Below are 44952 nucleotides of genomic sequence, written 5' to 3' on the forward strand. Positions count from 1 at the left end.
GAGCTGGTCGAGCGCTTGCAGTGCGCGCAGGATCGCCGCGCCACCGATGTGCATCTCACGGCGCTGGGGCGGCGCCTGTTCATCCGGGCCATTCCTCGCCATATCGAGCTGGTGCGGCAGCTCGTGATCGACTCGCTCACCCCGGAGCAGCTTGAGGCGCTCGCCGACATCACGGAGGCGATCGGCGCGCGGCTCGAGGCGCATCGCGGCTGAGCGAGCGGGGAGGATCTCCGGGCGGGTGCGGCCCGCGGCCGCGGCGCTGAGTCGGCGGCCCGCCCCCTAGCGCGGGCAGCGGCGGCACGGGCAACGGGGCGCGCAGGGGTGGGCGTCTCGCAGCGCCCGGTCTCACCGCTTTCGCGGCTTGCCGGGGGTCTTCTCCCAGACGCGTCCGGGAAGATTGTCGCGACAACCATATTGCGAAAGCTGGGAGAAAGCTATGGTCGAGCCTGCCGCGCGGAAGACGGTCAAGCAGGAGCGGGACGAACGTCGCGCGGAGAAGGTCGCCGCCTATCAGCGGCAGCGAGCCGCGGAGCAGCGCCGGCGCCGCATCGCCCTCATCAGCGGCGTCGTCGGCGCAGTCGCGATCCTGGGGCTGCTCGTCACCTTCATCGCCACCGCTGCTCCCCGCCAGGAGCGCCCCCAGGACATGGCGATCCCCGGCCTGCAGGAGTACCCGGGGTTGCCGGCGAACCACGTCACCACCCCGGTCGACTACGAGGCCGAGTACGGTGCCCAGCCTCCCGCGGGCGGAGACCACCACCCCGTCTGGCTGAACTGCGGCGTGTACGAGCAGCCGCAACCCAACGAGAACGCGGTGCACGCGCTGGAGCACGGCGCCGTCTGGGTCACCTACGATCCCGATGCCGTCTCTGGCGAGGAGCTTGCGTCACTGAGGGACGCGCTTCCCGACCAGTACGTCATCCTCTCGCCGTTCCCCGGCCTGCCGGCGCCGATCGTGGCCTCCGCCTGGGGTGCGCAGATCCAGATGGACAGTCCCGACGACGAGCGCCTCCAGCAGTTCATCGACCGCTTCTGGAAGTCGGCCGACGCCCCGGAGCCGGGCGCAGCCTGCACCGGAGCCATCGACGGGCCCGGCCGTGTCGCCTGAGGTCGTGCGACCCGCGGCCGAGGCCGGGGCGGTGCCGGAGGCCGAGGTGCCGTCCGAAGCCGGCGAAGCGGGCGACGGGAGGTCCGGCGCGGCTCAGCCGCACCGCAGCGCCGCCGGCCTCACCGCCTTCATCGCGGTCGCCCTCGCCCTCGTGCTCGTCGCGGTGTCGCTGATCGCGGGCCGCGTTACCGCCGTCGCCGAGCCGAGCCCCAGCACCCGCAGCGCGGAGGCCGGCTTCGCCCGCGACATGCAGACCCACCACGATCAGGCCGTTCAGATGTCGATGATCGTGCGGGACCGCAGCGACGACCCCGAGGTGCGGCTGCTCGCCTACGACATCGCCACTTCCCAGTCGCAGCAGGCCGGCCAGATGTTCGGCTGGCTCGCCGTCTGGGGGCTGCCGCAGGCCTCACCCGATCCGCCGATGACCTGGATGCGGCTGCCCGTGCTGAGCGACGCGGGCGGAGCCGCTCACTCGGATCATGCGAGTGCCGCCACGGACGCCGGGGCGGACGCCGGAGCCATGCCGGGCATGGCCACCCGGGAACAGCTCGACGAGCTGCGCCGGCTCTCGGGGCGGGACGCCGAGCGGCTGTTCCTCCAGCTCATGATCGCGCACCACCAGGGCGGGATCGAGATGGCCGAGGGAGTGGTCGCGCGCAGCGGCAATCCCGTCGTCACCGATCTCGCGGGCAGCATGGTCACCGCACAGCGCGCGGAGGTCTCGCTCATGGAGGCCATGCTCGCCGATCGCCCCGCGGAGTGAAGCAGAAGTATAGCGGGATCGCCGCCCCGATCCCAGGCTCATCGACCGGATCGTGATCCGTCACCCAGGATCGCTAGACTGCGAGAACGAGCCTGGAGGTGCAGTGACCGATCTGAGGAACATGACCGGTGGGCGAGAACTCGTCATGGTGTCGAATCGACTGCCGGTCGACCGGGTGGTCGAGGAGGACGGGAGCACGTCGTGGCGCGCATCGCCCGGAGGCCTCGTGACGGCCGTGGAGCCCATCGTCGAGCAACTCGGCTGCCTCTGGGTGGGCTGGGCGGGCAGCGCCGATGAACGGATCGAGCCCTTTGAGATCGGCGCGATGCGTCTCGCGCCCGTCGAGCTCAGCTCCGAGGACGTGGAACGGTACTACGAGGGCTTCTCCAACGGCACGCTGTGGCCGCTCTACCATGACGTGATCGCGCAGCCCGAATACCACCGCGAGTGGTGGGACCGTTACCAGCAGGTCAACCGCCGCTTCGCCGAGCGGGTCGCCGAGGCCGCCGCCGAGGATGCGATCGTGTGGGTGCACGACTATCAGCTGCAGCTCGTGCCGGCCATGCTCCGCGAACTGCGCCCGGACCTCACCATCGCCTTCTTCCTGCACATCCCCTTCCCGCCCAGCCGGCTCTTCGCCCAGCTTCCCTGGCGCAAGCGCATCGTCGAGGGGCTGCTCGGCGCCGATGTGGTCGGATTCCAGCAGGTCACCGACGCGGTCGCCTTCCGGATGACCGTCGAGCGCTTCACCCGGGCTCCGGCGCTCGGAAACACGGTCGTCGTGCCGAGCACCCCCGATGAGGGCTCGCGTACGGTGCTCGCGCAGGAGTTCCCGATCTCGATCGACGCCGAGGCCTTCGCCGAGGTGGCGCGGCGGCCCGAGGTGCGGCGGCGCGCGGAGGAGATCCGCGAGGAGCTGGGGAACCCGCGCACGCTGATGCTCGGGGTCGACCGCCTCGACTACACGAAGGGGATCCGTCACCGGCTGAAGGCCTACAAGGAGCTGCTGGAGGACGGCGAGATCGATCCCGCCGAGACGGTCTTCGTGCAGGTCGCCACCCCGAGCCGCGAACGCGTCGACGCCTACCGCCAGCTGCGGGACGAGGTCGAGGTGACGGTCGGCCGGATCAACGGCGACCACGGCACCATTGGCCGGGCACCGCTCGTCTACCTGCACCGCGGCTACTCCCGCGAGGAGATGGTGGCGCTCTACCTCGCCGCCGACGTGCTGCTGGTGACGCCGCTGCGCGACGGCATGAACCTCGTCGCGAAGGAGTACGCGGCGTGCCGCCTGGACGAGCGCGGCGTGCTCGTGCTGAGCGAGTTCGCCGGCGCCGCCGATGAGCTCCGCGACGCCCTGCTGGTGAACCCGCACGACATCGAGGGGCTCAAGGCGGCGATCGTGCGCGCGGCGCTGATGCCCCTCGAGGAGCAGCGACGCCGCATGCGCTCCCTCCGCCGCGCCGTGGACGACAACGACGTGGCGCACTGGGCGGCCGGGTACCTCGGCTCGGTGCTCGCCGCAGCCGAAGCGCGCCGCATCGGCCCGGGCGGAGAGCGCACAGAGCCGATCCAGGTCAGCACCGCCTTCGTGCCGCGCAGCATCGACGACCGGGTCCGCCGTCTCGCATCGGCGCCCTCGATCATCGTCGCCACCGACTTCGATGGTACGCTCGCACCCATCGTCCCGCGGCCGCAGGATGCGCGGATCCTGCCGCGCGCCAAGCAGGCGCTCGACGTGCTCGCCGGCTCGCCCGGCACGGCCGTCACACTGCTGACGGGACGCTCTCTCGCGGGCCTCGCGGAGACGGGCCTGCAGAGCGGCGCCTGGATCGTCTCCGGCTCTCACGGCTCGGAGCTCGAGGGGCTGGAGGCCCGCACGGGCACGAGCGAGGAAGCACCCACCGAGGAGGAGCAGGAGCGGCTGCGCGCGCTCGCGCGGCGCTTCGAGCGGGTGCTCGGCGGCGAGACCGGGGTGCGGCTCGAATACAAGCCGTTCGGGATCGCGGTGCACACGCGCGAGGTGCCGGAACCCGAGCAGGCGGAAGAGCTGCTGGCGGCGGCCGTCGAGCTGGGGAACGCGGCGGGCATGCACACCCGCGCCGGCAAGCAGGTGCGCGAGTTCTCGGTGCGCGCCGCGGACAAGGGCTCGGTGCTGCAGCGCATCCGCGACACCCTGCCCCCCGGGCCGGTGCTGTTCCTCGGCGACGACGTCACCGATGAAGACGTGTTCGTGTCGCTCGAGGCGGACGACCTCGGCATCAAGGTGGGCCCGGGGGAGACGGCAGCCGACGAGCGGGTGCCGGATCCCGAGACCGCGGCCGCCGTGCTCGCGCTGCTCGCCGAGCTGCGCACGGGCGTCGTGATCGGCTCCGAGTGAGCCGGATCGGGCCCCGCAGAACGAGATGAACGGAGACGACATGAGCGCAGCCGAGCCCCGTAGCTTCGGCGTGGAAGAGGAGTACCTGCTGCTCGACGCCGAGCACGGCACGCCCGTCGACCTGGCGTCCGTGCTCGTGCGCTCCGCCTCGGACGAGGTGGCGCCCGCTGAGCGCGAGTTCTTCTCGAGCCAGCTGGAGACGGCGACGCCCGTCTGCCGCACGGCGGGCGAAGCCCTCGAAACGCTCGCCGGCTTCCGCGCGGAGCTGTCGCGCAGGGCCGCCGACCGCGGCGCCGTGCTGGCCAGCTCGGGACTGCCGCCGCTGGGCGGCGAGGAGGCCGGCACCGTGACGCCCAAGCCCCGCTACCGAGAGCTCGACGCGGAGATGCGCGGCGCCGCCGCGCATCAGTATGTGACGGGCACGCACGTGCACATCGGCGTGCCCTCACCCGACGCCGGAGTGGAGGTGCTCGCGCGACTGGCGTCGTGGGCGCCCGCGCTGATCGCGATGACCGCGAACTCGCCGATCTGGTGCGGCGAGCCGAGCGGCTTCGCGAGCTGGCGGCACATCCGCAACATGACCTGGCCGCTCGCCGGGTACCCGCCGGAGTTCGCGAGCGGGGAGGAGTATGCTCGCGAGGTCGAGCGCCTGGTGACGAGCGGCGTGCTGCTCGACGCCGGCGTGGTCACCTGGCTGGCGCGGCTCTCGGAGCGCTACCCGACGGTGGAGCTGCGCATCGCGGACGCGCAGCTCACCGCCGACGACGCCGTCGACTTCGCTCTCATCGCCCGGGCGCTCGTGGAACGCGCGCTCGCCGAAGCCGGGGAGGGGAAGCCGCGTCCGGGTGCGACGCCCGGACTCGTGAGCGGTGCGATCTGGATGGCCGCGCGGGACGGGCTGAGCGGGACGCTCATCGACCCGGTCACGGCCCGCGCCGTACCCGCGCACGAGATGCTGGAGGGCATGGTCGCCTCCGTGGAGGGGGAGCTGCGCGCCAGCGGCGATCTGGAGCGCGTCCGCTCCTACCTCGCCCGGCTGCGGGCGACGGGAGGTCCCGCGCGCCGGCAGCTCGAGCGCTTCGCGGAGGGCGGCGTGCAGGGCCTGCTGGGGCTTTACCGGGAGGCCTCGGGCGCCGCGTAACCGATCTCGATTCCGGGGTAGCCCGCGACGCCGGGGCTGCTCGCGATCAGCTCGCGGGTGATCGCCTCCCGGGGGTTCGCGAGCACGCGCTCCGTCTCGCCGGTCTCGACCACGCGGCCGTCGTGCAGCACCACCAGCCGCTCGCACACGGAGCGCACCGCGGCGAGGTCGTGGGAGATGAACACCAGCGTGAGGCCCCGGCTCCGCTGCACCTCACGCAGCAGCGCGAGGATGCCCGCCTGCGTGGACATGTCGAGCGCCGAGACCGGTTCGTCGCACACCAGCAGCTGCGGCGCCGCCGCGAGGGCCCGGGCGATGGCGATCCGCTGCCGCTGTCCGCCCGAGAGGCTTGCGGGCCGGCGGCGCAGCAGCTCGTCTCCGAGCCCGACCTGCGCGAGCAGCTCCGCTGGCGTGGGCGCGGGCACCGGCGCGAACGGCGGAGCGCCGGCCCCCGAGGAGCGGGACGAGCGCCGGGAGCGGGGGATCGACGCGGCGAGGATCCGCTCCACCCTCCAGCGGGGGTCGAAGCTCGCGAGCGGGTCCTGCGGGATGAGCCGCACCCGGGGCGGCGGGTCCGCGCGCTCGACGGCGCCCTCGTCGGGGCGCTCGGCGCCCACCAGCAGCCGCGCCAGGGTGCTCTTGCCCGCGCCCGACGCTCCCACCACGCCGACGGCCTCGCCGCGCCGCAGTTCGAGCTCGACGCCGTGCAGGCCCGCCGTCCCGCCGCCCGGCGCTCCGTAGCGACGGGCGGCGCCGCGCAGGGCGAGCAGCACGGGTCCGGGAGCCTGCGATCCCGCTGCAGCTGCGCCGGCCGCCTGCGATCCCGCCCCCGTGCCCACCTCAGCCCGCGGCTTCGGTCCGCGCGGCATCGCCGCGATCAGCGCTCGCGTCCTCGGGTGCCGTGGAGCCGTGAACACCTGCCCGATCGGCCCGGCCTCGGCGATCCTGCCGCCGTCGAGCACGGCGATCCGATCCGCCACCCGCGCCGCGCTCGCGAGCTCGTGGGTGATGAGCACCACCGCGGCGCCGCGGTCCCGCACCTCCGCGAAGAGGCGCAGCACGCGCGCCGCGGTCGTCGGATCGAGCGCGGCGGTGGGCTCATCGGCGACGAGCAGCCGCGGGGAGGTGACGAGCGCCGAGGCGATCAGCGCGCGCTGCCGCATCCCGCCGGAGAGCTCGCCGGAGCGCTGCCCGAGCCGTGCGGCCGCATCGGGCAGGCCGGCCGCTTCGAGCGCCGCGATCACCGCCGAGCGCCGCGCCCTCCCGCGGACGCCGCGGATCGCGAGCGCCTCGCCCACCTCGGCCTCGATGGTGCGCAGCGGGTCGAGTGACTGCAGCGCATCCTGCAGCACCAGCGACACCGTGCCGCCGCGCAGCCCGCGCCAGGCGCGGCGGCTCAGCCGCCGCGCATCCCGGCCCGCCAGCTCGAAGCGATCCGCCGAGACCCGCCAGGCCGGGTCGGTCTGCGTGAGGCCGAGCAGGCTGCGCGCGAGCACGGACTTGCCCGCGCCCGACTCGCCCACCACTGCCAGGCACTCGCCGGCGCGCACGCTCAGGGACACCCCGTCGAGCACGCGGCCGCCGGGCCCTGCGAGGTCGACACGCAAGCCTTCGACCCGCAGCACCGGCTCCGCCTGCGATCCTCCCTCAGCCACGCGGCACCCCTCCGATCCGCCGCCCCAGCACCGTGAGCGCCGCGGCGGTCGCGACGATCGCGAGCCCCGGGCACACCGTCATCCACCACGCGGTGGTGAGGTAGACCCGCCCCGCGTTCAGCATCGCGCCCCACTCCGGCGAGGGCGGCGGCGCACCCAAGCCGAGGAAGCCGAGCGCTGAGACCCACACGATCGCCTGACCGATCCCGAGCGTCGCCGCCGCGGCCAGCGGCCACAGCGCGTTCGGCGCGATATGGCGGGTGAAGACGCGCACCGGGCCTGCGCCGTCGAGGCGTGCCCACTCCACGTAGCCGCTCGATGCGATGCCGCGCACCCGAGCGCGCAGCATGCGCGCGTACCCCGGGATCGTCGCCAGTCCGATCGCGAGCACCGAGGCCTCGGGCCCCGCGCCCATCACCGCGATGAACAGCAGCGCCATCACCAGGGTGGGCAGCGCGAACAGCACCTCGAAGGCCCGGGCGAGCGCGGCGTCCAGCAGCCGGGGGCCGAGGCCCGCCGCGAAACCGAGCACGGCGCCGATCCCGATTCCGATGGCCGTCGCCGCCGCCCCGATCCCCACCGAGGCCGCGGCCCCGTGGACGACGCGGGTGAAGAGATCACGGCCCGACTCGTCCGTGCCGAAGGGGTGCGACGGCGAGGGCGGGGCGAACGCCTCGGCGGGGTGCACCGCCAGCGGATCGCCCGGCGCGAGCACGCCCGGTGCGCACACCGCGATGGCCGTGAGGAGCAGCACGGCGAGGCTCAGCAGTCCCGGCCAGCCGAGGGAGCGGGCGGTCCGGACGAGGGAGCGGGCGGCGCGGCCGAGGGCGTTCATGAGCCCACCGCCTCGCCGGCAGCGCGCGCCGGGCGGGCGGCCGGGCTGCGCCGCAGCCGCGGATCGACGAGAACCTCCGCGAGATCGGACAGCAGCATGATCGCGACGTAGAGCAGCGCGATCACCACCACCGCGCCCATCACCACGGGCACGTCGCGCACGGTTGCGGATTCGAGCAGCAGGCGGCCGAGTCCCTGCCGCGCGAAGAGCGCCTCCACCACCACCGCGCCGCTCAGCAGCGAGCCGTAGGCCCAGCCCGAGAGCGCGATCCCGGGCAGGGCCGCGTGCCGGAGGGTGTGGCGCAGCAGCACGCGGCTCTCGGCGGCGCCGCGCGCCCGCGCGGTCGTCGCGAAGGGGGCCTCGTCGGCCTCGGCGAGCGAGCCCTGCAGCACGTGGGCGAGATAGCCGGCGATCGGGATCGCGAGGGTGACCACGGGCAGCACGAGACCCGCCGCTCCGTCGCCTCCGCTCGTCGCGGGCAGCACGCCGAGGCCGCTCGCGAAGACGAGGATCAGCACCGCGCCGACGAAGAACTGCGGGGTGACCGAGGCGACCGTCTGCACCGCGCTCAGCGCCCCCCGCACCGCCCGGCCGAGACCGCCGCGGCTCACCGCGGCGATCAGCGCGCCGGTGAGGGCCAGCGCCCAGGCCAGCAGCAGCGCGAGGGTCGAGATGAGCAGCGTGGGCGGCAGATTCGCGGCGAGCAGCTCGGTCACGGGCAGCTTGCGGGCGTAGGAGTCGCCGAACTGCAGTGTGGCCGCGCGCCAGAGCTGGGTGAGGTACTGCACGGCGAGTGGCCGGTCCAGCCCGTAGGCGGCTTCCGCCCGCGCGACCGCCTCCGGGCCGGCCTGCGATCCTGGGCCGCCCAGGATCGCCTCGAGCGGGTCGCCCGAGAGGCGCAGCACGAAGAACACGACCGTCGCCGTCAGCCAGACGACGAGCGCGGCCGCGCCGAGGCGCCGCGCGACCGCGAGCGCGATCCGCGTTGCGCGTCCGGCGATGCGCCGCTGGGCCATCTCCTCGCCCGGCCGCTCGGCTACTCGGTGAGCTGCGCGTCGACGAAGGTGGGCGTCGCGACCGTGCCGAGCGTCGTCACGCCGCTCACCCCGCGCAGCAGGAAGTGGTTCTGCTGATCGTAGAGCGGCAGCACCGCGAAGCTCTCCAGGATGCGCTGCTGCGCCTCGGCGTAGAGCTCCGCGCGGCGATCCTCGTCGAGCGTCGCGGAGGCCTCGTCGAGGACCCCGTCGAGCTCGGCGTCGCGCAGCATCGCGTGGTTCGCGAAGTACCCCGAGGGGGCGGGAACGGTGCCGTCGGAGTGGTAGAGGATGCGCAGCACGTCCGGGCCCACCTTCGTGTAGGGCGCGCTCACCGCCTCGTACTCGTGCGCGCCGAGCGCGCCGTACCAGCTGCTCAGGTCGAGCGGGCTGAGCTCGACGTCGAAGCCGACCGCGGCGGTGTTCACCTGGATCTGCTCGAAGAGGGACTGCTCGGCGGCGGTCGACTGGTTGGTGCTCACCGGGAAGCGCACGGTGAGGGTCTTGCCGTCCTTCACGCGCACCCCATCGGCGTTCCGTTCCGTCCAGCCCGCGGCGTCGAGCAGCTCGTTCGCCGCGGCGGCGTCCGTTGCGAACAGGCTCTCGTCGCTCACGGCCGTCGGCTCGGTGCTCGCGAGTGGTGAGAAGGAGCGGGGCGCGGTGCCCTGGAACAGCGCCTCGATGCCGGGATCCGGATCGGCCGCGCGGATGAAGGCCTCGCGGACGCGGATGTCGTCGAAGGGTGCCTGGGAGGTGTTGAGCTCGATGCGGTTGACCGAGCCGGGGCGCGGAGCGTCGATGTGGGCGAGCTGCTCGTCGTTCTCGGCGGCGACGATGTCGGCGGGCAGCGGGTTGTCGATCACGTGCACCTCGCCCGAGTTTAGGGCTGCGATACGCGTGGCCGCGTCGGGGATGAAGCGCCACTCGATCCGCTCCAGATGCGCCGGGCCTTCGTGCTCGGCTTCGGGTCCCGGGGTGCGGTAGTCGTCATTGCGCACGAGCAGCACCTGCTGCTGCGGGGTCCACGACTCGACGACGAACGGCCCGGTGCCGATGGGAGCCTGGCAGTTCTCATCCATGCCGCGGGCGATCCCGGCGGGGGACTGGATCGCGGTCCACTGCTGGCTGAGCGATTCGAGCAGCGCCGAGTCGGGTGAGGAGAGGCGGAAGCGCAGCCGCGTCGCGTCGAGCACCTCGACCTCGGTGATCTTCTGTACCGCGAGATAGCCGGTGGAGGACTGCGTCTCGGGATCCTGCAGGTGCTCGATGTTCGCCTTGACCGCCTCGGCGTCGAGCGGGGTGCCGTCGGTGAACGTCACGCCGTCGCGCAGGGTGAAGTCCCAGCTGAGTCCGTCGTCGCTCGCCTGCCACTCGGTGGCGAGCCAGGGCTGGATCTGCCCGCTCGCGTCGCGGCCCACGAGGGGCTCCAGGAACTGCGTGGAGAGCAGCGCCTGCGGGTAGTTGCCGCCGACGTGCGGGTCCAGGCACGTGGGCTCGGCGTCGCCCGTCGCGTAGACGAGGGTGCCGCCCTCGACGGGGGTGCCCGATCCGGCGTCGTCGCCCGCGCCCGGCCCCGCGCAGGCACTGAGCAGGGTGGCCCCCGTGGCGGCGAGGGCGAGCAGGGCGAGGCCGCGGGCGGCGCTGCGGGGGCGAGGATGGCGGATCATGACAGCGCAGAACTCCCGATATTCTTGGAACGAGTCAAACAAAGCGAGTGTAGCGCATGCGGCACCGAGTCCCGCGCCGCGCGGGCGGACCGTGCGGAGGCCCGTGCGAGCCGGGCGGCGGTCGGCGCCGTGCCGGTAGGGTGGAGGGCATGCGCACCCGCGGTCGCCCTCACGCCTCGTCGCGGGAGTGGCTCGCCGACGCGGCCTGCGAGCTGTTCCTGGAGCAGGGGTACGAGGCGACCTCGGTGACGGAGATCACGCGCCGGGCCGGGGTGAGCCGCTCCAGCTTCTTCAACTACTTCGCCGGGAAGTCGGAGATCCTCTGGTATGTGCTCGACCGTCGCATCGACGCCCTGCTCTCCGCGCTGGCCGATCCGGCGACGGGGCTCTCCGCCGCGCTGGATCGCTTCGCCGAGGGGGAGTCGCCGGAGACGCTTGCGCTCGCGATCGTCGAGGAGCGCAACATGGGTGTGGCCGAGGAGCTCGCCGCGGGAAAGGCGTCGCGCCAGGCGAGGATCGCCGCGGCGATCGCCGCGCGCCTCGAACGCGGGGGCACGGATCCGGTCACCGCCGAGATCCGTGCCGCGGGCTACGCGGCCGCGCTGCTCTCAGCCGTGTGGCGCTGGGCGCAGATGGGCGCGGGACGTCACCGGCTGGACGCCGTGCTCGCGGAGGCGATCCGCGTCGCACATGCGACGCTCAGCTGATCGTTCACCCGACCGGGCTCGGCCTGGCGCTCGCCGGACGGTCCTCGAAGGCATGCGCCGGCACCACGAAGAGCAGCATCGCCGCAGCGAGCAGTGACGCGCCGCCGCACACCAGCCACACGGTCACGTAGCCCTCGAAGCTGCCCGCGGTGCCGCCGGAGGCGGCGCCCGTCGTGCCCTGCATCAGCGCGATGCCGAACACCGCGGAGGCGATGGCACCGCCCACGGTCTTCGTCGAGTTCGTGAGCCCCGTCGCGACGCCGGTGCGGTTCTCGGGCGCCGCAGCGGCGGCCGCGGTGGGCAATGCCGCCACGAGGGCGCCCGATCCGAGTCCGACGATCACCATATTGGTCACCACCTGCGCGAAACTGTGGTGGAACGGCAGGAACATGAGGTAGCCGGCGCCGATGCAGCCTGCAGCGCCGGCGAGCGCGAGCCGTGGGGTGATGCCGCGAGCCGCGAGCGGGAACAGCAGCGCTCCCGTGACCATGCCGAGCAGGTAGATGCCGATGGCGAGCGAGGCGACGAAGCCCCCTGCGCCGATCCCATAGCCGTACACCTCCGGATCCGTGCGCATGAAGGTCGACAGCGGGGCCTGCGCGCCGAGCACGCTCACGCCGAAGAGCGATGCGGTGAGGAAGACGGGCGCCAGCGCGGGGGAGCGGAAGAGACGCACATCGATGAGCGGATCCCGGTGCCGCAGTTCCCACAGTGCGAAGGGGACCACCAGGAGCACCCCCAGCAGCACCACGCCCCAGGCGAGCGGGTCGCCCACCCCGTGCAGGCGGAGCAGGCTGAGGCCTCCCGTGAAGGCGATCAGCGCGAAGGACACGAGTGTCAGGCCCACGAGGTCGAGCCGGCCTCCCAGCCGGGTGGGGGACTCGGCGACCCCGAAGAAGACCACCGCGAAGCAGGCCGCGACGAGCAGGCCGGGCACCAGCAGCACGGGCAGCAGCGGCAGGCGGTCAACCAGCGCACCCCCGAGGAGCGCGCCGCTGATCGCTCCGGTCTCCAGTGCGGCCACGAGCAGCCCGGCGGCCTTCGCGGTGATCGCGGCCCGGTTCTCGCGGCCGAGCGTCCGCGACCAGATGAGGGCGATCTCGAGCGGCAGCCACGCCACGTAGAAACCCTGCAGCGTCCAGGCGGCGAGGAAGAATCCGAAACTGTGCGCGAAGGGAAGCGCGAGCGTCGCCACGGCCGTGATCGCCGTCGCCCAGAGCAGCATGCGGCGGTGCCCCACCATGTCGCCCAGCTTCGCGAAGGCGGGCACCACGAGCGCCGACAGCATCAGCTGCGAGCCCTCGAACCAGTTGACGTCGGCGTCACCGATGCCGAGATGCCGCGCGATATCGGTGAGCATCGGCGTGTAGTAGCCCTGGATGAAGCCGCTGGTGAACTCCACGAACGCCAGGAACGCGACCACGCCCGCGAGCGGGCCGAGGAGTCGTCGTGCCATCCGTTCCCCCTGTGCGTGCGGCCCCCGGCGGATCCCGGAGTCTCCTGAGGCGAGCATATCGGGTGCCGTCACAGGGCCTGGAGCAGTGCGCGGTGGAAGGCCTCGCCGCGGGCCAGCTCCGAGACGGCGACCCGCTCGTCGACGCCGTGGATGGTGGCCCGCAGCTCGGCCGACATGGCGAGCGGGGCGAAGCGGTAGCAGGCGGTGGTGAAGGGGTGGAAGTGGCGGGCATCGGTCGCGGCCATCATCACGTAGGGGACCGTGAGCGCGTCGGGGTGGGAGCGCGCGACCGCGTCGGCGATGAGGGCGAACTGCGCCGTGTCGGTCGGCGACTCGGGTGAGGGCTCATCGCCCGAGAGCACCTCGACCGAGACGCGCCGGTCCGCGATCCTCCGGCGCACCCGCCGCACGGTGCCGGTGACCGTGCCGCCCAGCGCGATCCGGAGGTTCACGGTGGCGCTCGCCTGCGAGGGCAGCACGTTCGCGGCCGTTCCCCCCGCGAGCATGGTCGGCGCGACCGTGGTGCGCACGAGCGCTGCCGGCTCGCCGCCGAGGCGGACGAAGAGGCGTGCCGTGAGCCACGGCGAGGCGGCGAGCACCCGGTAGAGGAGCCGGCCCGCGCCCCGGGAGCGCCCTGCGAGCAGCTCGATCATGCGGGTGACCGCGGCCGGCGTGCGGGCCGGGAAGGCGTTCGGAGTGAGGCGCGCCACCGCCCGGCTCACCCGCCCCGCCGCGGTCAGCCGCGGGGGTGCGGAGGCGTGGCCGCCCTCGCCGCTGGCGCTCAGCCGCAGCGTGAGGGTGCCCTTCTCGCCCACGCCCACCATCGCGGCGCGTCCGCGGACCAGCGGCAGCGGCGCGTCGACGACGGCGCCGCCCTCGTCGAGCACCAGCCAGGGCCGGATGCCGCGCTCGCGGAAGGTCGCGGCGATGGCGCGCGCCGCGCCGCCGAAGGTCTCCTCGTTGCCGCCGAAGGAGAGATAGACGTCGCGGGCCGGGGTGAAGCCCTCGGCCAGCAGCCCCTCCACGGCCTCCATGATGACCAGCAGCGGTCCCTTGTCGTCGAGGGCGCCCCGGCCGTACACGAAGCGATCGTCGCGGCTGCCGGATGCGCCGTCGTCCTTTGCGCGGCGCCGTGGGCGGGAGGCGTACGTGCCGTCACCGCCCGGCGCGATCCTGCCCGCGAAGGGCGGGTAGCTCCAGTCGTCCCGCTCGTCGACGGGAACCACGTCGAAGTGCGCCATCAGGACGGCGGGGTCGAGGCCGGGGTCGGCTCCCGGCCAGCGGAGGAGTAGACCGAGGTCGGTGATCCGCTCGCGGTGCAGGCGCGCATGCGTGAGCGGGTAGAGCTCGGCGAGCAGCGCGATGAAGCGCTCGAAGGGCTCGTGTCCGCGCTCCTCGATCTCCGCCGAGACGGTGGGCAGCTGGATCATCCGCGACAGCCGCTCGGCCGCGCCGCTCGCCTCCCGATCCGTCCCCGCTGCCGTCTCCCGACCGTCCGCCGTCGCACCGCGCGCGGCGGTGCGCTCGCCCCTGGTCTCCCGCATGCCCTCACGCTACCGGGTTCCTGCGGCGAGCGCCTCCCGTCCCGGGGCGCGCAGAGGGGAGGGATGCGTCGCGGACCGGCCGCGCCCGGTGAGCGGGAGAAGCGAGAAACGGATGGCTCGCGAATGCGCTCAGAGCACCGCCGCGAGGCGGGTGCCCTGGTCGATGGCGCGCTTCGCGTCGAGCTCGGCGGCGACGTCGGCGCCGCCGATGAGGTGGGCCGCGATCCCGAGCCCCGAGAGCTCCTCGTGCAGCTCGCGCGCGGGATCCTGCCCGGTGCACAGCACGATCGTGTCGACCGGGAGCGCGAGTTCCTCGCCCTCGAGCAGCAGGTGCAGGCCGGCGTCGTCGACCCGCCGGTACTCGACCCCCGGGACCATGCGCACCCCGCGCCGGCTCAGCTCCGTGCGGTGGATCCAGCCGGTCGTCTTGCCGAGTCCTGCCCCCACCTTGCTCGTCTTGCGCTGCAGCAGGGCGACGGAGCGGCGCGGGCGCAGCTCGGCGGGCTCGGTCAGCCCGCCCGGCCGGGCGTAGGCGGGATCCACGCCCCAGTGCGCCAGGAAGGCGGCGACCGCCGCGTGCCCCTCCGGGGGAGCGGGGCGATGCTCGCGCTCGGCAGCGGGCCCCTGCTCCGGATCGGGCGCGGCGGTGGCGCCGGCTTCGGCGTCCGCGGCTTCGGCGTCCGCGGTGAGGAACTCCGCGACGTCGAAGCCGATGCCGCCCGCGCCCAGGATCGCGACGCGCTCGCCCACCGGCGCCCCGCCGCGCAGCACGTCGAGATAGCCGAGCACGCTGGGGTGATCGAGCCCCTCGATGTCCGGCAGCCGCGGGTGCACCCCCGTGGCGAGGACGATCTCGTCGTAGCGCCCGCCGCTCAGTTCGGCAGCGGTCACCCGGTGGCCCAGCCGCAGATCGACGCCGGTCTCCGCGAGACGGCCCTCGAAGTAGCGGAGCGTCTCCCCGAACTCCGCCTTGCCCGGCACCCGCATCGCGACATTGAGCTGCCCGCCCACCCGGTCCGCGGCCTCGAAGAGCGTGACCGCGTGGCCGCGGGAGGCGGCCGTGGTCGCACAGGCGAGCCCGGCAGGGCCGGAGCCGACGACCGCGATGCGCTTGCGCGCGACGGCGGGCGTGAGGATCAGCTCGGTTTCGTGTCCGGCGCGCGGATTGACCAGGCAGGAGGTGAGCTTGCCGGCGAAGGTGTGGTCGAGGCAGGCCTGGTTGCAGCCGATGCAGGTGTTGATGCGCGCCGGCTCGCCGCGGGCGGCCTTGCCGACGAAGCCGGGATCGGCGAGGAAGGGGCGCGCGAGCGAGACGAGATCGGCGTCGCCCGCGGCGAGAAGGCGCTCGGCCGTCTCGGGCGCGTTGATCCGGTTCGTCGTGACGAGCGGGATCGGCACCTCACCCCGGAGCTGCCGGGTGACCCACGCGAATGCGCCGCGCGGCACGGAGCTCGCGATGGTCGGGATGCGGGCCTCGTGCCAGCCGATCCCGGTGTTGAGCAGCGTCGCCCCGGCCCCGGCGATCAGCCGCGCGAGGGCGATCACCTCCTCGCGAGTGGCGCCGTCGGGCACGAGGTCGAGCATCGACAGGCGATACACGATGATGAAGCGCTCGCCGACGGCCTCGCGCACTCGGCGCACGATCTCGAGCGGGAAGCGGGCCCGGTGCTCGAAGGGGCCGCCCCAGCGGTCGCGGCGGTGGTTCGTGCGCGGCGCGGTGAACTCGTTGATGAGGTAGCCTTCGGAGCCCATGATCTCGACGCCGTCGTAGCCGGCCGACTGTGCGAGCCGGGCGGTGCGCACGTAGTCGTCGATGGTGCGCTCGATGCCGGCGTCGGTGAGCTCGCGCGGGGTGAACGGCGAGATCGGCGCCTGCAGCGCGCTCGGGGCGACGATGTCCGGGTGCGCGCCGTAGCGGCCGGCGTGCAGGATCTGCAACGCGATCCGCCCGCCGGCGGCGTGCACCGCCTCGGTCACGACGCGGTGCTGCGCGGCCTCGGCGGCGCTCGTGAGCGTCGCGGCGCCGGGTTTCAGCCGGCCCTCGGCGTTGGGTGCGATGCCGCCGGTGACGATCAGCGCGGCCTCGGTGCGCTCGGCGTAGAACGCGGCGAGCCGTTCGAAGCCGCCGGGCACCTCTTCGAGTCCGAGATGCATGGAGCCCATCACGATCCGGTTGGGGAGGGTGACGAAGCCCAGGTCGAGGGGCTCGAAGAGATGCGGGTAGTACTGCGCTGCCATGCCTCCGCCGTTCATTCGCTCGGGTGCCCCGAATGTAGCGTCGCCCGCGCCGCCTGTCGAGTGCGCTGTGCGCGCTCCACAATCGGCCGGGCGCGGGCGGGCCGAGGACAGCGGAGACGACGAAGGGGGTGCGGGGCCGAAGCCCCGCACCCCCTCACCGCGTGCGTCTTAGAGCGCGCGGATGTTGCTCGCCTGCAGGCCCTTGGGGCCCTGCTCGACGTCGAACTCGACGCGCTGGTTCTCGAAGAGATCGCGGCGGCCGCTGCCCTGGATCGCGCTGAAGTGCGCGAAGACGTCGGAGGCTCCGTCATCGGGAGTGATGAAGCCGAAGCCCTTTTCGGAGTTGAACCATTTCACGGTGCCAGTGGTCATGCTGTTTTCCTTCGTGTTGCTGGCCGAAGACTCGGCCGGGGTACCACGGCGACGGCGCCGACGTGGAGACTGGTAGCGTGCCTCGACCCGAGGGTCTCGGCGTAAAACGTGCTGGATTGTTCCTACGTTCGGCATTACTGGTCTTGGGTTCCAGCGTAGCCCACTCTGAGCTGTGGAACCTGAGATCGTGACCTTCCTGTGTCTTTCGGGCCCCTGGGCGACTTGACACTTCGCATTCCGGGCGTAGGGTTACTTATGGTCAAAGTGACTATAAGTAGCCCCGCGCGGGGAAGAGGGGCGGTGGGCCGTGCAGTTCGAGCGCATGAGCGCCAGCGAGCGCCGCACCCTCCCGCCCGCCGTCGCCGTGTCCGTCGTGGCATTCGCGCTGAAGCCGCCCGAGGATGCGATCCTCGGCGCCCCGGAGGTGCCTCCCGGGGAGATCCGCCTCTGGATCCCGCTCGTCCGTCGCACCCGGGCGCCATTCCTGGGCATGTGGGCGCTGCCGGGCGGTCCCACCCGCTGGGATGAGACGCTGAGCGACACCGCGCTGCGCACGCTGCGCGCCGCCGTGCGCCGCGATCCGGGCACCCTCGAGCAGCTCTACTCCTTCGGCGGCGTCGAACGCTCCGCACAGGCCCAGCGGCTGGTCACCATCGCCTACTGGGCGCTCTACGGCGAACACGAGCTCGCTGCGCCCCCGATTCGCCGATCCCGTACGGAGGGTGCGTCGTCTGCGTCGCCCGCCGCGGAGCCGGGCACGCCGTCCCCGCGACGCTGGGACGATCCCGAGCACCCCGCCGATCCCCACCCGAGCGGCGAGTGCCCGGTGACGGGACCGGCCGACGCGGGCGAAGCGGACCCGAATGTGGCCTGGTTCTCCGCCGACAGCCTGCCCGAGCTCGCCTTCGACCACCGTGAGATCGTGGCCTACGCGCTCGCCCGACTGCGCTCCCAGACGGAGTACGCCTCTGTCGCGCACCGCTTCCTCGGGCCCGTGTTCACGCTCGCGAGGCTGCGCACCGTCACCGAGGCGGTGCTCGGCGCGGCCGTCGACCCCGCGAACTTCCGGCGTCAGGTGCTCGCGCAGGGCCGGCTCATCGACACGGGGGAGCTCGAGACGGGTGCGCCGCACCGTCCCGCCCGGCTCTATCGCTTCCGAGAAGAGCCGCCGGACGGTGCCCGGCCGGAACCGCCGGAGCCAGGCGCCCACGCCCGCCGTCCCGCCGCACCGGGCAGCCGCGGCGCGGCGCCCGGTGAGCCCCGTGCGCCGCACGGTCCCGCGCCGAGCACGCGCCCTCGACCCGTCAGAACACCCCCGCAGACCGCCCAGCAGACCGCCCCGAGGAGCGCACCATGACGAGCGTCCACGAACTCATCCGCGAAGCCGCCGAGCGCGAGGCCGCCGGGCGCGCCGCCGCCGCCCGCGCGCCCAGGGGACGCCCCGCAGGCGCCCCGCACCGCAGGCCCATCGCGCTGCGCGCGACGGGAGCGTCCAGCTGCGACGCCGGCCTCTCCAGCGACCCCTGGGCGATCGACCGCGGCCCCGGCTACGGACCGGGCGCCTCGGCCGCCGACGCGATCCCGGGCGACGCTCCGCGTCAGGGTCCGCTGCCCGAGCGCTACACGAGCGCCACCGAGGAGCAGCTCCACGACTGGATCGCCGCCGCCAAGGAGGCCCTCGGATCGCGCGTGCAGATCCTCGGGCACTTCTACCAGCGGGACGAGATCGTGCAGCACGCCGACTTCGTGGGCGACTCCTTCATGCTCGCCCAGGCCGCGAAGCAGCATCCCGAGGCCGAGGCCTTCGTCTTCTGCGGCGTGCACTTCATGGCGGAGACCGCCGACATCCTCTCCGGGCCCGAGCAGGCGGTGATCCTGCCCAACCTCGCCGCCGGCTGCTCGATGGCCGACATGGCAACGATCGACCAGGTGGAGCAGTGCTGGCGCGAACTGACCGCGGCGCTCGGTGAGGAGAACGGCGGGAGCGGGCTGCAGCCCGTGATCCCCGTCACCTACATGAACTCCTCCGCAGCGATCAAGGCCTTCTGCGGCCGCAACGGCGGCATCGTCTGCACCTCCTCGAACGCGCGCACGGTGCTCGAATGGGCCTTCGCACGCGGTCAGCGGGTCGTGTTCTTCCCGGATCAGCACCTCGGGCGCAACACCGCGAAGGCGATGGGGATCGGCGAGGAGCAGATGCCGCTCTGGCGTCCGCACCTGCCCCTCGGGGGCAACACCGCCGAACAGCTGCGCGAGGCCCGGGTGATCCTGTGGAACGGCTTCTGCTCGGTGCACAAGCGCTTCACCGTCGCGCAGATCGAGCAGGCGCGCGCCGAACACCCCGGCGTGCGGGTGATCGTGCACCCGGAGTGCCCGGCCGCGGTCGTCGAGGCGGCAGACGGAGCAGGATCCACCGAGTACATCCGGAAGGAGATCGAGGCGGCGGCCCCCGGCACGGTGATCGCCGTCGGCACCGAGATCAACCTCGTCAACCGCCTGCAGCAGCAGCGCCCGGACCTCACGGTCTTCTGCCTCGATCCCGTGGTCTGCCCCTGCTCGACCATGTACCGCATCCACCCCGCCTACCTCGCCTGGACGCTCGAATCGCTGCTCGCCGGTGAGACCCCCAACCGCATCGTCGTCGACGGGACGGTGGCGGCCGACTCGCGCGTGGCGCTCGAACGCATGCTCGCGGCACGGCCGTGATCCTCGTCATCGGCTCGGGGGTCGCGGGGATCCGCGCGGCGCTCGCCGCGGCGGGGTCCGGGGCCGAGGTCACGCTGGTGACGCCGGGGGTGCTGCTCGGCGGCGGCGCGGAGACGGGCGGGGCCGCGGATCGCGGAGTCTCGGATCCCGCAGCGCAGTGCGGCAGCGAGGGGCTCAGAGCGCTCGCCGGCGGCAGCACCGCCCTCGCGCAGGGCGGGATCGCCGCGGCGCTCGCCGATGACGACACCCCCGGGCTGCACCTCGCCGACACGCTGGCCGCCGGCGCCGGCATCGTCGACTCCGAGGCCGCCGGGCTGCTGGTGCGCGAGGGCGCGCGGGCCGTGCGCGAGCTGCTCGCGGAGGGCTTCGAAGCGGACCGGGCTCCCGGCGGCTCGGTGGCGCTGGGCCTCGAAGCCGCGCACGTGCGCAAGCGGATCGTGCATGCGGGAGGCGACCGCACAGGGGCGGTGCTGCACGCGCACCTGGTGTCGCGGCTGCGCGCGGCCGTCGCGGCGGGGCGGATCGTGCTGCGCGAGCGCTGCACCGCGATCGCGCTGATCCGGGAAGCCGGTGCGGTGGCCGGGGCCGAACTGCGCGGCCCGGCCGGGATCGAGGCGTGCCGCGCCGGGGCGACCGTGCTCGCAAGCGGCGGCTACGCGGGGCTGTACGCGCGCAGCTCGAACCCCCTCGGCTCACGCGGTGCGGGGGTGCTGCTCGCGGGCCGGGCCGGGGCCCTCCTCGCCGATCTGGAGTTCGTGCAGTTCCACCCCACGGTGCTGCACGGCACGGGGACGCTGATCTCGGAGGCGGTGCGCGGTGCGGGGGCGGTGCTGCTCGACGGTTCGGGAACGCGCTACCTGGTGCCGCGCCACCCGCTCGCCGAGCTCGCCCCGCGCGATGTGGTGTCTCGCGAGACCACGCGGCTGCTGGCCGAGCGCGGCGAGGACCACGTGCTGCTCGACGCGACCGGGATCGAGCGAGAGGGCGGACCGGGTACGCTCGCCGCGCGCTTCCCGGGCATCACCGCGGCCACGAGGGCGCGCGGTCTCGACTGGAGACGCGAGCCGATCCCCGTCTCGCCCGCCGCGCACTACTGCATGGGCGGGGTGGCGAGCGACCTCGACGGGCGCACGAGCGTGCCCGGGCTCTTCGTCGCGGGTGAGGTCGCGAGCACGGGGGTGCACGGCGCGAACCGGCTCGCCTCGAACTCGCTGCTCGAGGGCCTCGTGTTCGGGGAGCGGGCGGGGATCGCGGCGGCGGCGGTCGCCGGCGTCGCGAGCGGCGGAGGGGCGCCCGCGGCCGCTCGCGACGGCCGGGGATCCGCGGGGGCCTGGCGGCCGCGCGGGGCGGGGTTCCTGTCGCTGGAGCGCCGCTCGCGGGTGGCGGCGATCCCGGATCCCCCGCTGCCGGACGCGGAGCCCGGCGGCCCGCTCGCCGACCGCAGCGCCGGCATCCCCGCGCTCACGGGGCTGCTCCCGCGAAACGGCGAGGAAGCCCTGCTCATCGGCATGATCCGCGACGCGGCCCTCGACCGCACCGAGTCGCGGGGCGCGCATCAGCGCCCCGACCATCCGCACGCGGATCCCGCGCAGGCCGCGCGCCGCGCCGTCCGCTTCCTGCTGCCCGCGAGCGCGGAGCAGCCCGCCCCGCCCGCCTCCGAACGAAGGAGCCTGTCACCGTGCTGACCAACAGCATCATCGAGACCGCCGTGCGCTGCGCGCTCGACGAGGACGCGCCCTGGGGCGACCTCACCGCGGAGCTCGCGATCCCCGCCGACGCCCGGCTCGACACCCGCCTCGTGGCCCGCGAGCCGGGGGTGTTCGCGGGCGGGCCGCTGATCGCCGAGGCCTTCCGCCGGAGCGACCCGCGCATCGAGGTGAGCGCGCTCGTCCCCGAGGGGGCGGCCTTCGCGGCCGGTGAGGTGCTCGCCCGGATCGCCGGCCCCGCACGCGGCGTGCTCACGGGGGAGCGCGTCGCGCTCAACTTCGCCCAGCGCATGAGCGGGATCGCCACGCTCACCGCGCGCTACGTCGCCGCCGTTGCAGGCACGCGCGCGCGGGTCGCGGACACGCGCAAGACCACGCCGGGGCTGCGCGCGCTGGAGAAGCACGCGGTGCGGGCGGGCGGCGGCGCGAACCACCGCTTCGGGCTCTCGGACGCGATCATGGTGAAGGACAACCACCTCGCGGCGCTCGGTGCCGTCGACGCGGCGACCACGACGGCCGCGCTGCGCGGGCTGCGCGAGCGCGCCGGGCACACGGTGTCGATCATCGTCGAGGTGGACCGCCTCGACCAGCTCGACGCCGTGCTGGAAGCCGGGGTGACGGGGGTGCTGCTCGACAACTTCTCGCTGCCGGATCTCGCGGAGGGGGTGCGCCGCATCGGCGGACGCGCGGTGGCGGAGGCGAGCGGCGGCGTGAGTCTCGACACGGTCGCCGCGGTCGCCGCGACCGGGGTGGACGTGATCTCGGTGGGGCAGCTCACGCACGGGGCCCGGGCGCTCGACCTCGGGCTCGACGCGGCGTGAGCGGGGGCGCGGCCGGCGCGGCCGCTTCGGGGACGGGCGGGCGGGCGGCGCGCGGCTACCTCGACGCCGCGGCAACGGCTCCGCTGCGCCCGGAGGCGCGCGCCGCACTGCTCGCGGTGCTCGACGCGGAGGCGGCGAACCCGTCGAGCGTGCACGCGGCCGGGCATCGCGCGCGGGTGACCGTGGAGGAGGCACGCGGGCGGGTCGCGGCGGCGCTCGGCGCCCGCCCCGCGGAGGTGATCTTCACCTCGGGCGGCACGGAGGCCAACAATCTCGCGATCATCGGGCTCGCGCTCGCGAATCCGCGCGGCCGGCACCTCGTCACCACCGCGATCGAGCACCCCTCGGTGCTCGAGAGCTGCCGCTTCCTGGAGCGCGTCTTCGGATTCGAGCTGGGCCTGCTGCCCGTCGACCGGAGCGGGCGCGTGGACCCGGCTGCGCTCGCCGCGGTGCTGCGCGCCGATACGACGCTCGTCTCCGTAGGGCTCGCGAACGGCGAGGTCGGCACGGTGCAGCCCGTGCCCGAGCTCGCGGCGATGGCACGGCGAGCCGGGGCGCTCGTGCACTGCGACGCCGTGCAGGCGGCGGCGTCCCTGCCGCTGTCGTTCGGGGCGGGGGGCTGGCCCGGCCCCGAGGTCGACGCGATGACGGTCGCATCGCACAAGTTCGGCGGGCCGCAGGGGGCGGGAGCGCTGCTGCTGCGGCAGGGGGTTCCGCTCGAGCCCCTGCTGCACGGCGGCGGCCAGGAGGGCGGCGCGCGATCCGGCACCGAGAATGTGGCGGCGATTGCGGGCTTCGGCGCCGCGGCCCGCGCGTGCGCGACCGGGGTCGGGACCCGCGCGATCGAGCTGATGCGGAGCCGGGACGCGCTGATCGAGCGCGTGCTCGCCGAGGTGCCCGGGGCGCGGCTGACGGGGCACCCGGACGAGCGCCTGCCGGGGCACGCCTCCTTCACGATCGAGGGGGTCAGCGGAGAGTCGCTGCTCGTCGCGCTCGACGCCGCCGGGTATGCCGTCTCCTCGGGCTCGGCGTGCGCAGCGGGCAAGGACGAGCCCTCGCCGGTGCTGCTGGCGCTCGGCCTCGATCCGTCCCTCGCCCAGACCGCGATCCGTTTCACCCTGCCGGCCCCGCTCGGCGTCTCCGAGCTCGACCGCATCGTTGCGGTGCTGCGGGCTGAGACGGGGGCGGCTCGCGCGGTGTAACGGTCCCTGTGGCGTGTGGTGGACGAGCTCCCGCGGGCGAGGGGATGAGGCGGCCGTGCCGTAGTCGCGAGCGGAGCCGCCGGGAGGGCGCGGCGGATCAGGCGGCACGGGCAGCACGGCGTCTGCGCGGGGAATGGAGCGGGGCGTCCACCAGCCGCCCGACCATGCGGGGAAGCGGGCCGCCCGGGTCGGGGGCGATCGCGGCGGCGGCCTGCCGCTGCGCCACCGACTGCGTGCCGCCGAGCCACCACGCCCAGGCGCTCAGCGCGAGCAGCGCCGGGCGCAGCTCCTCGGGGCACTCGGAGACCGCGAGGAGGAGCCGGCGCTTGACCAGCGCAAGCCGCTCGAACTGCGTGAAGCCGGGGCTGGCGCTCTCGAGAATGCGCCGGATGGACCAGCCGTCCCGCGCCCGGGTGCCGGGCTGCCGCTGACCGCCGCCCTCGCCGGCCTGCGGGCCGTCGCGTGCGGGATCGCGGTCGATCTCCTCGGCGGGGCCGGGCTCGGCGTCGAGGTCGAGCGGGACTCGGGCGAAGCGGGCCGCACCGATCTCGCGCGCGAGTTCGATCGGGAACTCGGGCCGCGTGAGCACCGCGAGCGCGAGCAGCAGCCAGCGCTCTGGCTGCTGCGCCGACCGGATGAGCCGGGCGGTCGCCTCCGCGCTCAGGGGCCGCTCCGGGTCGCGGAGCTCGCGGGCCACTTCGGCCGTCTCGCTCACCCAGGCCGGTGACGCCCCCGAGGGGCGGGGGAGCGGCTTCACCGTGGCGAGGGCCCGCGCCACCGCGGTTCGCCGAGCCGGGTCCGCCACGGGCAGTGCGCCGAGTTCCGCGAGCGGCGGAGGGGCGTCGCCGAACGCCCGGATCTCTGCGGCGACCGGGCTCTGCTCGATCTCGGAGAGCGGGCGCCCGCCGGCGGGCGCGTGCGGGTCGAGGAAGCTGATCCAGCCGTCGGCCGCGACGCAGCACAGCTCGCGTGGCGAGAAGCCCTCGCGGCGCAGGCAGCGCAGGAGGCGGCCGGCGAAACGACGCCACGGCGCACCGTCGTGGTCGGCGAAGCGGAGGCTGCTCGTGATCACGACGGCGGGAGCGGAGTCCGCGCCCCAGCGCGGGCCGAGGTCATGCAGGGCGTCGCAGATGAAGTCGAGCAGCTCGGCCGAGTCGCGGGGATCCTCGGTGGCGGGCAGGTCGAGGCGCATGGCGTGCTCGGCCCGCCGGCCCGAGAAGAACACCACGAAGATGCTGTCGGGCGAGGTGAAGCCGACGAGCCGGGGAAGGGCGGCGAGGAAGTCGGCGCTGCTCTCGCAGCGAATGGTCGGCGGAGGCTCCGTGCGCCGCCCGCTGCCGGCCTCCGTGCCCGGCTCCGTGCGCCGCACGGCGGGGAGCCGGGCCGCGGGGTGCGGTGCGGGGGTGACGGAGGGTCGGCTGCGGTGCCGGAGTTCGGGAGGATGCGCGTTGCTCATGCCTCGATCATGCGGGTCCGCAGCGGTCGACGGCGGGCTATCCACAGGCCGAGGGCGATCTGAGCGCGGCGCGCCAGAATCGGCGAGGTGTGTGCGAAGGAGTGCTCGCGGGGCGTTGCCCGCGCGCGGGCTCACTCCACGAGTGTGCCCGCGACCGAGACGTCGATCGGATCCTCGGCGAGCGCGCGGAACGACTCCGGTGCTGCCGGCGCGGGCTCGAAGGAGACGCCCCCGCTCGGGGTCCAGACGAAGCTGCCGCGCAGCCGCTCGTCCTGTTCCGGATAGTCGGAGCGGTTGTGGCAGCCACGGGTCTCCCGGCGCTCGAGCGCGCACTCGAGCGTGGCGCGGGCGGCCAGCAGGGAGGCGGAGAGGTCGAAGGCGTGGGCGAGGTCGTCGAATCCCGCGATGTCCGGGTGGACGCCCAGATGCCCGGCCCGCTCCTCGATCGCCTCCAGGCCGGCGAGGCCGGCACACAGACCGTCCTCGCTGCGCACGACCCCCGCGTGCGCGGTCATCAGGTCCCGCAGTTCCCGCTGCAGCAGGCGCGGGGTCTCGCTGCCGCCTCCGCTGAGGAGATCCCGCATCTCCCAGCGCGCCTCGGCCACCGCCTCGGGGGCGCGCCTCACCGCGGTGAGCCCGGACACGTAGTCGGCCGCATCGCCGCCGGCGATCCGCCCGTACACCAGCAGCTCGATGAGCGAGTTGCCGCCCAGGCGATTCGCGCCGTGCAGCCCGCTCGAAGCCTCGCCGATGGCGTAGAGCCCATCGACACCGGTGCCGTGCCGTTCGGCGTCGACCCAGACGCCGCCCATCGAGTAGTGCGCCGTCGGCGCGATCTCGATGGGCTGCTCGGTGATGTCGAGCATCTGCAGATCGATGAGCGTGCGGTACACGCGCGGCAGCTTCTCGAAGATCACCTCGCGGGGCAGATGCGAGACGTCGAGGTACACGCCGCCGTTCGTGGTGCCGCGCCCCTCGACGATCTCGGTGTAGCCGGCGAGGGCGACCCGGTCGCGCGTGGAGAGCTCCATGCGCTCGGGATCGTACTTCGCCATGTAGCGCTCGCCGAGCGCGTTGCGGAGGATCCCTCCCTCGCCGCGCGCGGCCTCGGAGACGAGGGTGCCCGCGGCGTCGGCGGGTTCGAGGATGCCGGAGGGGTGGAACTGGACGAGCTCGGCGTCGCGGATCCGGGCCCCCGCGAGGGCGGCGAGCCGGAAGGCGTCACCGGTGTTCTCGTCTCGGCGGGAGGAGGTGTTGCGCCAGATCCGGGTGTGGCCTCCTGCGGCGAGGATCACGGCGTCGGCGTGGATGAGCACCGGTGTGCCGTCGACGACGTCGAAGCCGTAGGCGCCGAAGACGCGGCCGTCGCTCGCGAGCAGCCGCGTGATGTAGACGGTGTCGACGACGGGGACGTCGAGTTCGCGGGCGCGTCGCAGCAGGGTGCGCTGGATCTCCAGTCCCGTGTAGTCGCCGGCGTAGCAGGTGCGGCGGTACCGGTGCGCGCCGAAGAAGCGCTGGCTGATCCTGCCGTCCGTCTCCCGGGCGAAGGGCATGCCCCAGCGCTCGAGCTCCGCGATACCGCGCGCGGCGTTCCGGGCGACGACCTCCACGATGGCCGGATCGGCGAGGAAGTAGGACTCGCGCAGGGTGTCCGCTGCGTGCTGCTGCCAGCTGTCCTCGGGGTCCATGGTGCCGAGCGCGGCGTTGATCCCGCCCGCTGCGAGCGTCGTGTGCGCGTCGTGCTGACGGCGCTTGCCGACGGCGAGCACCGGGACGCCGCGCTCGGCGAGTTCGATGGCGGCCCGCAGTCCCGCTCCGCCGGTGCCGATGACGAGCACGGAGGTGGCGAGCCGGCGCTCCTGGGGCAGTGTGTCAGTGGTCGATGCGAGGGTGTGCATGCGGACCACGCTAGGGTCCCGCGGACGATTACTCCAATGAATAGATCGGATCGCGACGATGCGTTTAGGCTATGAACATGAACCTCGAACAGCTCCGTGGCTTCGCCGAGGTGGCGCAGAGCGGGCACTTCACGCGTGCGGCCGAGCGCCTCCACCTGGCCCAGCCCTCGCTCAGCAGGCAGATCGCAGGCCTGGAGCGCGAACTGGGGGTCGAACTGTTCCATCGCCTGCGCGGCAACGTCACCCTGACCCGGGCCGGCGAGCGGCTGCTGCCCATCGCGCGGCGCATGCTCGCCGACGCCGAGGCCGCACGGGAGGAGATGGCCGAGCTCGCCGGCCTGCGGCGCGGCCGGGTGCGGCTGGGGGCGACGCCCACCCTGTGTACCAGCCTGGTCTCCGAGGTGCTCGCGGAGTACCGTGCGCGCCACCCGGGCATCGAGATCGAGATCCTGGAGCGGGGATCGCGCAGCCTCATCTCGGCGCTGACGGAGGGCGCGCTCGACCTCGCGCTCATCGTGACCAGCGTGTCCTCCGGTGCCGCGCGGGCGGCGCTCGAGAGCGAGGCGATCCTCGGGGAGCGGCTCGTCGTGGTGTCGTCGGTCGCGGCCCCGGACCCCTTCGGGAGCGGTGGGGACGGCGAGGTGCCGCCTGGAGCGCCCGAAGCGCCAGCGCCAGCCCTGGGCGGGCCGCGAGCGGGAGCCGTCGTGCGGGCTGAGGTCGGGGCGCGGGCGCTTCCCGGGGCGGTCGGCCTGCGCGAGCTCGCCGGGGTGCCGCAGGTGCGGTTCCCCGAGAACTACGATCTGCGCGTCGCGGTCGACGCGGCCTTCGCGGCCGCCGGCCTCACGCCCAGCGTCGCGGTCGAGGGCGCCGAGATGGATGCCGCCCTGAGCTTCGCGGAGCGCGGCATCGGCGTGGCCGTCGTGCCGGCGATGGTCGCCGCGGAGCGGCCGCTGCTGCGCGCGAGGCCGATCGCCGACGGGCTGCGCCGCACGATCAGCCTGGCCCGCCGCGCCGATATGAGCCCCACGCACGCGAGCGCCGCCTTACAGGCGCTCATCCGCGAGACCGCCGACCGCCTCGCCGCATCCGGAAGCCCGGTCGCGCACCTCGTCGAGCGCGCGTGACGAGGCCCGCCCGGTCGTACGCGGAAGATGCGCACGGCCGGGCGGGCCTCGGTGGCGGCCGGCGTCGCCGGCGGCTCGAACGGTTCTACTTGATGTAGCCGTTCGGGTTCAGCACGTACTTGCGCGCCGCGCCGCCGTCGAACTCGGCGTAGCCGCGCGGGGCGTCCTCGAGCGAGATCGGCGTCGCGTTGACGGCCTTCGCGATCTGGACCTTGTCGTGCAGGATCGCCTGCATGAGCTGCCGGTTGTACTTCATCACGGGGCACTGGCCAGTGGTGAAGGACAGGGACTTCGCCCAGCCGAGTCCCAGGCGCAGCGAGAGCGAGCCGTGCTGGGCGGCCTCGTCGACGCCGCCGGGATCGCCGGTCACGTAGAGGCCGGGGATGCCGAGCGCGCCGCCGGCCGCGGTGAGGTCCATCAGCGAGTTCAGCACGGTCGCCGGCGCCTCGTGCGCGGCGTCGGCGCCGTGCCCGCGGGCCTCGAAGCCCACCGCGTCGACGCCGGCGTCGACCTCGGGCACGCCGAGGATCTGCTCGATCTGATCGCGCGGATCGCCCTTCGAGACGTCGACCGTCTCACAGCCGATCGAGCGGGCCTGCGCCAGCCGGTCCTCGTTGAGGTCGCCGACGATCACGGCGGCCGCGCCGAGCAGCTGCGCGCCGACGGCGGCCGCGATGCCCACCGGGCCGGCCCCGGCGATGTACACGGTCGAGCCGGGCCCGACGCCCGCCGTGACCGCGCCGTGGAAGCCGGTCGGGAAGATGTCCGAGAGCATCGTCAGATCGAGGATCTTCTCGATGGCCTGATCGCGGTCCGGGAACTTCAGCAGATTCCAGTCGGCGTAGGGCACGAGCACGTACTCGGCCTGGCCGCCGACCCAGCCGCCCATGTCGACGTAGCCGTACGCCGAGCCCGGGCGGTCCGGGTTGACGTTGAGGCAGATCCCCGTCTTCCCTTCCTTGCAGTTGCGGCAGCGGCCGCAGGCGATGTTGAACGGCACCGAGACGATGTCACCCACCTTGATGAACTCGACATCGGGGCCGACCTCGATCACCTCGCCGGTGATCTCGTGGCCGAGCACCAGGCCGGCGGGAGCGGTGGTGCGCCCGCGCACCATGTGCTGGTCAGAGCCGCAGATGTTGGTGCTGACCGTGCGCAGGATCGCTCCGTGCGGCACCTTGCGGCCCACGTTCGCGGGATTGACCCCCGGGCCGTCCTTCAGCTCGAACTCGGGATAGGGGGTGTCGACGACCTCGACCTCGCCCGGACCCTTGTAGACAACAGCTCTGTTCGTAGGCATCTTCGCCGTCCCTCCCTGTGCGCGCGCCCGATTCGGGCGCATCGACGTCTCCGCTGAGTATGCCACGGGTATATCAGTTGCACAACAGTCACGGGATCGCCGGAGGTCTCATTCTGAGACTGAGAGCCCAGTTCCGGGAGCAGCGGAGTTCGGCCTGCGGAACCGGTGAACCGAGGGATCCCGGGCACCCCTCTCCGGCGCCGCCGATGCGGTTCGCCGGTGCGGCGCAGCCCTGCCCGCCGGCTCAGCCGCGCTGAGCCTCCACCTGCGCGAGATCCGCCTCGAGCGCCACCCAGCCCAGCATGGCGCACTTCACGCGCATCACGAACTTCGAGACGCCCTGGAGGGCGACCGCGTCGCCCAGCAGCTCCTCGTCCGGCTCGCCTTCGCCGCGCGCCTGGATCATCTCGCGGAACGCATCGATACGGCTGCGTGCCTCGTCCACGGTCAGCCGATCGTCCCGCACGAGCTGAGACAGGATCGACGCCGAAGCCATCGAGATGGAGCAGCCCTGTCCCTCCCAGGCGAGCCGCTCGATGCGGCCCGAGACGGGGTCGACCGAGATCGACAGGTCGATCTCGTCGCCGCAGCTCGGATTGAACTCGTGATGGGAGGCCGTGAGCGCGTCCGGGGGCGCTTCGAGCGGCCCCTTACCCACGGGACGCTTCGAATGATCGAGGATCAGCTCCTGATAGAGCCCGTCAAGAGCGCTCACGCGGCCGCCTCCACTCCGAAATAGCGCAGCGCACCGCGCAGCGCGTCGATGAACCGGTCCACCTCGTCCTCCGTGGTCGTCACGTGCACGCTCGCCCGGGTACTCGAGGCGATGCCGAGCGCGCGATGCAGCGGCTGCGCGCAGTGGTGACCCACGCGCACGAGCACCCCCTGCTCGTCGAGGAACTGGCCCACGTCATGAGCGTGCAGGCCCTCGACCGAGACCGCCGCGAGCGCGACCCGCTTGGCCGGATCCGCCGGCCCGAGCAAGCGCACCCCTGGCGTCGCCGCAATGCCCGCCACCAGCCGCTCCACGAGCTCGTGCTCGCGCGCTGCGGCACGCGCCATGCCGAATTCCTCGAGAAACCCGACCGCGGCACCCAGGCCCACGGCCTGGGACACCGGCTGCGTGCCGGCCTCGAAGCGCATCGGCGGCGGCATGAACTCGGCGCCCTCCATGGTGACCCTCGTAATCGCCGAGCCGCCCGTACGCGCGGGCGGCAGCGCCGCGAGCAGCTCCGGTCGGCCGTAGAGCACGCCGATGCCGTTGGGCCCGAGCATCTTGTGGCCCGAGAACGCCGCGAAGTCCACCCCCAGCGCCGCGAAGTCGACCGGCACGTGCGGCACGGACTGGCAGGCGTCGAGCACGGTGACTGCCCCGGCCGCGCGCGCCAGCTCCGCCAGCTCGGCGACGGGCGCGACGAGGCCGGTCACGTTCGAGATGTGCGCGAAGGCGAAGATGCGGGTGCGCTCGTTCAGCGCGGCGCGCGCGTCGTCAAGGGTCCAGGTGCCGTCCTCCCGCACCGGGACGAAGCGCAGCTTCGCGCCAGTCTTCGCGGCGAGCCGCTGCCACGGGATCAGATTCGCGTGGTGCTCCGCCTCCGTGACGAGGATCTCGTCGCCCGAGCCGAGCGCGAAGCGCTCGCTGCCCGCGACCCCCAGTCCCGCGTTCGCCTCGCCGATTCCGAGCGCGACGATGTTCAACGCGTCGGTGGCGTTCTCGGCCCACACGATCTGCTCGGGAGCCGCGGCACCCACGAAGCGGGCCACCGCGGCGCGCGCCCCCTCGAAGGCCTCGGTGGCGGCGCCTACGGCACCGCTCGTGCCGCGGTGCACCGCGGCGTTCGCGGTCTCGAGGAAGCGCCGCTCGGCGTCGAGGACGACGGCCGGGCGCTGCGAGGTGGCTGCCGAGTCGAGGTACGCCGGCGCGGCTGCGCGGTCGGCGAGGCCGTCGGCCGCGGCGAAGTAGGGGAAGGCCGCGCGCAGCTGCGCGAGCTCTGCGGGGGCGAGTGCGGGAGCGGGCATGGTCTCCATTCTTCCACCGACTGCCGACACGGCGCGGCGGAGCCGGTATTTCCCGAGTACCGGGAACAACGCCGCCGGACGGCCCGGTATTCCGGCCCCGGCGCTCAGCGAGCAGGCCCCGGCGCTCAGCGAGCAGGCCCCGGCGCTCAGCGAGCCGTCCGCGGCGTCAAGAGCCAGTTGGCGGCACCGGTGAGCACCGTCGCCGCCCCGGCGCACAGCGGCAGCAGCAGGGCCGCCGCCAGGCCCTGCGACTCGGCGACGATTCCGGTCGCCGCCGCAGACAGCGACTGGCCGAGCATGATCCCTGATCCGAGCATCGTCATCACCGTGGCCGAGCGTCCCTCGGGGCTGCGCCCTGCGCCGAAGCCGTAGAGGGTGACCAGCAGCGGGCCGATGCCGATCCCGGTGATCGCGAGGCCCAGCGCGACCGTGCCCACACCGCGGCCGGGAGCCGAGGCCGAGGCGAGGATCGCCTCCCCGATGACGATGCAGCTGGCGAAGACGAGCCAGCGCATACGCAGCGTGAAGCGCGGCGAGAAGAGCGCGGCGCAGATCGCGAGGATCGCCGATCCCACGCCCATCACCCCGTAGAAGAGGCCCGCCGACTCCGCGGAGCCCCGCGCCTGCATGAACGCCGTCAGCGAGGTGAGGGTCGAGCCGAACACCGTGCCGACCGCGAAGATGCCGAGCACCACGACCAGCAGCGCGGGGCGCAGCAGCTCGGCGGCGGGGGCCAGCGTCGCGGCGCGCTCCGCAGGCGAGGTGGCGGAGACGCTCGTGCGATGCAGGGCGAAGGCGGTGACGAAGAGCAGCGTGAGCGCCGCGGCCCCCGCGATCGGGGCCCAGGCTCCGAGCGTCGTGGCCAGCAGGCCCACGATCACGGGGCCGAAGACGAACACCAGCTCGTCCGCCGCGGACTCGTAGGCCAGCACGGTGGAGATGGTGCGGGGCCGGCGCTCCGCGGGCAGCTCCGTCCGGATGATCGTGACGAGGCGGGACCGGGACATGGGCGAGGTCTGCGGCACCGAGGCGCCCACGAGGAACGCCGCCGCGAATACCGCGAGCGGGGGGAGCGGGCTCATCGCCGTCCAGGCGAGCAGGCCGAGCGCCACGCTGTTCACCCCGGCCGTGGCCAGCAGCGTCGGCCGCTGTCCGAAGCGGTCCGCGGCGGCGCCGATCAACGGGCCGAAGACCGCCGAGGCGATCCCCACCACCGCGGAGCCGAGGCCGGCGAGTTCCACCGAGCCGCGCACCGACACGAGCAGGGTGAGCACCCCCACCACCGACATCGCGAACGGCAGTCGCGCGACGAGCGCAAGAGGGAAGTAAGCGATTCCGGTGCGCGCGATCAGCGTGTCTCGGCGGTCCGGTTCCGGGTGCGGTGAGTGCATAGCCGACCTACTCTAGCGCCCGCGACCGCGTTCGCCTGTTCAGCGGTGCGCCGGCGCTCCGTTCAGGAGCCCGCCGGGAGCTGCACGCCCTGCGCGTCGAGGAACGCGCGGAACGCCGCGCCGTCGCCGGGCGCGCCCGTGTACGGTACGCCGTCCACGAGGACGAGCGGCGTCCCCGTCACCGTGAGCGAGGGATCGGCGGCGTGGGGAACGGGATTCGCGAACACCCAGTCGTTCAGCGCGGTCGCGAAGCCGGTGAAGCGGCGCTCCTCCACGCAGCTCCGGACCCCCTCGCCGAGGCCGCCCGTCGCGCGGTCCAGCTCCGCGAGCAGGGCGTCGTCGTCGTGCCCCGCCTGGCTCTCCGCGGGCTGGAACGCCGGATCGAGCAGCGCGGCGTGCGCGTCCCAGGCGGCGTCCGGCTGCTGATCCGCCACGCAGGCCATTGCGCCGGCCGCCCGCGAGGAGTACGCATCGGGCGACACCCGGTCGAGGAAGGTGAGCGGCGTCAGCTCCACCGCAGCGGCACCCGAGGCGACCGCGTCGGCGAGCGTCTGCGCATTCTCCCGCTCGAACTCCCCGCAGAAGGGGCAGCGGTAGTCGAGGTAGACGCGCACCAGCGCGCCCTGCCCGAGCTCGGACGCCTCGCGCGGTTCGGGCAGGGCGTTGTCGTGCGGGGCGTCCGAGCGCAGGAGCTCGATCCCGCCGTCGCCGTCGCCGGTGAACACGAGCCCGCCGGTGGACATGTTCGCGGGCCACGCGACGGCAGGGGCGCCCTCGCCCCCAGAGCCGCCGTCCTCGGCGTCCTGGCCCGGGGGCGCCGCCGTCGGCGCGAGCTCCGAGAACGGCGTCGCGAGCGAGGCGAAGGCCATCGCACCGGCAACGGCGGCCACGAGCATCGCCGCGCCGCCGCCCGCGAGACCCGTGACGCTCGGGGCGCGCCGCTGCCGCAGCACGAGCGCCACGATCCCGAGCACGACCGCCACGAGGCCCAGGGCTGCGCCGACGGCGGTGACGGGCGGCGCGTAGAACACGCCGACCAGCGCCGTCAGCAGTGCGAGGAGGCCGAGCGCCATCGCGGTGATCGCGAGGCCCCGGCCGGGGCGCGCCGAACCGTTCGCGTAGGGGTGGGGTGGCGGCGAGAACGGGTGCTGCGGAGCGCTCATGGGGTCCATCCTCTCAGACACCCGCCCCGCCCGAATCGGGGAGATGTGTAAAAGAGACACCCCCCTTGCTACCCCCGCGCCTCCGCCGCGCGGGCATAGCATGGAGGCATGCTCCTGCTCGCCGCCACCCCGATCGGCAACCTCGGGGACGCCTCGCTCAGGCTGCGCGAGACCTTCGAGACGGCCACCGTGATCGCCGCTGAGGACACCCGCCACACGGCGCAGCTGCTCCGGCTGCTCGGCATCGAGAACCGGCCCGAGCTGCTCGCCCTGCACGAGCACAACGAGCACGACCGCGCGGCCGCGCTCGTGGAGCGCGCCGCGGGCGAGGACGTGGTGCTGGTGAGCGACGCCGGCATGCCGACGGTCTCGGATCCGGGCTTCCGGGTGGTGCAGCTCGCCGCCGCGCAGGGCGTCGAGGTGAGCGCGATCCCGGGGCCGAGCGCGGTGATCACGGCGCTCGCCGTCTCCGGCCTGCCGACGGACCGCTTCGCATTCGAGGGCTTCCTGCCGCGAAAGGCGGGGGAGCGGTCCCGGGCTCTCGAACACCTCGCCGCCGAGCGCCGCACGCTCGTCTTCTTCGAGGCTCCGTCCCGGCTCGCCTCCGCGCTCGCCGAGCTCGCACGCGTCTTCGGGGAGGGGCGTCCCGCCGCCGTCTGCCGTGAGCTCACCAAGCTGCACGAGGAGGTGCGCCGCGGCACCCTCGGCGAGCTCGCGGCCTGGGCGGCGGAGGGCGTGCGCGGCGAGATCGTGATCGTCGTCGGCGGTGCGCCGCAGGCCGAGACCTCGCCCGAGACGGCACTCGCGGAGGTCCAGCAGCGCGTTGCGGAGGGCGAACGTCTGAAAGACGCTGCGCGGTCGGTCGCCGAGGCGACGGGGATCCCCTCGCGGGAGCTGTATGCGGCGGCGCTCGCCGCGCGAGCCTGAGCGGGCGGAGCCTCCCAGGAGAACATGAGACGACTGGGGGATACTCGGGGAAGGCTATTCGCTCTCCGTGTCTCCCCCCAAGCGAAGGATCCAGATCACCGTGAACCTCACCCGTGCCCTTTTGCCCGCCGCGCTCGCGGGCGCCCTGCTGATGTCCGCGTGCAGCGCGGGCGGTTCGCCGTCGAAGGACGCTTCCGGGGCCGACTGCGTGCCGGCGGGCTCCGCCAGCGACTCCATCGAGGTGAAGGGCGACGTCGGCTCGGGCCTCGAGCTCACCTCGAAGACCCCCGTCGAGGCCGACACGCTGCAGCGCACGGTCCTCAAGGACGGCGAGGGCGACGCGCCGAAGGACGGTCAGCAGGTCGAGGTCGCCATGACCATGTTCAACGGCAAGGACGGCAGCGTGCTGCAGGAGGCGCCCGCGGCGCCGACGCCCTTCGCGAAGGGCACGCTCTTCGACTGGGCCTACGACGGGCTGCGCTGCGGGGTGCCCGGCCAGGAGGTCGCGCTCGCAATGCCGTTCACCGAGGCATACCCCGATCTGGAACCCGAGCAGGTCGGCCTCTCGGGTGTGGCGAAGGACGACACGGTCGTGGTGGTCATGTCGATCGGCAAGGTCTCCGACGCGGCCGACGACGCAGGCGCCAGCGGCGAGCCGGGCACCCTCGGCGAGGACGAGCTGCTGAAGAAGGCCGAAGGCAAGGCCGTGCCGGCGCCCGAGGGCTTCCCGACCGTGAAGCTCGCCGACGACGGCTCGCCCACGATCACCATGCCCAAGGGCGTGGAGCCGCCGAGCAAGCTGGAGGTCGCGACCCTCATCGAGGGCGACGGCGAGACCGTCGAACCGGGGGATCGCGTCTACGTCAACTACCGCGGCGTGATCTGGCGCACGGGCGAGGAGTTCGACTCGAGCTGGAGCCGGGGCGAGCCCGCCAACTTCGTCACGACCCAGGTGATCGGCGGCTTCCAGAAGGCGCTCGAGGGGCAGAAGGTCGGCTCCCAGGTGATCGCGGTCGTTCCCGCCGAGGACGGGGGCTACGGCGGCGCCCAGCTCGAGCAGATGGGGCACCAGGCCGACGACGTGATGGTGTTCGTGCTCGACATCCTCGGAACGGTGCACGCCGACTCCGGGAAGTAGCAGCGGCGCCGATCCGGCCGGCCCGCGGCCCGGATCCGCTGATGGCCCCGTCGCTCCCCGGAGCGGCGGGGCTGCGCCGTTCCGGGCGGTGCTGCGCCGTTCCGGGCGGTGAGCCGCCAGAATGGTGTGCATGAAGCGCGTCGTCATCCTCGGATCCACCGGCTCGATCGGCGAGCAGGCGCTCGACGTCGTCCGCAAGAACCCCTCGAAGTTCCAGATCGTCGGCCTCGTGGCCGGATCGAACGGCGAACGGGTGCGGTCGCAGGCCGAGGAGTTCAGCGTCGAGCACACGGCGCTCGGGATCGACGAGGCGGTGAAGCTGATCCGTGAGGTGCCCGCCGACGTGGTGCTCAACGGCATCACCGGCTCGGTCGGCCTCGCGCCGACGATCGCGGCGCTCGAAGCGGGCCGCACGCTCGCGCTCGCCAACAAGGAGTCGCTGATCGTCGGCGGCGACCTCGTCACGGGGCTGGCGGGGCCCGATCAGATCGTCCCGGTCGACTCCGAGCACTCCGCGATCGCGCAGGCGCTGCGGGCGGGGCGCGCCGACGAGGTGCGGCGCCTGGTGCTCACGGCCTCGGGAGGCCCCTTCCGCGGGCGCAGCCGCGCCTCGCTGCGCGATGTGACCCCCGCCGAAGCGCTGGCCCATCCGACCTGGAACATGGGCCGCATGGTCACCACGAACTCCGCAACGCTGATGAACAAGGGCCTCGAAGTGATCGAGGCGCACCTGCTCTTCGGCGTCTCCTACAGCGACATCGACGTCGTGGTGCATCCGCAGTCGATCGTGCACTCGATGGTCGAGTTCATCGACGGCTCCACGATCCTGCAGGCCTCCCCGCCGGACATGCGGCTGCCGATCGCGCTCGGACTGAGCTGGCCGAACCGGCTCGCGCACGTCGGTGAGCCGCTCGACTGGGGCGCGGCCGGCACGTGGGACTTCGAGCCGCTCGACGAGACCGCGTTCCCGGCCGTGGCGCTCGCGAAGGAGGTGGGGCGGGCGCGGCGCAGCTATCCCGCGGTCTTCAATGCGGCGAACGAGGAGGCGGTGCACGCCTTCCACGACGGGCGCATCGGCTTCCTCGACATCGTCGAGCTGGTGCGCGAGGTGCTCGAGGCGCACTCGGCGCCCGAGACGCTGACCCTGGAGGGCCTGGCCGAGGCCGAGCGCTGGGCGCGCGAGCGGGCCCAGCGGCTCATCGCGGCGCGCTGAGCCGGCAGCGGTACGGATCGCGGTCTGGGATCGCGCTCGGGATCGCCGCTCCGGACGGCCCCGAGCTGCGGATCGCGGCGCGTTCGGGTGCGCGGCTCCGGGGCGCCCCTCCCCGAAACTCCACAGCGCCGGGGTCTAGCCTGATGCCGTGACTGAAGTGCTGCTCTACGTGCTGGGGATCCTGATCGTCCTCGCGGGTCTCGCGCTGTCCATCGCCCTGCACGAGATCGGCCACCTGGTGCCGGCGAAGCTCTTTGGCGTGAAGGTGACGCAGTACATGATCGGCTTCGGCCGCACGCTGTGGTCGCGGAAGAAGGGCGAGACCGAGTACGGCGTCAAGCTGCTTCCCTTCGGCGGCTACGTGGCGATGATCGGCATGTACCCGCCGAAGAAGCCCGGGGAGGCACCGCGCGCGTCGACCACCGGCTTTCTCAACTCGGTCGTGGAGGAGAGCGCCGGCTCGGTGAGGGCCGGAGCCGCCGGGAGCCGGCAGGAGCGCGAGGCGGGATCGGCGGCGGACGCCCTCGCCGAGCTCGAACGCATCGGCGACCCGCCCGCCGCGGTGGCCGAGGAGGAGAGCCGCCGCGGCCTCGCCGGCCTGGCCGACGAGGCGCGACTCGCGAGCGCGGAGACCATCGCCGAGGGCGAGGACCACCGCACCTTCTACCGCCTGCCGATGTGGAAGAAGATCGTCATCATGCTCGGCGGCCCCGTCATGAACCTGGTGCTGGCGTTCGTCTTCTTCGCGATCTTCCTCGTCGGCTTCGGACTCCCGCAGAACAGCACGACGCTCGGCAGCGTCAACGAGTGCCTGCTGCCGGCGTCCAGCAGCGCGAGTTCCTGCTCGGCCTCGGATCCCGCCGCGCCCGCCGCAGCCGCGGGGCTGCGACCCGGCGACCGGATCGTGTCGGTCGATGGCATCAAGATCGAGAGCTGGGAGCAGTTCCGCGAGATCGTGGGCGACTCGGCCGGTGTGAGCCTCGAGCTCGGGATCGAGCGCGACGGGACGGCGCAGTCGCTGCGGCTCACTCCCGTCGCGAACGAGCGCGCGGTCGTGAACCCGGACGGCACGGCCGCGACCGACGCCGAGGGCAGGCCGCGCACCGAGACCGTCGGCATGATCGGCGCCTCGCCGGCGCAGGAGACGGCGCCAAGGCCCCTCACCGAGGTGCCGGCCTTCGTCGGCGAGAACATCGAGCGGGTCGCCGGCGTGATCGTCAGGCTGCCCGAGCGCATGGTCGACGTGTGGAACGCGGCCTTCGGCAGCGAGGCCCGCGACCCGGATGGCCCGATGAGCGTCGTGGGCGTCGGCCGCCTCGCCGGGGAGGTCGCGAGCCTCGATGCCCCGGTCGCCGCTCGTGCCCAGGTGATGGTCGGCCTGCTCGGCTCGCTGAACGTGGCGCTGTTCGTGTTCAACCTCGTCCCGCTCATGCCGCTGGACGGCGGGCACGTGGCCGGCGCGCTCTACGAGGGGGCGAAACGCGGGATCGCACGCCTGCGGCGCAAGCCGGATCCCGGGCCGATCGACACCGCGCGAATGGTGCCCGTCACCTTCGCGGTCGTGGTGATCCTGGGCGGCATGAGCGTGCTGCTCATGTATGCCGACATCGTGAAGCCGGTGCAGTTCTTCGGCTGACGGCCGCCGCCGGGCGGTATGCGGCGAGCCGGTGTGTACCTTTCTCGCGGGCGTGTACCTCGATGGCGGTGATCAAGGTGTACGCCGGCGAGAAAGGTACACACCCAGGAGGCGGGGTCCGGGCGCGGGTAGACTCGGGGCGTGCCAGCAGTCAATCTCGGAATGCCCGCTGTTCCCCAGGTGCTCGCCCCGCGGCGCAAGAGCCGCGAGATCGCCGTCGGCTCCGTGCGGGTCGGGGGCGACGCGCCCGTCTCGGTGCAGTCGATGACGACGACCCCGACCACCGACATCAACGCGACGCTGCAGCAGATCGCCGAGCTGACGGCGGCGGGATGCGACATCGTGCGCGTCGCCTGCCCCTCCCGGGACGATGCCGAGGCGCTGCCGATCATCGCGAAGAAGAGCCAGATCCCGGTGATCGCCGATATCCACTTCCAGCCGAACTACGTCTTCGCGGCGATCGATGCCGGCTGCGCCGCGGTGCGCGTCAACCCCGGCAACATCCGGAAGTTCGACGATCAGGTGGGCGAGATCGCCCGGCGCGCGAAGGCGGCCGGCGTGTCCCTGCGCATCGGGGTGAACGCGGGATCGCTCGACCCGCGGCTGCTGCAGAAGTACGGCAAGGCGACGCCGGAGGCGCTCGTGGAGAGCGCCGTGTGGGAGGCCTCGCTGTTCGAGGAGCACGACTTCCACGACTTCAAGATCTCGGTGAAGCACAACGACCCCGTCGTGATGGTGCAGGCGTACCGGCTGCTCGCCGAGCGCGGCGACTGGCCGCTGCACCTCGGCGTCACGGAGGCGGGACCCGCCTTCCAGGGCACCATCAAGAGCGCGACGGCGTTCGGGATCCTGCTGTCCGAGGGCATCGGCGACACGATCCGCGTCTCGCTCTCCGCGCCCCCGGTCGAGGAGGTGAAGGTCGGCCTGCAGATCCTGCAGTCGCTGAACCTGCGGGAGCGCAAGCTGGAGATCGTGTCGTGCCCCTCGTGCGGCCGGGCGCAGGTGGACGTCTACACGCTCGCCGACCAGGTGACCGCGGGGCTCGAGGGCATGAGCGTGCCGCTGCGGGTCGCCGTGATGGGCTGCGTGGTGAACGGGCCGGGTGAGGCGCGCGAGGCGGACCTGGGCGTCGCGAGCGGCAACGGCAAGGGGCAGATCTTCGTGAAGGGGGAGGTCATCAAGACCGTGCCCGAGAGCGAGATCGTGGCGACGCTGATCGCCGAGGCCAACCGGATCGCCGCCGAGATGCCCGCCTCCGAGGGCACCGGGACGCCGCAGGTCGTGACCGCGTAGCGGTGCGGACGGCGCACGGGGAATGCGGGGAGACATGACGGGGGGACTCCGGGACGCGGCGCTCGACGAGGCGATCTCCTCGCTCGTCGCCGAAGCCGGCATCACCGCGCAGCGAGGCCTGATCAGGCGGATCATCGCGAGCGGCATCGGCCTGGGCCAGGACGGCGCGAGCCGGCTCAATCTGAAGATCACGGCGGCCGCGGTGGAGGAGATGCGTGCCGCGTTCCGGCTCTTCGCCCCCTACTCGGGTATCCCCAAGGCGACGATCTTCGGATCGGCGCGCACCGAGGTGGGGGACCCGCTGTGGCACGCGGCCGAGGCCGCGGCCCGCGGGCTGGCCGAGCGGGGGTGGACGGTCGTGACGGGCGCCGGACCCGGCATCATGGAGGCCGCGGCGACGGGCGCGGGGCGCGAGCGCTCGCTGGGCGTGTCGATCCGGCTGCCCTTCGAAGAGCGCCCCAACGCCATCGTGGAAGACGACGATCGGCGCGTCGCCATGAAGTACTTCTTCACCCGCAAGCTGATGCTGGTGAAGGAGTCGAGCGGCTTCATCTGCCTGCCGGGCGGATTCGGCACCATGGACGAGACCTTCGAGCTGCTCACCCTGCAGCAGACCGGCAAGATGGAGCCGGTGCCCATCGTGCTGCTGGACCGGCCAGGCGGCAGCTACTGGAGCGGCTTCGCGCGCTTCGTCACGGAGGAGCTGGCGGGATCCGGGTTGATCGCCGTCGACGATCTCGACCGCGTGCTCGTCACCGACTCGGCGGAGGCCGCCGTCGCGGAGGTCACCGGCTTCTGGCGCAACTACGACTCGCTGCGCTGGTTCGACGAGGAGCTCGTGCTGCGTTTGCGCGCGGCGCCCACCGAGGCGGAGCTGGCGGAGCTGAACGAGCGCTTCTCGGGCATGTGCCTGCGCGGCAGGATCGAGCGCGCCGAGCCGCGCCCCGCTGAGCTCGCCGAGCGCGACCGCCCCGAGCTGCCCCGGCTCGCGCTGATCCCGCGTCAGCGCGCCATCGGCGAGCTCCACCGCCTCATCCGCGCCCTCGCCCTCCTGCCGAGCGCCCCGTAGCGGTCAGGGCGCAGGGGCCGGGTGCACCCGCGGCTGTGCGCCCCTAGGCGTGCCCGGGCGCGTCCCGCCCGGTTCCCGGATCCGCGGCCGGGTCGGGCACCGTGACGATGCGCTCCTCGACGATGACGTAGCGGCGGAGGCGGGGCCGGCCGACGGCTTCCCCGGCTGCGGCCTCCGGGCCGTTCGCCGGTTCCGCGTGGCTCGCCCGGGCGTTCGTGTCCGTGCCTGCGGCGGATCCCGCGTCCCCTGCGACGCGCCCCGAGCCCGTGCCCTCGACGGCCGACCCCGCGCCGGCCCGCGCGTAGTAGTCGAGGATGCGGTCCTCCTCGGCCTCCGTCAGCTCGCCGTCGGCATCGATCCGGGGCGCATCCTTGATGGTCGCCTTGTCGTAGGACACGTGCAGCACGTGGCCGTCGAACGCCGCGCCGCTCACCGGCACGAACGACTCCGAGGTGCCGAAGAGGCCGGTGGCGACGGTGACGAACAGGGGCTCGCCGCTGTCGTGGTCGAGGTAGACCTGCTTCACGGTGCCGATCCGCTCGCCGTCCGGGCCGGTGACCCTCGCGTCGAACAGGCTGTTGATGGCGGTGGTGTCGATCATCATGCGTCCTTCCGTGGGTGGGGCTTCACTGAGCACGGGCCTGGCGCAGATCCTGGCGACCTCGGCCCGATGGAGGCGCGGATCCGGATCCGGATCCAGCCGTGGTCACCGGCCGAGGCCGGCGTGATCGACGCGCCGGTGGTAGCGCATGCCCGCGAGGCCGCCGACGATCGCCCCGCCGAGGCTGACGAGCGCAACAACGATCGCCGTGACGATGCCGGTCGCGGTCAGGGCGCCCTCGTCGACGGGGATGCGCGGGAAGCCGTTGACGGCGCCGAGCACGTTGAACTGGGAGCCGGCCAGTGCCGTGACGACCGCAACGACGATCGCGATCACGACCGCCCAGATCCACACCGCCACACCCTGCTTCGCTCCGGAGAACCGCGCCATGCGGCCCGCCACGTAGCCGCCGCAGAAGTAGGCGATGAAGAGCACGACCGCGAGCGCGATGGCGCTGACGATGCTCACAGTGTCGGCGTTCGCGGCGAGTTCGTCCGCTGCCTCCTGCACGTCGCCGTCGGCCGCGCCGAGGCCGATCCCAGCCCCGATCGCACTGAGCAGCGCCGTCAGCAGCACGGCGGTTCCCATCGCGGCGAGCCAGCCGAAGAACGCGGATCCCCACTTGAAGCCGCCGAAGCGTTCCCTCTCGCGGTCGAGCACCTCCTCCCGGTGCGTCATCCCGCGTTCCGCTGCGACGGCCGCGGCCGCGCGTTCCTCGCCCATGCGGTGCTGTTCGCTCATCTCGATCCCCCCGATCTCGGAGCCGGCGCCCGACGCCGGTCGCGCCCGCCGATCCGCCTCCAGGCTCCCGCGGCGGTCCGGCCGCCGCGACGGGGTTGACCTGCGGGTCGCGGGAGTGCACCATGTCCCCGCGCCTCGCGCCTCGCGCCTCGCGCCCCGCGCCCCGCGCCCCGCGCGCTTGCGGGCGCGAGTGCGAGGTCACCCCGATACGTACTCGGCGAGGTGCCGGGCGGTGAGGGTGGAGCCGTCGGCGACGAGCTCGCGCGGGGAGCCCGCGAACACGACGGTTCCGCCCTCATGGCCGGCGCCGGGGCCGAGGTCGATGATCCAGTCTGCGTGCGCCATGACCGCCTGGTGATGCTCGATCACGATCACGCTCTTGCCGGAGTCGACCAGCCGGTCGAGCACGCCCAGCAGCTGCTCCACATCGGCGAGGTGCAGACCCGAGCTCGGCTCGTCGAGCACGTACACCTCGGCGTCCTCGAGCATGCGGATCGCGAGCTTCAGCCGCTGGCGCTCGCCGCCGGAGAGCGTCGACAGCGCCTGGCCGAGCTTCAGGTAGCCGATCCCCACCTCGGCCAGCCCCTCCAGGATCTTCGCCGCCTTCGGCACCTTCGACTCCGGCGCCGAGAAGAACGCCAGTGCCTCGCTCACCGACAGCTCCAGCACCTCGGAGATGTTCTTGCCGCCGAGCGTGTACTCGAGCACCGCGGCGTCGAAGCGCCGCCCCTCGCAGACCTGGCACACGCTCTCCATCGTCGCCATCATGCCGAGATCGGTGGTGACGACGCCCGCGCCCTTGCACTCGGGGCACGCCCCCTCCGAGTTCGCGCTGAAGAGCGCCGGCTTCACCCCGTTCGCCTTCGCGAAGGCCGCACGCACAGGATCGAGCAGGCCCGTGTAGGTGGCGGGATTGGAACGCCGCGAGCCCTTGATCGCGCCCTGGTCGACCGCCACCACGCCCTCCTGCGTCGAGACGTAGCCGTGGATGAGCGAGCTCTTCCCCGAGCCGGCGACTCCCGTCACCGCGCAGAGCACGCCGAGCGGCACGTCGACGTCGACACCGCGGAGATTGTGCAGATCCGCGCCGCGCACCTCGATCGCACCGCTCGCCGGGCGCACCGTCTCCTTCAGCCGCGCCCGGTCGTCCAGGCGGCGCCCCGTGAGCGTGCCCGAGGCGCGCAGCCCCTCCACTGTGCCCTCGAAGCAGATCTCGCCGCCCGCGGCGCCCGCTCCCGGGCCCAGCTCGACCACGTGATCCGCGATCGCGATCATCTCCGGCTTGTGTTCCACGACGAGCACCGTGTTGCCCGTGTCGCGCAGCTGCAGCAGCAGCTGGTTCATGCGCTGCATGTCGTGCGGGTGCAACCCGATCGAGGGCTCGTCGAAGACGTAGCTGGCGTCGGTGATCGCGGAGCCCAGGTGCCGGATCATCTTGGTGCGCTGCGACTCGCCGCCGGAGAGGGTGCCCGTGGGCCGGTCGAGGCTGAGATAGCCGAGGCCGATCTGCACGAAGGCGTCGAGGGTGCCGCTGAGCTTCGCGACGAGCGGCGCGATGCCGGGGTCGTCGAGGCCGCGCACCCACTCGGCGAGGTCCGTGATCTGCATGGCGCACACCTCGGCGATGGAGAGCCCCCGGATCTTCGAGGAGCGCGCGCTCGCGTTGAGGCGGGTGCCCTCGCAGTCGGGGCAGGGACGGAACACGATGGCCCGGTCGACGAAGGCGCGGATGTGCGGCTGCATGGCCTCGCGGTCCTTCGAGAGCATCGACTTCCGGATGCGCGGGATCAGACCCTCGTAGGTGACGTTGACGCCATCGGCCTTCACCTTGCGCGGCTCCTCGTGCAGTAGCACGCGCAGCTGCTCCGCGCTGAAGTCGCGGATCGGCACGTCCATCGGCAGCACCGCGGCGAAGACGCGGCCGTACCAGCCGTCCATGCTGAACCCGGGGACCTTCAGCGCCCCCTCGGCGAGCGTCCGCGTCTCGTCGTACAGCTCGTCGAGGGCGAAGTCGCTGACCGTGCCGCGGCCCTCGCAGCCGGGGCACATGCCGCCCAGGATCTCGAAGCTGCGGCGCTCCTTCACCTGCTTGCCGCCTTTTTCGAGGGTCACGGCTCCGGCGCCTCTGATCGAGGCCACATTGAAGGAGAAGGCGTTGGGTGAACCGATGTGCGGCTGCCCAAGACGCGAGAAGATGATGCGCAGCATCGCGTTCACGTCCGTCGCGGTGCCCACCGTGGATCGCGGGTTGGCCCCCATGCGCTCCTGATCGACGATGATCGCGGTGGTCAGCCCCTCCAGCACGTCGACGTCCGGCCGTGGCTGCGCAGGCATGAAGCCCTGCACGAAGGCGCTGTAGGTCTCATTGATGAGGCGCTGCGACTCCGCGGCGATGGTGCTGAACACGAGCGAGCTCTTGCCGGAGCCGGAGACGCCGGTGAACACGGTGAGACGCCGTTTCGGCAGCTCGACACTCACATTCTTGAGGTTGTGCTCGCGGGCGCCCTGCACCCGGATGCGGTCGTGCCGGTCTGCGGGGTGCACGGTGGCTGCGTCGCTCATGGGGGACAGGCTAGCGCGCACCGCGGACAAACGGTACGTGCATCACATCTGGGGCGGGTACACCCCGTCTCTTATAAACATCT

At 73.3% G+C, this 44952-nt stretch carries 36 protein-coding genes (1 of these 36 running past the window's edge); 18 read left to right on the top strand and 18 right to left on the bottom strand.

Translation table 11 applies throughout. The annotated features are described in order from the left end of the window. The 5 genes from B4915_RS12990 to B4915_RS13010 form a co-directional block, all read left to right on the top strand. A protein-coding gene (locus B4915_RS12990) for a MarR family winged helix-turn-helix transcriptional regulator (RefSeq protein WP_245907504.1) crosses the window boundary here: on the top strand, positions 1–213 show its 3' portion. Its footprint begins 255 nt before the window's first position; only the last 213 of its 468 coding nucleotides appear in the window; its start codon lies beyond the left edge, outside the window; it ends in the stop codon at positions 211–213. A 223-nt stretch (positions 214–436) separates the two neighbouring features. Continuing rightward, complete coding sequence (locus tag B4915_RS12995) at positions 437–1108, top strand: thioredoxin-like domain-containing protein (RefSeq protein ID WP_105806232.1); 672 nt, start codon at positions 437–439, stop codon at positions 1106–1108. Positions 1109–1112: 4 nt separating this feature from the next. After that, positions 1113–1874 (top strand): DUF305 domain-containing protein, encoded by a 762-nt coding sequence (locus B4915_RS13000; protein WP_245907505.1) that lies wholly within the window; start codon positions 1113–1115, stop codon positions 1872–1874. 121 nt (positions 1875–1995) lie between these two features. Then, positions 1996–4254 carry a bifunctional alpha,alpha-trehalose-phosphate synthase (UDP-forming)/trehalose-phosphatase gene (locus tag B4915_RS13005; RefSeq protein ID WP_105806281.1) on the top strand — a complete coding sequence of 753 codons (2259 nt, stop codon included), beginning with the start codon at positions 1996–1998 and terminating at the stop codon, positions 4252–4254. A 40-nt stretch (positions 4255–4294) separates the two neighbouring features. Further along, the gene (locus tag B4915_RS13010; protein ID WP_105806282.1) at positions 4295–5395 is read left to right on the top strand and encodes a carboxylate-amine ligase; all 1101 of its coding nucleotides are present in this window, start codon (positions 4295–4297) and stop codon (positions 5393–5395) included. Here the strand turns inward: B4915_RS13010 and B4915_RS13015 are convergent. Genes B4915_RS13015 through B4915_RS13030 form a run of 4 tightly spaced genes read right to left on the bottom strand, consistent with a single transcriptional unit; the run spans position 5368 to position 10586 of the window. Then, positions 5368–7050 carry an ATP-binding cassette domain-containing protein gene (locus B4915_RS13015; protein ID WP_105806233.1) on the bottom strand — a complete coding sequence of 561 codons (1683 nt, stop codon included), beginning with the start codon at positions 7048–7050 and terminating at the stop codon, positions 5368–5370. The two genes, B4915_RS13010 and B4915_RS13015, sit on opposite strands and share 28 nt — an antisense overlap. Continuing rightward, the gene (locus tag B4915_RS13020; protein WP_105806234.1) at positions 7043–7885 is read right to left on the bottom strand and encodes an ABC transporter permease; all 843 of its coding nucleotides are present in this window, start codon (positions 7883–7885) and stop codon (positions 7043–7045) included. Before B4915_RS13020 ends, B4915_RS13015 begins: the two co-directional genes overlap by 8 nt. After that, complete coding sequence (locus tag B4915_RS13025) at positions 7882–8901, bottom strand: ABC transporter permease (RefSeq protein WP_105806235.1); 1020 nt, start codon at positions 8899–8901, stop codon at positions 7882–7884. The genes B4915_RS13020 and B4915_RS13025 overlap by 4 nt, the downstream gene beginning before the upstream one ends. A gap of 20 nt (positions 8902–8921) precedes the next feature. Beyond that, entirely contained in the window at positions 8922–10586 is a 1665-nt protein-coding gene (locus B4915_RS13030; protein WP_105806236.1) for an ABC transporter substrate-binding protein, read from the bottom strand. A 149-nt stretch (positions 10587–10735) separates the two neighbouring features. Between B4915_RS13030 and B4915_RS13035 the strand changes: the two genes are divergently transcribed. Then, positions 10736–11293, top strand: a complete 558-nt coding sequence (locus B4915_RS13035; RefSeq protein ID WP_105806237.1) for a TetR/AcrR family transcriptional regulator — start codon at positions 10736–10738, stop codon at positions 11291–11293. A 4-nt stretch (positions 11294–11297) separates the two neighbouring features. Here B4915_RS13035 and B4915_RS13040 read toward each other — a convergent pair whose 3' ends face one another. From B4915_RS13040 to B4915_RS13055, 4 genes are all read right to left on the bottom strand, one after another. Continuing rightward, on the bottom strand, positions 11298–12749 hold the full coding sequence (locus B4915_RS13040; RefSeq protein WP_105806238.1) for an MFS transporter: 1452 nt from the start codon (positions 12747–12749) through the stop codon (positions 11298–11300). 68 nt (positions 12750–12817) lie between these two features. Further along, complete coding sequence (locus B4915_RS13045) at positions 12818–14293, bottom strand: M20/M25/M40 family metallo-hydrolase (RefSeq protein WP_105806239.1); 1476 nt, start codon at positions 14291–14293, stop codon at positions 12818–12820. Positions 14294–14422: 129 nt separating this feature from the next. Beyond that, a complete protein-coding gene (locus B4915_RS13050) occupies positions 14423–16531 on the bottom strand; it encodes an NADPH-dependent 2,4-dienoyl-CoA reductase (RefSeq protein WP_105806240.1) in 2109 nt (702 codons plus the stop codon). Between the two features lie 168 nt (positions 16532–16699). Further along, on the bottom strand, positions 16700–16903 hold the full coding sequence (locus B4915_RS13055) for a cold-shock protein (protein ID WP_105806241.1): 204 nt from the start codon (positions 16901–16903) through the stop codon (positions 16700–16702). A gap of 322 nt (positions 16904–17225) precedes the next feature. Between B4915_RS13055 and B4915_RS13060 the strand changes: the two genes are divergently transcribed. The 5 genes from B4915_RS13060 to B4915_RS13080 are packed head-to-tail and all read left to right on the top strand — an operon-like array spanning position 17226 to position 23338. Continuing rightward, complete coding sequence (locus B4915_RS13060) at positions 17226–18260, top strand: NUDIX hydrolase (protein WP_181158593.1); 1035 nt, start codon at positions 17226–17228, stop codon at positions 18258–18260. Further along, positions 18257–19609, top strand: a complete 1353-nt coding sequence (gene nadA, locus B4915_RS13065) for a quinolinate synthase NadA (protein ID WP_105806242.1) — start codon at positions 18257–18259, stop codon at positions 19607–19609. Before B4915_RS13060 ends, nadA begins: the two co-directional genes overlap by 4 nt. Beyond that, positions 19606–21294 carry an L-aspartate oxidase gene (locus B4915_RS13070; protein WP_105806243.1) on the top strand — a complete coding sequence of 563 codons (1689 nt, stop codon included), beginning with the start codon at positions 19606–19608 and terminating at the stop codon, positions 21292–21294. The genes nadA and B4915_RS13070 overlap by 4 nt, the downstream gene beginning before the upstream one ends. After that, a complete protein-coding gene (gene nadC / locus B4915_RS13075; RefSeq protein ID WP_105806244.1) occupies positions 21288–22136 on the top strand; it encodes a carboxylating nicotinate-nucleotide diphosphorylase in 849 nt (282 codons plus the stop codon). Before B4915_RS13070 ends, nadC begins: the two co-directional genes overlap by 7 nt. Continuing rightward, positions 22133–23338, top strand: a complete 1206-nt coding sequence (locus B4915_RS13080; protein WP_105806245.1) for a cysteine desulfurase family protein — start codon at positions 22133–22135, stop codon at positions 23336–23338. The genes nadC and B4915_RS13080 overlap by 4 nt, the downstream gene beginning before the upstream one ends. A gap of 97 nt (positions 23339–23435) precedes the next feature. On the opposite strand, the gene B4915_RS13085 is transcribed toward B4915_RS13080, so the two are convergent. Together B4915_RS13085 and B4915_RS13090 are read right to left on the bottom strand one after the other, a co-directional pair. Next, positions 23436–24794: a DUF4192 family protein gene (locus B4915_RS13085; protein ID WP_105806246.1), complete on the bottom strand. Its 1359-nt coding sequence runs from the start codon at positions 24792–24794 to the stop codon at positions 23436–23438. Positions 24795–24925: 131 nt separating this feature from the next. Further along, entirely contained in the window at positions 24926–26692 is a 1767-nt protein-coding gene (locus B4915_RS13090) for an FAD-dependent oxidoreductase (protein WP_105806283.1), read from the bottom strand. Between the two features lie 77 nt (positions 26693–26769). Here B4915_RS13090 and B4915_RS13095 point away from each other — a divergent pair, with 77 nt between their 5' ends. Continuing rightward, positions 26770–27816: a LysR family transcriptional regulator gene (locus B4915_RS13095; protein ID WP_105806284.1), complete on the top strand. Its 1047-nt coding sequence runs from the start codon at positions 26770–26772 to the stop codon at positions 27814–27816. Positions 27817–27901: 85 nt separating this feature from the next. Here B4915_RS13095 and fdhA read toward each other — a convergent pair whose 3' ends face one another. The 5 genes from fdhA to B4915_RS13120 form a co-directional block, all read right to left on the bottom strand. After that, positions 27902–29116, bottom strand: a complete 1215-nt coding sequence (fdhA, locus tag B4915_RS13100; RefSeq protein WP_105806285.1) for a formaldehyde dehydrogenase, glutathione-independent — start codon at positions 29114–29116, stop codon at positions 27902–27904. 244 nt (positions 29117–29360) lie between these two features. Continuing rightward, positions 29361–29831 (bottom strand): Fe-S cluster assembly sulfur transfer protein SufU, encoded by a 471-nt coding sequence (gene sufU / locus B4915_RS13105; protein WP_105806247.1) that lies wholly within the window; start codon positions 29829–29831, stop codon positions 29361–29363. Next, positions 29828–31144 (bottom strand): aminotransferase class V-fold PLP-dependent enzyme, encoded by a 1317-nt coding sequence (locus tag B4915_RS13110; protein ID WP_105806248.1) that lies wholly within the window; start codon positions 31142–31144, stop codon positions 29828–29830. The genes sufU and B4915_RS13110 overlap by 4 nt, the downstream gene beginning before the upstream one ends. 137 nt (positions 31145–31281) lie before the next feature. After that, positions 31282–32526 carry an MFS transporter gene (locus B4915_RS13115; protein WP_105806249.1) on the bottom strand — a complete coding sequence of 415 codons (1245 nt, stop codon included), beginning with the start codon at positions 32524–32526 and terminating at the stop codon, positions 31282–31284. Positions 32527–32588: 62 nt separating this feature from the next. Further along, positions 32589–33689, bottom strand: a complete 1101-nt coding sequence (locus B4915_RS13120; protein ID WP_105806250.1) for a DsbA family protein — start codon at positions 33687–33689, stop codon at positions 32589–32591. A gap of 108 nt (positions 33690–33797) precedes the next feature. Between B4915_RS13120 and rsmI the strand changes: the two genes are divergently transcribed. The 6 genes from rsmI to B4915_RS13150 all read left to right on the top strand — a co-directional run bounded on the left by rsmI (position 33798) and on the right by B4915_RS13150 (position 40965). Next, positions 33798–34616: a 16S rRNA (cytidine(1402)-2'-O)-methyltransferase gene (gene rsmI, locus B4915_RS13125; protein ID WP_105806251.1), complete on the top strand. Its 819-nt coding sequence runs from the start codon at positions 33798–33800 to the stop codon at positions 34614–34616. A 100-nt stretch (positions 34617–34716) separates the two neighbouring features. Beyond that, positions 34717–35754, top strand: a complete 1038-nt coding sequence (locus B4915_RS13130; RefSeq protein ID WP_105806252.1) for an FKBP-type peptidyl-prolyl cis-trans isomerase — start codon at positions 34717–34719, stop codon at positions 35752–35754. A gap of 130 nt (positions 35755–35884) precedes the next feature. Continuing rightward, entirely contained in the window at positions 35885–36967 is a 1083-nt protein-coding gene (dxr, locus tag B4915_RS13135) for a 1-deoxy-D-xylulose-5-phosphate reductoisomerase (RefSeq protein ID WP_105806253.1), read from the top strand. A 157-nt stretch (positions 36968–37124) separates the two neighbouring features. Then, the gene (locus tag B4915_RS13140) at positions 37125–38603 is read left to right on the top strand and encodes a M50 family metallopeptidase (protein ID WP_105806254.1); all 1479 of its coding nucleotides are present in this window, start codon (positions 37125–37127) and stop codon (positions 38601–38603) included. Between the two features lie 162 nt (positions 38604–38765). Then, positions 38766–39896 carry a flavodoxin-dependent (E)-4-hydroxy-3-methylbut-2-enyl-diphosphate synthase gene (gene ispG / locus B4915_RS13145; protein ID WP_105806255.1) on the top strand — a complete coding sequence of 377 codons (1131 nt, stop codon included), beginning with the start codon at positions 38766–38768 and terminating at the stop codon, positions 39894–39896. Between the two features lie 34 nt (positions 39897–39930). Continuing rightward, entirely contained in the window at positions 39931–40965 is a 1035-nt protein-coding gene (locus B4915_RS13150; RefSeq protein WP_105806256.1) for an LOG family protein, read from the top strand. Positions 40966–41008: 43 nt separating this feature from the next. On the opposite strand, the gene B4915_RS13155 is transcribed toward B4915_RS13150, so the two are convergent. From B4915_RS13155 to B4915_RS13165, 3 genes are all read right to left on the bottom strand, one after another. Then, on the bottom strand, positions 41009–41566 hold the full coding sequence (locus B4915_RS13155; RefSeq protein ID WP_181158595.1) for a PRC-barrel domain-containing protein: 558 nt from the start codon (positions 41564–41566) through the stop codon (positions 41009–41011). 105 nt (positions 41567–41671) lie between these two features. After that, complete coding sequence (locus B4915_RS13160) at positions 41672–42307, bottom strand: hypothetical protein (RefSeq protein WP_181158596.1); 636 nt, start codon at positions 42305–42307, stop codon at positions 41672–41674. 198 nt (positions 42308–42505) lie between these two features. Further along, the gene (locus B4915_RS13165; RefSeq protein ID WP_105806258.1) at positions 42506–44869 is read right to left on the bottom strand and encodes an ATP-binding cassette domain-containing protein; all 2364 of its coding nucleotides are present in this window, start codon (positions 44867–44869) and stop codon (positions 42506–42508) included. Positions 44870–44952: the final 83 nt, after the last annotated feature.

Origin of the sequence: Leucobacter massiliensis (genome assembly GCF_002982315.1) — a bacterium.
Taxonomy (GTDB): domain Bacteria; phylum Actinomycetota; class Actinomycetes; order Actinomycetales; family Microbacteriaceae; genus Leucobacter; species Leucobacter massiliensis.

Bases quoted from the DNA above. Each gene is read 5' to 3' on its own strand.
- B4915_RS13005 (WP_105806281.1), top strand. From the start codon at position 1,996: ATGACCGGTGGGCGAGAACTCGTCATGGTGTCGAATCGACTGCCGGTC.
- B4915_RS13040 (WP_105806238.1), bottom strand. From the start codon at position 12,749: ATGGCACGACGACTCCTCGGCCCGCTCGCGGGCGTGGTCGCGTTCCTG.
- B4915_RS13020 (WP_105806234.1), bottom strand. From the start codon at position 7,885: ATGAACGCCCTCGGCCGCGCCGCCCGCTCCCTCGTCCGGACCGCCCGC.
- B4915_RS13085 (WP_105806246.1), bottom strand. From the start codon at position 24,794: ATGAGCAACGCGCATCCTCCCGAACTCCGGCACCGCAGCCGACCCTCC.
- B4915_RS13120 (WP_105806250.1), bottom strand. From the start codon at position 33,689: ATGAGCGCTCCGCAGCACCCGTTCTCGCCGCCACCCCACCCCTACGCG.
- B4915_RS13150 (WP_105806256.1), top strand. From the start codon at position 39,931: ATGACGGGGGGACTCCGGGACGCGGCGCTCGACGAGGCGATCTCCTCG.
- B4915_RS13115 (WP_105806249.1), bottom strand. From the start codon at position 32,526: ATGCACTCACCGCACCCGGAACCGGACCGCCGAGACACGCTGATCGCG.
- B4915_RS13010 (WP_105806282.1), top strand. From the start codon at position 4,295: ATGAGCGCAGCCGAGCCCCGTAGCTTCGGCGTGGAAGAGGAGTACCTG.
- ispG (WP_105806255.1), top strand. From the start codon at position 38,766: ATGCCCGCTGTTCCCCAGGTGCTCGCCCCGCGGCGCAAGAGCCGCGAG.
- B4915_RS12995 (WP_105806232.1), top strand. From the start codon at position 437: ATGGTCGAGCCTGCCGCGCGGAAGACGGTCAAGCAGGAGCGGGACGAA.
- B4915_RS13055 (WP_105806241.1), bottom strand. From the start codon at position 16,903: ATGACCACTGGCACCGTGAAATGGTTCAACTCCGAAAAGGGCTTCGGC.
- nadA (WP_105806242.1), top strand. From the start codon at position 18,257: ATGACGAGCGTCCACGAACTCATCCGCGAAGCCGCCGAGCGCGAGGCC.
- fdhA (WP_105806285.1), bottom strand. From the start codon at position 29,116: ATGCCTACGAACAGAGCTGTTGTCTACAAGGGTCCGGGCGAGGTCGAG.
- B4915_RS13035 (WP_105806237.1), top strand. From the start codon at position 10,736: ATGCGCACCCGCGGTCGCCCTCACGCCTCGTCGCGGGAGTGGCTCGCC.
- B4915_RS13110 (WP_105806248.1), bottom strand. From the start codon at position 31,144: ATGGAGACCATGCCCGCTCCCGCACTCGCCCCCGCAGAGCTCGCGCAG.
- rsmI (WP_105806251.1), top strand. From the start codon at position 33,798: ATGCTCCTGCTCGCCGCCACCCCGATCGGCAACCTCGGGGACGCCTCG.
- B4915_RS13095 (WP_105806284.1), top strand. From the start codon at position 26,770: ATGAACCTCGAACAGCTCCGTGGCTTCGCCGAGGTGGCGCAGAGCGGG.
- B4915_RS13045 (WP_105806239.1), bottom strand. From the start codon at position 14,293: ATGCGGGAGACCAGGGGCGAGCGCACCGCCGCGCGCGGTGCGACGGCG.
- B4915_RS13030 (WP_105806236.1), bottom strand. From the start codon at position 10,586: ATGATCCGCCATCCTCGCCCCCGCAGCGCCGCCCGCGGCCTCGCCCTG.
- B4915_RS13060 (WP_181158593.1), top strand. From the start codon at position 17,226: ATGAGCGCCAGCGAGCGCCGCACCCTCCCGCCCGCCGTCGCCGTGTCC.
- B4915_RS13050 (WP_105806240.1), bottom strand. From the start codon at position 16,531: ATGGCAGCGCAGTACTACCCGCATCTCTTCGAGCCCCTCGACCTGGGC.
- B4915_RS13160 (WP_181158596.1), bottom strand. From the start codon at position 42,307: ATGAGCGAACAGCACCGCATGGGCGAGGAACGCGCGGCCGCGGCCGTC.
- B4915_RS13090 (WP_105806283.1), bottom strand. From the start codon at position 26,692: ATGCACACCCTCGCATCGACCACTGACACACTGCCCCAGGAGCGCCGG.
- B4915_RS13025 (WP_105806235.1), bottom strand. From the start codon at position 8,901: ATGGCCCAGCGGCGCATCGCCGGACGCGCAACGCGGATCGCGCTCGCG.
- B4915_RS13155 (WP_181158595.1), bottom strand. From the start codon at position 41,566: ATGATCGACACCACCGCCATCAACAGCCTGTTCGACGCGAGGGTCACC.
- dxr (WP_105806253.1), top strand. From the start codon at position 35,885: ATGAAGCGCGTCGTCATCCTCGGATCCACCGGCTCGATCGGCGAGCAG.
- B4915_RS13165 (WP_105806258.1), bottom strand. From the start codon at position 44,869: ATGAGCGACGCAGCCACCGTGCACCCCGCAGACCGGCACGACCGCATC.